The sequence below is a fragment of the Phormidium tenue FACHB-1050 genome (genome assembly GCF_014696925.1).
In the GTDB taxonomy this organism is placed as follows: Bacteria; Cyanobacteriota; Cyanobacteriia; order Pseudanabaenales; family Pseudanabaenaceae; genus Pseudanabaena.
The window spans coordinates 57,672-115,342 of the sequence record NZ_JACJQY010000004.1 but is presented as its reverse complement, the minus strand read 5'-3'; the positions used below and the strand labels follow the sequence as shown (position 1 = coordinate 115,342).

General features: G+C 42.6%; 52 protein-coding genes (1 of these 52 only partly in view). 29 read left to right on the top strand and 23 right to left on the bottom strand.

The window, feature by feature from the left end; genetic code table 11:
- Positions 1 to 686: the 5' portion of a methionine adenosyltransferase gene (gene metK, locus H6G05_RS04125; protein WP_190576559.1), read on the bottom strand. Its footprint begins 553 nt before the window's first position; 686 of the gene's 1,239 nt are visible here — the first part of the coding sequence; it begins with the start codon at positions 684 to 686; the stop codon falls past the left edge of the window.
- 340 nt (positions 687 to 1,026) lie between these two features.
- On the opposite strand from metK, the gene H6G05_RS04120 reads away from it, so the two are divergent.
- From H6G05_RS04120 to cbiT, 4 genes are all read left to right on the top strand, one after another.
- Positions 1,027 to 1,503, top strand: a complete 477-nt coding sequence (locus H6G05_RS04120; RefSeq protein ID WP_190576557.1) for a T3SS (YopN, CesT) and YbjN peptide-binding chaperone 1 — start codon at positions 1,027 to 1,029, stop codon at positions 1,501 to 1,503.
- Positions 1,504 to 1,694: 191 nt separating this feature from the next.
- Positions 1,695 to 2,861: a homocysteine biosynthesis protein gene (locus H6G05_RS04115; protein ID WP_190576555.1), complete on the top strand. Its 1,167-nt coding sequence runs from the start codon at positions 1,695 to 1,697 to the stop codon at positions 2,859 to 2,861.
- A gap of 120 nt (positions 2,862 to 2,981) precedes the next feature.
- Entirely contained in the window at positions 2,982 to 3,476 is a 495-nt protein-coding gene (locus tag H6G05_RS04110; RefSeq protein ID WP_190576553.1) for an AAC(3)-I family aminoglycoside N-acetyltransferase, read from the top strand.
- 247 nt (positions 3,477 to 3,723) lie between these two features.
- Complete coding sequence (cbiT, locus tag H6G05_RS04105; RefSeq protein ID WP_190576550.1) at positions 3,724 to 4,323, top strand: precorrin-6Y C5,15-methyltransferase subunit CbiT; 600 nt, start codon at positions 3,724 to 3,726, stop codon at positions 4,321 to 4,323.
- Between the two features lie 82 nt (positions 4,324 to 4,405).
- On the opposite strand, the gene rpiA is transcribed toward cbiT, so the two are convergent.
- A complete protein-coding gene (rpiA, locus tag H6G05_RS04100; RefSeq protein WP_176453198.1) occupies positions 4,406 to 5,119 on the bottom strand; it encodes a ribose-5-phosphate isomerase RpiA in 714 nt (237 codons plus the stop codon).
- Between the two features lie 261 nt (positions 5,120 to 5,380).
- On the opposite strand from rpiA, the gene H6G05_RS04095 reads away from it, so the two are divergent.
- From H6G05_RS04095 to H6G05_RS04045, 11 genes are all read left to right on the top strand, one after another.
- On the top strand, positions 5,381 to 6,457 hold the full coding sequence (locus tag H6G05_RS04095; RefSeq protein WP_190576548.1) for a BLUF domain-containing protein: 1,077 nt from the start codon (positions 5,381 to 5,383) through the stop codon (positions 6,455 to 6,457).
- A 144-nt stretch (positions 6,458 to 6,601) separates the two neighbouring features.
- Complete coding sequence (locus H6G05_RS04090) at positions 6,602 to 8,410, top strand: serine/threonine protein kinase (RefSeq protein WP_199310316.1); 1,809 nt, start codon at positions 6,602 to 6,604, stop codon at positions 8,408 to 8,410.
- 332 nt (positions 8,411 to 8,742) lie between these two features.
- Positions 8,743 to 9,264 carry a 5-(carboxyamino)imidazole ribonucleotide mutase gene (purE, locus tag H6G05_RS04085; protein WP_190576546.1) on the top strand — a complete coding sequence of 174 codons (522 nt, stop codon included), beginning with the start codon at positions 8,743 to 8,745 and terminating at the stop codon, positions 9,262 to 9,264.
- Positions 9,265 to 9,536: 272 nt separating this feature from the next.
- Complete coding sequence (locus tag H6G05_RS04080) at positions 9,537 to 10,694, top strand: pyridoxal phosphate-dependent aminotransferase (RefSeq protein WP_199310314.1); 1,158 nt, start codon at positions 9,537 to 9,539, stop codon at positions 10,692 to 10,694.
- Between the two features lie 104 nt (positions 10,695 to 10,798).
- Complete coding sequence (locus tag H6G05_RS04075) at positions 10,799 to 11,230, top strand: Hpt domain-containing protein (protein ID WP_190576542.1); 432 nt, start codon at positions 10,799 to 10,801, stop codon at positions 11,228 to 11,230.
- Between the two features lie 27 nt (positions 11,231 to 11,257).
- Complete coding sequence (gene arsS, locus H6G05_RS04070) at positions 11,258 to 12,250, top strand: arsenosugar biosynthesis radical SAM (seleno)protein ArsS (RefSeq protein ID WP_190576540.1); 993 nt, start codon at positions 11,258 to 11,260, stop codon at positions 12,248 to 12,250.
- On the top strand, positions 12,247 to 14,613 hold the full coding sequence (hsdR, locus tag H6G05_RS04065; RefSeq protein ID WP_190576538.1) for an EcoAI/FtnUII family type I restriction enzme subunit R: 2,367 nt from the start codon (positions 12,247 to 12,249) through the stop codon (positions 14,611 to 14,613). The genes arsS and hsdR overlap by 4 nt, the downstream gene beginning before the upstream one ends.
- A 148-nt stretch (positions 14,614 to 14,761) precedes the next feature.
- Complete coding sequence (locus tag H6G05_RS04060) at positions 14,762 to 16,237, top strand: type I restriction-modification system subunit M (protein ID WP_190576536.1); 1,476 nt, start codon at positions 14,762 to 14,764, stop codon at positions 16,235 to 16,237.
- Positions 16,237 to 17,637, top strand: a complete 1,401-nt coding sequence (locus H6G05_RS04055; RefSeq protein WP_190576534.1) for an ATP-binding protein — start codon at positions 16,237 to 16,239, stop codon at positions 17,635 to 17,637. Before H6G05_RS04060 ends, H6G05_RS04055 begins: the two co-directional genes overlap by 1 nt.
- Positions 17,630 to 19,360 carry a restriction endonuclease subunit S gene (locus tag H6G05_RS04050; protein ID WP_199310312.1) on the top strand — a complete coding sequence of 577 codons (1,731 nt, stop codon included), beginning with the start codon at positions 17,630 to 17,632 and terminating at the stop codon, positions 19,358 to 19,360. Before H6G05_RS04055 ends, H6G05_RS04050 begins: the two co-directional genes overlap by 8 nt.
- A 53-nt stretch (positions 19,361 to 19,413) precedes the next feature.
- On the top strand, positions 19,414 to 19,602 hold the full coding sequence (locus tag H6G05_RS04045) for an addiction module protein (RefSeq protein WP_190576532.1): 189 nt from the start codon (positions 19,414 to 19,416) through the stop codon (positions 19,600 to 19,602).
- Positions 19,603 to 19,879: 277 nt separating this feature from the next.
- Here H6G05_RS04045 and H6G05_RS04040 read toward each other — a convergent pair whose 3' ends face one another.
- Positions 19,880 to 20,818 carry an AAA family ATPase gene (locus H6G05_RS04040; protein WP_190576530.1) on the bottom strand — a complete coding sequence of 313 codons (939 nt, stop codon included), beginning with the start codon at positions 20,816 to 20,818 and terminating at the stop codon, positions 19,880 to 19,882.
- Positions 20,819 to 21,042: 224 nt separating this feature from the next.
- On the opposite strand from H6G05_RS04040, the gene H6G05_RS04035 reads away from it, so the two are divergent.
- Together H6G05_RS04035 and H6G05_RS04030 are read left to right on the top strand one after the other, a co-directional pair.
- Positions 21,043 to 22,407, top strand: coding sequence for a DUF3084 domain-containing protein (locus H6G05_RS04035; protein ID WP_190576528.1), 1,365 nt, complete (start codon positions 21,043 to 21,045; stop codon positions 22,405 to 22,407).
- A 249-nt stretch (positions 22,408 to 22,656) separates the two neighbouring features.
- Positions 22,657 to 22,947 (top strand): hypothetical protein, encoded by a 291-nt coding sequence (locus H6G05_RS04030; protein ID WP_190576526.1) that lies wholly within the window; start codon positions 22,657 to 22,659, stop codon positions 22,945 to 22,947.
- A gap of 25 nt (positions 22,948 to 22,972) precedes the next feature.
- Here the strand turns inward: H6G05_RS04030 and H6G05_RS04025 are convergent, their stop codons facing one another.
- Both H6G05_RS04025 and H6G05_RS04020 read right to left on the bottom strand, forming a co-directional pair.
- Entirely contained in the window at positions 22,973 to 23,611 is a 639-nt protein-coding gene (locus tag H6G05_RS04025; protein WP_190576524.1) for a hypothetical protein, read from the bottom strand.
- A 320-nt stretch (positions 23,612 to 23,931) separates the two neighbouring features.
- Entirely contained in the window at positions 23,932 to 24,999 is a 1,068-nt protein-coding gene (locus H6G05_RS04020) for a hypothetical protein (RefSeq protein WP_190576522.1), read from the bottom strand.
- 486 nt (positions 25,000 to 25,485) lie between these two features.
- Here H6G05_RS04020 and H6G05_RS04015 point away from each other — a divergent pair, with 486 nt between their 5' ends.
- Entirely contained in the window at positions 25,486 to 26,637 is a 1,152-nt protein-coding gene (locus tag H6G05_RS04015) for a UDP-sulfoquinovose synthase (RefSeq protein WP_190576520.1), read from the top strand.
- Positions 26,638 to 26,793: 156 nt separating this feature from the next.
- Entirely contained in the window at positions 26,794 to 27,171 is a 378-nt protein-coding gene (locus tag H6G05_RS04010) for a response regulator (RefSeq protein ID WP_190576518.1), read from the top strand.
- A 42-nt stretch (positions 27,172 to 27,213) separates the two neighbouring features.
- Here H6G05_RS04010 and H6G05_RS04005 read toward each other — a convergent pair whose 3' ends face one another.
- Together H6G05_RS04005 and H6G05_RS04000 are read right to left on the bottom strand one after the other, a co-directional pair.
- Entirely contained in the window at positions 27,214 to 27,798 is a 585-nt protein-coding gene (locus H6G05_RS04005) for a rhomboid family intramembrane serine protease (protein ID WP_190576517.1), read from the bottom strand.
- Between the two features lie 223 nt (positions 27,799 to 28,021).
- Positions 28,022 to 28,180 carry a hypothetical protein gene (locus H6G05_RS04000; protein ID WP_190576515.1) on the bottom strand — a complete coding sequence of 53 codons (159 nt, stop codon included), beginning with the start codon at positions 28,178 to 28,180 and terminating at the stop codon, positions 28,022 to 28,024.
- 436 nt (positions 28,181 to 28,616) lie between these two features.
- Between H6G05_RS04000 and H6G05_RS03995 the strand changes: the two genes are divergently transcribed.
- The gene (locus tag H6G05_RS03995) at positions 28,617 to 29,135 is read left to right on the top strand and encodes an RNA recognition motif domain-containing protein (RefSeq protein WP_094533156.1); all 519 of its coding nucleotides are present in this window, start codon (positions 28,617 to 28,619) and stop codon (positions 29,133 to 29,135) included.
- 75 nt (positions 29,136 to 29,210) lie between these two features.
- Here the strand turns inward: H6G05_RS03995 and H6G05_RS03990 are convergent, their stop codons facing one another.
- A complete protein-coding gene (locus H6G05_RS03990) occupies positions 29,211 to 30,530 on the bottom strand; it encodes a hypothetical protein (protein WP_190576513.1) in 1,320 nt (439 codons plus the stop codon).
- A 511-nt stretch (positions 30,531 to 31,041) separates the two neighbouring features.
- Here H6G05_RS03990 and lipA point away from each other — a divergent pair.
- Positions 31,042 to 31,902, top strand: coding sequence for a lipoyl synthase (gene lipA, locus H6G05_RS03985; protein ID WP_190576511.1), 861 nt, complete (start codon positions 31,042 to 31,044; stop codon positions 31,900 to 31,902).
- Positions 31,883 to 32,104: a hypothetical protein gene (locus H6G05_RS03980; protein WP_190576509.1), complete on the top strand. Its 222-nt coding sequence runs from the start codon at positions 31,883 to 31,885 to the stop codon at positions 32,102 to 32,104. The genes lipA and H6G05_RS03980 overlap by 20 nt, the downstream gene beginning before the upstream one ends.
- Positions 32,105 to 32,298: 194 nt before the next feature.
- On the opposite strand, the gene H6G05_RS03975 is transcribed toward H6G05_RS03980, so the two are convergent.
- Positions 32,299 to 33,459 (bottom strand): 5-(carboxyamino)imidazole ribonucleotide synthase, encoded by a 1,161-nt coding sequence (locus tag H6G05_RS03975; RefSeq protein ID WP_190576508.1) that lies wholly within the window; start codon positions 33,457 to 33,459, stop codon positions 32,299 to 32,301.
- Positions 33,460 to 33,868: 409 nt separating this feature from the next.
- On the opposite strand from H6G05_RS03975, the gene H6G05_RS03970 reads away from it, so the two are divergent.
- Positions 33,869 to 34,561: a hypothetical protein gene (locus H6G05_RS03970; RefSeq protein ID WP_190576506.1), complete on the top strand. Its 693-nt coding sequence runs from the start codon at positions 33,869 to 33,871 to the stop codon at positions 34,559 to 34,561.
- A gap of 149 nt (positions 34,562 to 34,710) precedes the next feature.
- Here the strand turns inward: H6G05_RS03970 and H6G05_RS03965 are convergent, their stop codons facing one another.
- From H6G05_RS03965 to H6G05_RS03940, 6 genes are all read right to left on the bottom strand, one after another.
- Positions 34,711 to 36,153 (bottom strand): uracil-xanthine permease family protein, encoded by a 1,443-nt coding sequence (locus H6G05_RS03965; protein WP_190576504.1) that lies wholly within the window; start codon positions 36,151 to 36,153, stop codon positions 34,711 to 34,713.
- Positions 36,154 to 36,451: 298 nt separating this feature from the next.
- On the bottom strand, positions 36,452 to 36,685 hold the full coding sequence (locus tag H6G05_RS03960; protein ID WP_190576502.1) for a hypothetical protein: 234 nt from the start codon (positions 36,683 to 36,685) through the stop codon (positions 36,452 to 36,454).
- A 2-nt stretch (positions 36,686 to 36,687) separates the two neighbouring features.
- On the bottom strand, positions 36,688 to 37,311 hold the full coding sequence (locus tag H6G05_RS03955) for a hypothetical protein (RefSeq protein ID WP_190576500.1): 624 nt from the start codon (positions 37,309 to 37,311) through the stop codon (positions 36,688 to 36,690).
- Positions 37,312 to 37,369: 58 nt separating this feature from the next.
- On the bottom strand, positions 37,370 to 38,158 hold the full coding sequence (locus H6G05_RS03950) for a YoaK family protein (protein ID WP_190576498.1): 789 nt from the start codon (positions 38,156 to 38,158) through the stop codon (positions 37,370 to 37,372).
- Between the two features lie 116 nt (positions 38,159 to 38,274).
- The gene (locus H6G05_RS03945; RefSeq protein WP_190576496.1) at positions 38,275 to 38,802 is read right to left on the bottom strand and encodes a hypothetical protein; all 528 of its coding nucleotides are present in this window, start codon (positions 38,800 to 38,802) and stop codon (positions 38,275 to 38,277) included.
- Between the two features lie 1,086 nt (positions 38,803 to 39,888).
- On the bottom strand, positions 39,889 to 41,070 hold the full coding sequence (locus H6G05_RS03940) for a HEAT repeat domain-containing protein (RefSeq protein WP_190576494.1): 1,182 nt from the start codon (positions 41,068 to 41,070) through the stop codon (positions 39,889 to 39,891).
- A 465-nt stretch (positions 41,071 to 41,535) separates the two neighbouring features.
- Here H6G05_RS03940 and H6G05_RS03935 point away from each other — a divergent pair, with 465 nt between their 5' ends.
- The 4 genes from H6G05_RS03935 (at position 41,536) to recQ (ending at position 46,979) form a co-directional block, all read left to right on the top strand.
- Positions 41,536 to 42,525, top strand: a complete 990-nt coding sequence (locus tag H6G05_RS03935; RefSeq protein WP_190576492.1) for a permease — start codon at positions 41,536 to 41,538, stop codon at positions 42,523 to 42,525.
- A gap of 268 nt (positions 42,526 to 42,793) precedes the next feature.
- Complete coding sequence (locus H6G05_RS03930; protein WP_322096323.1) at positions 42,794 to 43,852, top strand: hypothetical protein; 1,059 nt, start codon at positions 42,794 to 42,796, stop codon at positions 43,850 to 43,852.
- Between the two features lie 208 nt (positions 43,853 to 44,060).
- On the top strand, positions 44,061 to 44,750 hold the full coding sequence (locus tag H6G05_RS03925; RefSeq protein WP_190576490.1) for a Uma2 family endonuclease: 690 nt from the start codon (positions 44,061 to 44,063) through the stop codon (positions 44,748 to 44,750).
- Between the two features lie 3 nt (positions 44,751 to 44,753).
- A complete protein-coding gene (gene recQ / locus H6G05_RS03920) occupies positions 44,754 to 46,979 on the top strand; it encodes a DNA helicase RecQ (protein WP_190576488.1) in 2,226 nt (741 codons plus the stop codon).
- Between the two features lie 2 nt (positions 46,980 to 46,981).
- On the opposite strand, the gene H6G05_RS03915 is transcribed toward recQ, so the two are convergent.
- Positions 46,982 to 47,872 carry a M90 family metallopeptidase gene (locus H6G05_RS03915; RefSeq protein ID WP_242025233.1) on the bottom strand — a complete coding sequence of 297 codons (891 nt, stop codon included), beginning with the start codon at positions 47,870 to 47,872 and terminating at the stop codon, positions 46,982 to 46,984.
- 143 nt (positions 47,873 to 48,015) lie between these two features.
- Here H6G05_RS03915 and H6G05_RS03910 point away from each other — a divergent pair, with 143 nt between their 5' ends.
- Positions 48,016 to 49,356, top strand: coding sequence for an efflux RND transporter periplasmic adaptor subunit (locus tag H6G05_RS03910; RefSeq protein ID WP_190576486.1), 1,341 nt, complete (start codon positions 48,016 to 48,018; stop codon positions 49,354 to 49,356).
- A 61-nt stretch (positions 49,357 to 49,417) separates the two neighbouring features.
- Positions 49,418 to 52,621, top strand: a complete 3,204-nt coding sequence (locus tag H6G05_RS03905; RefSeq protein WP_190576485.1) for an efflux RND transporter permease subunit — start codon at positions 49,418 to 49,420, stop codon at positions 52,619 to 52,621.
- Between the two features lie 115 nt (positions 52,622 to 52,736).
- Here the strand turns inward: H6G05_RS03905 and H6G05_RS03900 are convergent, their stop codons facing one another.
- The 7 genes from H6G05_RS03900 to H6G05_RS03870 all read right to left on the bottom strand — a co-directional run bounded on the left by H6G05_RS03900 (position 52,737) and on the right by H6G05_RS03870 (position 57,616).
- On the bottom strand, positions 52,737 to 53,417 hold the full coding sequence (locus H6G05_RS03900; protein WP_190576483.1) for a hypothetical protein: 681 nt from the start codon (positions 53,415 to 53,417) through the stop codon (positions 52,737 to 52,739).
- Entirely contained in the window at positions 53,414 to 53,884 is a 471-nt protein-coding gene (locus H6G05_RS03895; RefSeq protein ID WP_190576481.1) for a globin family protein, read from the bottom strand. The genes H6G05_RS03900 and H6G05_RS03895 overlap by 4 nt, the downstream gene beginning before the upstream one ends.
- Positions 53,885 to 53,963: 79 nt before the next feature.
- Entirely contained in the window at positions 53,964 to 54,365 is a 402-nt protein-coding gene (locus H6G05_RS03890) for a hypothetical protein (protein ID WP_190576479.1), read from the bottom strand.
- Between the two features lie 91 nt (positions 54,366 to 54,456).
- A complete protein-coding gene (locus H6G05_RS03885; protein ID WP_190576477.1) occupies positions 54,457 to 55,167 on the bottom strand; it encodes a V4R domain-containing protein in 711 nt (236 codons plus the stop codon).
- 74 nt (positions 55,168 to 55,241) lie between these two features.
- Positions 55,242 to 55,748: a 2Fe-2S iron-sulfur cluster-binding protein gene (locus tag H6G05_RS03880; RefSeq protein WP_190576474.1), complete on the bottom strand. Its 507-nt coding sequence runs from the start codon at positions 55,746 to 55,748 to the stop codon at positions 55,242 to 55,244.
- Between the two features lie 7 nt (positions 55,749 to 55,755).
- On the bottom strand, positions 55,756 to 56,613 hold the full coding sequence (locus H6G05_RS03875) for a hypothetical protein (protein ID WP_190576472.1): 858 nt from the start codon (positions 56,611 to 56,613) through the stop codon (positions 55,756 to 55,758).
- A 562-nt stretch (positions 56,614 to 57,175) separates the two neighbouring features.
- Positions 57,176 to 57,616, bottom strand: coding sequence for a 2Fe-2S iron-sulfur cluster-binding protein (locus H6G05_RS03870; protein ID WP_190576470.1), 441 nt, complete (start codon positions 57,614 to 57,616; stop codon positions 57,176 to 57,178).
- Between the last annotated feature and the right edge of the window lie 55 nt (positions 57,617 to 57,671).

Sequence of the window (57,671 nt, the reverse complement as noted above, 5' to 3'; positions counted from 1 at the left end):
AAAACTACATGTGTCCAGAGATCAGCTTTGATCCGTTCTTGGACTTTGGCTTCATCGCTAATGCCATCGATCGCCGCATCATGTTGAGTCGAGATCAGGATCGTATCGATCGCCACAGGCTTGTCACCTTCATAAACCACGGTGACTTGAGTTTTACCATCGGGACGTAAATAAGCCAAAGTGCCATTTTTACGAACCACTGATAACTGACGCGCTAAGCGGTGAGCGATCGCGATCGGCATGGGCATAAACTCAGGCGTTTCGTCGCAAGCAAACCCAAACATAATCCCTTGGTCACCAGCACCAACTGCTTCGAGGGCTGCATCTTCTTCTGCACCAGTGCGGGCTTCAAGTGCTACATTCACGCCTTGTGCAATGTCTGGAGACTGCTCATCAAGCGCGACCATTACTGCACAGCTATTTGCGGAAAAGCCATTATCCGCGTCGGTATAACCAATTTCCGCAATTTTTTTACGAGCAATATCGACGTAGTTGACATGCGCTTTAGTTGTGATTTCCCCTGTGATCAAGACTAGACCCGTGTTAACTACAACTTCGGCTGCGACACGCGATCGCGGATCTTGAGCCAATAAGGTATCGAGAATCGTATCGGAAATTTGATCACAAATTTTATCAGGGTGACCTTCCGTAACTGATTCAGATGTAAATAAGAAGCGACTAGCCAACTATGTTTCCTCCTAAACGTAAGAAGTGATAAGGCAAAATTTTTGTATCTCTTAAGATTTATCCATCATAGTACAAGGCGTGTTAGTGCTAAATAGGTAAGGATGGGTAGCGCTTTGCGCCGCCCATCCTTAACATAATAAATTCTTTCCTTTTTAGGACTAACCCTTTTTGAGTTTTCATTTGAAAATGTGGCTGTGTATAGGTATAGTCTGATTAATCTAATTAAATATAAAACCCAAAAAGCTGTGGCGCTCGCGCAGCGAGCGCCACAGCTTTTTGGGTTTTAGCTTTTATTCTGCCACTATCACAAAGTGTTTTCAACTCATGGAGGCTAATAACTTGAAATTTCAAACTACTGCTCAAGAAGCCTGTTATGAAAAAGTAGTAACGTGGATGCAAGAGATATTTGGCAAATGTCCTTGCGCTCGCCAAGATATCCCAGGATTAGGCGTATTTATGGGTTCAGCATTAGTAGAAGTGCTAATTTTTCCTTGGGACGAAGATGATGCAATTATTAATACACGCTCTTATGTAGTAGTTGGAGCCGAATTAAAGCCAGACTTAATGCGATATTTACTCGAAGAAAATGCCAAAATGATTTTTGGAGCCTTTGGGATATCGCCTGATAGTGAAATTCTTTTTGAGCACTCAATTGTTGGCTCGACTTGTGACATGAAAGAGTTAGAGTCTTCAGTGAGAGCCGTGATGGAAATTGCTGACGAATATGATGACAAAATTGTCGATCGCTGGGGTGGTAAACGAGCCTTAGATCGCATTCATGCAGGTACATTATCCAGTAATGGTTGGTCATTATAAAAACAGAGGGGATGCTTAGCGTCCCCTTTGTTTTCTATGAGAGCGCAAACCGCTATATTCTAGGTAATATCAATTCACGAAAGTGTTGTCACACTTTCGTGAATTAAAAAACAAACCCAGTGAGGGTTTTCAAGTTAAGAAATGGCTACGCCATTTTCTAACTTGATGTAACTGCCATTTAGCAAAGTCCTATGCCTCAAACGATCGCTGATATTAATGCCAAAATCAAAGCTGGTAAGGCTAAAGTCCTCACGGCTACCGAACTTAAAGCCCTTGTCGCTGATATCGGTGTCACCCAAGCTGCCAAACAAGTTGATGTGATTGTGACAGGCACATTTGAGCCGATGGAATCATCGGGGGCAATTCTGAATTTAGGGCATACCGATCCACCGATCAAAATTCGCACTTGTTGGATTGATGGTGTACCAGCCTATGCAGGATTTGGGGCTGTTGATATTTATTTAGGTGCAACCCAAGAAGCTGATCCTACCGATGAAGCACCCCAATATCGTGGTGGTGGGCATGTAATTGCGGATTTGATCGCAGGGAAGATGGTGAGCTTTAAGGCGATCGGGCATCCTAATGATTGCTATCCTCGCGCCAATTTTGAAACAACGATTACCAAAGAATCCATTAACCAATTCTATCTATTTAATCCCCGTAATCTCTATCAAAATTTTATTGTCGGTGTCAATGGTGGGGAAGAAACTCTCTATACTTATCTCGGTCCCCTGCAACCCCGTTTAGGTAATGCTGTTTACTCCAACCCTGGGGCAATCTCACCATTATGGAATGATCCCGATTTGCAATTAATTGGGATTGGTACACGCATTTTTATGGGTGGAGGGATTGGCTATGTGGCTTGGGAAGGAACACAACATTTTCCATTACAAAAGCGTTTGGAAAATCGCACACCGATTGGACCTGCGGCGACACTTGCTCTGATTGGTGATGCTAAGCAAATGACTTCTGAATGGGTGCGTGGCTGCTATTTTCGTAATTATGGTGCATCTTTGATGATGGGTGTAGCTGTACCATTACCTGTAATTAACGAAGAAGTTGTTGCAAGAGCCGCTGTACTAGATGAAGAACTAGTTGCACCTGTGATTGACTTCTCAATTCCGCGCCGAGTACGCCCGATTTTTGGTTCTGTTTCCTATGCTCAACTCAAGTCTGGCAAAATCACGATCGCTGGTTCCACAGTTCGCACCGCCCCTCTAGCAAGTCTACATTTATCAGAAGAAGCTGCTAAAACCCTCAAAGATTGGATTATAAAGGGAGAATTTACACTGACTGAACCTGTTGCGATGTTGCCAAGCGATCGCGCGTTTTTACCGCAAGATGTGCGTGGGTTTTAGGTTATGAGTCGTGATTGATGGGACGATTGTCCGATCAATCACGACTCATAATATTAGCGATCACTTCTAGAGGATAGATTGTTAACTCGATCACTATGACGACAGCATAGGGAGTAAAAAATGTCATCTTCTGAACCAATCAATATTCATCAGCTTTCCGTAAAAGACCTAGCATTAATGGAAGAATTATTGACTGTCTTTGGGGAAGCTTTTGACGAAGTTGATACCTATAGCTCATCTCGTCCGAGTGATGTTTATCTCAAGCGCTTGCTAAGCAGTGATTATTTCATTGCACTTGCCGCATTAAAAAATGGAGCAGTAGTTGGAGGGCTTACTGCTTACGAACTCCAGAAGTTTGAGCAAGAGCGTAGTGAAATTTATATTTACGATCTGGCTGTTGCAGCAGCGCATCGACGGGAAGGAATAGCCACTGCATTAATTCAGGAATTAAAGAAGGTTGCTGTAGCGAGAGCAGCCTACGTTATTTTTGTACAGGCTGACTTAGGCGATGACCCTGCGATCGCACTTTATACAAAGCTTGGCGTGCGTGAAGATGTGCTTCATTTTGACATTGCCGTTAACGATAATAGCGATCGCCCTAATCAAAAAGTTTAATCTACCTGTTGATAATCCTTGCCCAGTCTAAAAATATAGCAATGTAAGTTTTGCAACCCAAAAGATGAGTGGCGGCGCGAAGCGCCGCCACTCATCTTATTGCTATAGATATCAAATCCCCAGAATTATTGGCGCTTCGTGAAGTACCACTAATTTCTGGGGGAGGAAGGGAGTACCAAACCATCTTCATTTTTAGGTTAGAAAAACGCTATATTGATCATGTTTAATCATCCTGTGCGCGAAGCTCATGTCTGAACCTATCTGGTCCTATGTCACTCCTGGCATTCCTGACGAATTATTCGATCGCTTACCAGGAATACCAATGAGCAAATGTGAAACAAGGCTGTTAATTGTTGGACAATTGCGGCTTAAGGCTGACTCAGTACTATGGGATATTGGCGCAGGTACAGGGACAATCCCCATTGAGACAGGCTTGCTATGTCCTCAGGGCAAAATTGTGGCGATCGAGCGTGATGAAGATGTGGCGGGATTGATTGCTAAGAATTGCCAGAAATTTGCGGTGAATAATGTCGAAATTAAAATTGGTAGTGCGCCAGAATGTCTTACTAGTCTGACGACTAATCCCGATCGCATTTGTATTGAAGGTGGGCGATCGGTATCGGAAATTCTGGAATATTGTTGGGAGCGTTTGCAAATTGATGGCAGGGCGATCGCTACTACTAATAGTCTGGAAGGTTTGTATGCTATTTCTGAAAGTTTTGCCAAACTCCAAGCGCGAAATGTAGAAGTAGTGCAGTCCTCAGTGAACCGTTTAGAAACTCGCGGCAATCGTCAAGTTTTTGCAGCTGTTAGCCCTATGTTTATTATTAGCGGCGAAAAACTGTAATCCCCCTCTAATTCCCCCTTGCAAAGGGGGAAAACTAGAAATTGCGTTCCCTCCCCTTTGCAAGGGGAGGGTTAGGGAGGGGTTAGGAAATTTCGCGAATTTGAGGTTTTCCGTCCTTAAATTCACCAACTAAAATGAGATCGGTAACGCCAACAAATAGACCATTCTCGACTACACCAGGGATGTTGTTCAAGGTCTTCTCCAGTTCGGCAGCATCCGCGATCGCATCAAAGGTGACATCTAAAACCATGTTGCCTTGATCGGTAATGACGGGACCATCTTTTTTGACACCCATCCGCAGGTCAGGCTTACCACCCAATTTTTCGACAGCCCTAGTTACTGGAGCAACTGCCATCGGCAAAACTTCGATCGGTACGGCGAAAGTGGAGCCAAGCTTATCGACTAGTTTAGATTCATCGACTACGACAATGAATAAAGCCGCGAGTGAATCGACAACTTTCTCACGGGTATGAGCAGCGCCGCCACCCTTAATTAAAGTTTTATTGGGGTCAACTTCATCCGCACCATCGATCGCTACATCCACGCGATCGACATCATCAAGACTGCGGATGGGAATACCATATTTTTTGCCCAAGACTGAAGCTTGGAAAGAAGTGGGGATACCGACAATATCGGTTAACTCACCTGTCGAAATGCGCCGACCTAACTCCTCGATCGCAAAAGCAGTTGTCGAACCAGTACCTAAACCAACTACCATGCCCGACTTGACGCGCTGCGCCGCCGCAATGCCAACTTCTTGTTTTAACTTTTTAATATCTTCAGCAGAAATACTCATGGGAAATACTTATTTATAAACTTAAAAGCAGTAATTTTAATCCTATCGCAACCTGTGAGCAGCAACTGAGAATCCGCTTAAACAAAATGTACTGTATGATACATTTATATGGCGTGCTGATCCAAAAACAGTTACGCTGTATGGCTGATTACACTGCTGTCATTATTTAAGTTACAAGTAAAGTGGGCGGGCTTAAAGATTAACTTTTTATCTAATTTCACAGAGATTGAATTCTTTTGTTATTTAAAATATCGCAATTTTATGAAAAGGCTGACCTATATTAGTAAGTTCGCGCGATCGCTAACTACAAAAGAAATTGAAAGTATTGGCAGTGTTTCCCAAACAAATAACTCTAGGGATGGTATTACGGGAGTATTGCTATCTTGCAGTGGCATATTTTTTCAAATCTTAGAAGGTGAAGAAGATAGAATTGATAGCCTTTACACAAGAATCTTAGAAGATGATCGTCATAATCAGATTCTTTGTCTCAAATCAGAGCAAAATGTCTCACAGCGACGCTTTCCAGATTGGTCGATGGAAGTAATTGCTTTAGATGAAAACAACGATATTTTGCTACAGCCCATCAAGATTTTGCTGCAAACCTTGGGCGAATCACAAACAATTTTAGCGAGTTATACGCAATCAGGAGTTTTGCAAGCAATAGAGAAAGGAATTAATCCACTCACCCTTACACCCCGTTACGCCGAAAAAATCATTTTTTTTGCCGATATCATTAGCTTTACCAGCATTACCGAAAAGCTAGAAGTAACTGAAGTTGTGGATTTACTCAATCAATTTTTTACAATCTGTACTAAAGCGATCGCAGCTAGAGGTGGCGAAGTTACGAAATTTATTGGCGATTGTGTAATGGCGTATTTTGATGGCGATCGCGCCGATGAAGCAATGCAAGCAAGTTTAGATATTCTTGCCGAACTAGAAATTTTACGCAATCAAGCACCCGCTCATAGTCCTTTACGAGTTCTCTATATTGGCATCGGGCTCTCGAAAGGAACAGTTTTGGAAGGAAATATTGGTTCTCAAACTAAAAAAGAATATACAGTCATTGGTGATGCGGTGAATGTTGCTTCAAGGATTGAAGCTCTGACTAGACAGCTAAATCGATTTTTGGTGTTTTCGGCATCTGTACGGGAGGGACTAAGCGATCGCTGGCGAGCGGTAAGGCTAGGGGATTTTAAAGCAAAAGGAAAAGAGGCGATCGTCGAGGTGTATTCGATTGATGATGTGTTAACTTTCCAAAAGTCAGACTTTCAGAAGCTAAAACAAGAAATTAAGCAACATCTTGAACTAATTGGCAGTCAAACCCCAGAGTTAGTGTAGTAAATGCAGGTGGCGCGAAGCGCCACCTGCATTTACATTTTTTGAAAGCGTTGCTTGACAACGCTTTCAAAAAATATATTGTGTTTTACTACAGCGCAAAGCGCTGTATGCTGTACGATCGCTAATAGCGATGAATATAACCTCATGATGTCAAACCTTTTAGATAACCGCTATCGCGTCACTAGCGTCCTAGGCAGTGGCGGCTTTGGGGAAACCTATTTGGCTGAAGACACCAAAGTACCCTCCAACCGTCGATGCGTAATTAAGCAACTTAAACCCGTTGCTGACAATCCCCAAATGTATGAATTACTGCAACAAAGGTTTCATCGCGAGGCAGCCGTCCTCGAAACGTTGGGAGAAGAAAGTCGCTATATTCCCAAACTCTATGCAAACTTTACGGAAAACGGATTATTCTATTTAGTTCAAGAATGGATTGATGGACTAACTCTAACCGAAACTATTGAACGTAGTGGCAAATGGAATGAAGATGCGGTCAGACAATTACTGATTAGCATTCTGCAAACGCTAATCTATGTGCATGATCGCGGCATTATTCATCGAGATATCAAGCCCGATAATATTATTTTACGTTCTGGTGAACCAGTTCTAATTGACTTTGGCGCAGTTAAAGAAACTCTCAATGTCAGCACAATTCGTAGTTCGGCGCAGCAAGCACATTCGATTGTGATCGGTACACCAGGATTCATGGCTTCCGAACAAGCGGCTGGCCGACCATTTTTTGCTAGCGATCTCTATAGCCTTGCCTTAACTGCTATTTTCGCGCTGACGGGGAAATATCCTCAAGAACTCGGAACTGATCCGCAAACAGGAGAAGTTCTCTGGCAGCCGCTTGTACAGGGAATTAGTACAGATTTAAAAGCCATATTTGCGAAGGTATTGCAGTTTGATCCACGAGATCGCTATAGCTCGGCAAGAGAGATGCTAGAAGCATTGCGCCCAACTCAAATACTCAATCAATCTCCTCCTAAACAAGTTCCCAAATCTCCAGCTCTGTCAAATATGCAGACTGTTGCCGTAACGCCTAGAGGCTATATACCACCTACAGTTCCTGATCAATCTGTTTATGTCTATCAACCTCAACAAAATCCCAAGAAAAAGATCTTTGGTCAGTTATTAGCAACCATGATTGTTGGTGGCACAGTTGGAGCAGCGATCGCTTTTGGTGTGGTTGTTTCGCAAAATGGTGGCATAGTCGCATTATGGAATAAAATCTTTCCTGCTAATCAGTCTGTTGCCAAAACACCGTTTTATTTTCTTGCCGATTCTGCTTTTGAGGAAAAAGACAAAGCCAATCTCAGAGTAGAAAAATTAAAGTCTTTAGGATATACAGATGCAGGCTTGTTCTGGATACCTGACTATCCTAATTTAGGAAGCAATAAATTTCAGCAAGTCTATACAGGACGGTTTCAAGATCTTGAAAGCTGCAAGACCAAACTCAATGAACATCTCAAATTTGTAGATGATGCCTATTGCGCTTTTGCTAGTCCTAATGCCAAAGATCCAGTTCAGAGAATTTCTAAAAGCGATTTGCCACAACCTACAGCTTCGCCTACACCTACGCCAACAGCAACTCCATCAAAAACGCCAACGCCAACTCCTACACCAACTAGACCCTCTCCAGAACAAGCAATCAGAGACTATTACAGTCTAATTAACGATCGCCAATTCCAAAATGCATGGCAAAGTCTGACACCCAAGTTTCAACGCGATCGAGCTGGTGGCTTTAACACTTTTACTGACTGGTGGGGCACTGTTGATCAAGTCTCAGTTAATGGAGCACGTCTTGTTGAAACTAAAGAGAATTCAGCGATCATTGATATTGATCTCACCTACCGAAAAGATAAAGCTACTTTTCCTGAGACTCTTCGTATGTCTCTAGTTTGGAATGAGTCTGCTAAACAATGGCAAATCAGTGAAACACAGAGACAGTAATCCGCGTATATAGCGCTTTTCAAGCAAGCGAGGTACATAGGTTTGCTTCCCCGCCGAAGGCGGGGAAGCAAACCATACGTCACTAGACTGATAAACGCTATAACTATATAGAATAGAAATGTAGGGGCAAATCATTCCCGTCACAATCTATAAATTTTTAGATAACCTTCCTTTGGGAATGCTCTGCCCAAAACCTCGCAACTCAGGGATAGATTGTCTGTAAAAGCACAGAGGGCTTTGCATTTGCGGATCTATATTTCTGTGATGAGTTTTAAAATTGTGGCGCAAATGCTAAGCCCCTACTATATTCCATTTATATAAAAGCCGAGAATATGCTAAATCAACCACTAGTCAGCATCATTATGGGTAGTGATTCTGACCTACCAACCATGCAAGGCGCGATCGCAATTTGTCAGCAGTTCAATATTCCCCACGAAGTCGCGATTATCTCTGCTCATCGAACCCCTGAGAGAATGGTGGAATTTGCGAAGAATGCCCATATGCGAGGAATTAAAGTAATTATTGCAGGGGCAGGCGGGGCTGCTCACTTACCAGGAATGGTAGCGGCGCTTTCGCCTTTGCCTGTGATTGGTGTGCCAGTCTCGACTAGACAGCTTAGCGGTGTTGATTCTCTCTATTCGATTGTGCAAATGCCCAAGGGAATTCCTGTCGCAACTGTGGCGATCGGTAATGCTGATAATGCAGGGCTGCTAGCAGTACAGATTCTCGCTAGCCATGACTCTCAACTTCTCGAAAAAGTAATTGCTTATCGTCAATCGCTAAAAGATATGGTGATGGAAAAGCAAGATAAGCTAGATGAACTAGGAAGTGAAAAATATTTGCAGCAAATGTAGTGTGATGTAACGCACCTTTCGCAGATAGAATTCCTGCGATAGCAGAGGTTTGGGGCTGGCACGGGGGCGCAGCGCCTACGGAACAGGAATTATTCAGGTAGGGGCAATCCCCCCGTGGTTGCCCTGCTTCGCTATCAGCAAGAGATTCATCGTCTGCGTTCTGCGTAAACATCAATGATGTAAGTCTTGACCAGTTATGGCGATTTCGCTTAGGATTGAGTAAAGGCGGCGCAATGCGTCGCTTTTACTTTTTGAAGCTTAGAGATATTACATTGACTACTGTTTCGCTATCACATCGCGCTATTCAAATTAAAGAATCCCAAATTCGCGAAGCCTCCCGTTACTGCGAAAAGTTTGGCGCAATTAATCTTGCTCAAGGTTTACCCGACTTTCCTGCACCAGAAGCGATCAAAGAATCCGCAAGAGCCGCGATCGCTTCAGATTTCAATCAATATGCAGATAGTTGGGGTTGGGACAAGTTGCGGGTGGCGATCGCTGAAAAAATGCAGCGAGACAACCAAATTACTGTTGCTCCTGATACAGAAGTAACGGTCTGCTGCGGCGCGACCGAAGGGCTAAATATTGCCCTGATGACCTTAATCAATCAAGGCGATCGCGTTTTAATTTTTGAACCATTTTACGAGAATTACATTCCGAATCTAGCGACTGTAGGCGGGATTCCTGAATTTATTACCCTGCAACCACCACAATGGGAAATCACTCAAGAAATCCTTGAGCCTGCTTTTAAAAAAGGAATTAAGGCAGTAATCATCAATAGCCCTGCTAATCCTACGGGTAAAGTGTGGACGAGGACAGAACTAGAACTCATCGCCAAACTCTGCCAGCAGTATGATGTCTATGCGATTACCGACGAGATTTACGAATACATTATCTATGAAGGCGAACATATTAGCCTGATGAGTATTGAAGGAATGCGCGATCGCACCATCGTCGTGAATGGTTTCTCAAAAACCTTTTGCATCACGGGCTGGCGGTTAGGATATACTGTGGCAAGTCCTGAACTAACAGCCGCAATGCGGCGGATTCATGACTTTATTACGATTTGCGCTCCTGCACCTTTGCAACATGCCGCATTAACTGCGATGCAGTTTGGGCGCGAATATTTTACCAAGTTAGCGTTAGATTACAAACGCAAGCGCGATATGCTTTATCCTGCTTTGGTGGAGCTAGGTTTGTCCCCTGTACTACCGAGAGGCGCATATTACATCTGGACTGATAGCTCCGCGATCGCCCCAGATGCTGACAGTGCAGCCTTTCGCTTAGCCAAAGAAGCCTTAGTTGCTGCTGTCCCTGGTAGTTGCTTTAGTCATCCTGATCGCGACAAGGTAAATGGCTTAAGATTCTGTTTTGCTAAGAAAGATAGCACAATTGAAGCAGCGGTCAAAAATTTGAGTAAACTCAAACTATAGGCTATCAAGACTCATCGATATTTAGCTTTATTTCTAGATTAGGCAAGAATTTCTAGATCAGTTTTGCTAGATTTTATTTAATCTCGATGGTCGGGAGTAAGGCTATGTTTGAAAATATAGAAGATAAAGCGATCGCGAAAGTATCCCAGCTAATTCATGATTATCCAGAGTTTAGGGATTTACCAACTCTGGATATTTCTACATTTCAAGAATTGCGGGAGACAATTGGCGACGATATAATTTTTTCAGATTTAGTTACGATTTATCTTAATTCCGCCGAGAATTTAATGATGTCGATTCAGGCTGCTTTTACTGATCAAGATGCGAGTAAATTTGCACTGGCTTCGCATTCTCTAAAATCTACTAGTGCTAGCATTGGTGCAACTAGACTCTCTCAACTCTCCAAGTATCTAGAGAAAATTGGCAAGTCAGGGGAAATCACGATTTCTTCTGAGTTTTTAACCATCCTTGATAACGAATATAATGAGGTAATTAAGGCGATTAAAGTCTGTATCCTTGAGTTTATGTCACAATAATCACACATTCACGCTTATTGCTAATCTATGCAAGTTCCTGCGATCGCTACCACACCATTTTCTCAAAAACTAAAAGCTCCGTTTCTAAAACATCAGATCTCCATATTGCAGATCAATTTGGGTAAAATTTGTAATCTCGCTTGTACTCACTGTCATGTCGAAGCTAGTCCAACTCGTACCGAAGAATTAACTCCAGAAATTTGCCAACAGTTAATCGAAATCATTCGTCGGTTTCCCGAAATTCAAACAGTAGATCTGACTGGGGGTGCGCCAGAGATGCTGTATGGATTTCATGCATTAGTTAAGGCGGCGCGAGAACTTGGAAAAGAAGCGATCGTTCGTTCTAATTTGACGATTTATTTTGAAAAGGGATATACCGATATACCCGAATTCTTTGCTCAAAACCAAGTGCGAGTTGTTGCGTCTATGCCTTGCTATCTTGAAGACAATGTGGATAAGATGCGTGGCAAAGGTGTATTTGATAAATCAATTCAAGCTTTACAATGGCTAAATAGGCTTGGCTATGGTTCTAATCCTGATTTGATTTTAGATTTGGTATACAACCCACCTCTTCCCAATTCCAATAAATTTTCCCTTGCTCCTAATCAACAAGGTTTAGAAATAGCTTATAAAACCCATCTGCAAGAGCATTTTGGGCTTGTGTTTAACAACCTATTTACAATTACCAATCTTCCCATTGGCAGAAGTAAGTTCCATCTGAGCCATCGCAAGTTAGAAGAAGAATATTCGCAGTTTTTAGAATCTCATTTTAATCCTGACACTCTCGATCGCTTAATGTGTCGAAATCAGCTTTCAATTGATTATCAAGGCAATATCTATGATTGTGATTTTAATCAAATGGAGAATTTGCCAGCGCGATCGCCTAATGGTGAGGCACTGACCGTAGCAAAAATTTTAGAGCTAGGTTCATTAGATATCATCCAAAAAATTCAAACCGATGACTATTGCTATGGTTGCACGGCAGGAAGTGGCTCTAGTTGCGGTGGTGCGTTGTTATGACTATCTTTCCCAAAAAGCAGTTCTCCGAACGGGATATTTGTACCAAATACATTACTCCTGCCTTAGAAAGGGCTGGCTGGGATATCGCTACGCAGATTCGCGAAGAATTTGGTTTGACTAATGGGCGTGTCCTTGTGCGTGGGCAGTTACATACCCGTGCTAAAAACAAGCGTGCTGATTATGTATTGTTTTATAAGCCCAATATCCCGATCGCAGTAATCGAAGCCAAGGATAACAATCATTCTTTGGGTGATGGAATGCAGCAAGGGCTTGGTTATGGGGAAATGCTTGAGGTTCCCTTTATATTTAGCTCCAATGGTGATGGCTTTTTATTTCATAACAAGATTGCCCTTGATGGCATTATTGAGCGAGAAATCAGTCTAGAAGAATTTCCTTCTCCCAATTTGCTCTGGCTATGGTGGTCTGCTCATCGAGGACTAACGGAAAATCAAGAGAGCCTCGTGACGCAGGATTACTATAGCGATGGGTCAAATAAGACTCCGCGCTACTATCAACTATTGGCGATTAACAAGACGATCGAGGCGATCGCTAAGGGACAAAATCGCTTGTTGCTGGTGATGGCAACGGGGACTGGCAAGACATTTACGGCTTTTCAGATTATCTGGCGGCTGTGGAAGTCCAAGAAAAGAAAGCGAATTCTGTTTTTAGCCGATCGCAATATCTTGGTCGATCAGACCATGACGAATGATTTCAAGCCATTCGGCTCGGCGATGACTAAAATTCAGAAGCGGCAAGCGGATAAGTCCTATGAAATTTATCTGTCGCTATATCAGGCTGTAACGGGCAACGAAGAGGCGCAGAATATTTATAAACAGTTCAGTCGTGATTTTTTCGATTTGATCGTGATCGATGAGTGTCATCGGGGGAGTGCGGCTGAGGATTCGGCATGGCGGCAGATTTTAGAATATTTTTCTTCGGCGACACAAATCGGGCTGACAGCAACGCCAAAGGAAACTAAGGAAGTTTCTAATATTGATTATTTTGGGGAACCGATCTATACCTACTCTCTGCGTCAGGGGATTGATGATGGGTTTCTTGCGCCCTATAAAGTGGTGCGGATTGATTTAGATAAAGATCTGGCGGGTTGGCGACCCGATCGCGGCATGGTCGATAAATTTGGCTATGAGATTGAGGATCGCATATATAACCAGAAGGATTTTGATAAAAATTTGGTATTGGAACAGCGCACGAAGTTAGTTGCTAAGAAGGTGAGCGAGTTTCTGAAAGCTACTAACCGCTTTGATAAGACAATTGTGTTTTGTGAAAATATCGATCATGCGGAGCGAATGCGTCAGGCATTGGTGAATGAAAATGCCGATCTTGCTGCTGATTCTCGCTATGTGATGCGGATTACAGGTGATAACGAAGAGGGCAAAGCAGAGCTTGATAATTTTATTTTTCCAGAATCAAAATATCCTGTAATTGCGACGACATCGAAGCTCATGACTACTGGGGTTGATGCTCAAACTTGTAAATTGATTGTGTTGGATCAAAGGATTCAGTCGATGACTGAGTTTAAGCAGATTATTGGGCGCGGTACTCGCATTAATGAGGACTATGACAAGTTCTATTTCACGATCATTGATTTCAAAAAAGCGACGGAGCTGTTTGCCGATCCTGATTTTGACGGCGATCCAGTGCAGATCTATGAGCCAAAATCGGATGAATCGCCAGTGCCGCCAGAACTGCCAGAGGAGGATGAACTCGCCAGCCGCTATCCAGAACCAGACAAAGGCTTGGGATGGACTGCTGAACCCGATGGTTCTGAATATGAGACTGGAGTTAGGCGCTATGTGGTGGCAAATGTTGAGGTGAAGGTTGCGTCTGAACGAGTTCAGTATTTCGATGCTAACGGCAAACTGATTACTGAATCGCTCAAAGACTATACGCGCAAGGCGGTGACTAAGGAATTTGCCTCACTGGATGACTTTCTCAGACGTTGGAGCGATGCTGATAAGAAACAGGCGATCGTTGATGAACTAGCTACTGAGGGTGTATTCTTTGAGGCTTTAGCCCAAGAGATCGGGAAAGATTGCGACCCCTTCGATCTGCTTTGTCATGTTGCTTGGGATATGCCACCGCTGACCCGCAAGGAACGCGCCGATCAGGTAAAAAAGCGCAATTACTTTACTAAGTATGGAGAGCAAGCTAGACGGGTGCTAGAAGCACTACTACAAAAGTATGCTGATGAGGGGGTAGCTCCGATTGAGGAAACACAAATTCTCACGGTTTCGCCTTTCCCGCAATTTGGCACACCGATGGAGATTGTCCGCGCTTTTGGTGGGCTGGATGCCTACCGCTCAGCTTTGCACGAGTTGAAGCGCTCGCTTTATAGTGCGTAAAACACTCTTTCTGTCTACGTTTCGATTAATCAAGCCCCCTAAATCCCCCTATTCTGGGGGACTTTGAAAGACTATTATTTTCTTGTTCCCTAGAATTGGGGCTAGGGGCGAAAACTCTATAATTACGATGCAATTTTAAAGGACGCTCATGGCAATTGGCACACTCATCAAAAGTATTCAGGACATCATGCGGAAGGATGTGGGCGTTGATGGTGACGCTCAGCGCATTAGCCAGATTGTCTGGTTGCTTTTTCTGAAGATTTTTGATGATAAGGAACAGGAGTGGGAGTTTACGATTTCGGACTATAAATCTCCGTTGCAGAGCCGTTTTCGTTGGACAAATTGGGCAAAGAATCCAGAGGGGATAACGGGTGAAGAGCTGATCGACTTTGTGAACAATGATCTCTTTCCTTCGCTGAAAAAACTTGCTACTGCGGCTGGGGTGTCGCCACTAGGTAAGGTCGTAGGGGCGGTGTTTGAGGATGCCTATAACTACATGAAGTCGGGGACTTTATTGCGTCAGGTGATTAATAGCATCGAAAGCGATGTGGATTTTAATTCGTCTAGCGATCGCCATTTGTTTAATGACATCTACGAAAAGATTTTGGCGGATCTGCAATCGGCGGGGAATGCGGGGGAATATTACACACCTCGCGCTGTGACTCAGTTTATGGTGGATATTATCAATCCTAAGCTGGGTGAAAAGGTACTTGATCCTGCCTGTGGTACTGGTGGCTTTTTGACCTGTACAATCGAGCATCTGAATCCGCAGATCAAAAATCCTAGCGATCGCACTTTGCGGGAGGCGACGATTCACGGAGTGGAGAAAAAGCCACTGCCGCATATGTTGGCGATGACGAATATGATGTTGCATGGGATCGATGTGCCTAGCAATATTCTCCATGACAATACCTTGAGCCGTCCGCTTAGGGATTACAGCCCGAAGGATCGGGTGGATATTGTGATCACAAATCCACCTTTTGGGGGCATGGAGGAGGATGGTATTGAGAGCAATTTCCCGAAGAAGTACCAGACTCGCGAGACTGCCGATCTATTTATGGCGTTGATTATGCATTTGCTCAAGCCTGATACTGGACGCGCTGCGGTGGTGTTGCCCGATGGCTTCTTATTTGGTGAGGGAACGAAAACTAATCTGAAGCGGGAACTTCTGGAAGAATTTAATCTGCATACAATCGTACGTTTGCCAAAGGGTGTGTTTAGTCCCTATACGGGCATTAATACGAATATTCTCTTTTTTGAGAAGGGTGAGCCGACTAAGGATGTCTGGTTTTTTGCCCATCCATATCCTGAGGGCTACAAGTCCTATTCGCGTTCTAAGCCGCTGACGATCGCGGAGTTCGATCGCGAGAAAAAGTGGTGGGGCGGGGCGACCAGAAAGGGGCGCAAGGTGAATGAATATGCTTGGAAGGTATCAGCGGCGGAGATTGCGGCTCGGAATTATAATCTTGATTGTAAAAATCCCCATGAGGTGATGGTCAATCATGGCGATCCTGAGGATTTGATGTTGGAATATTTGGAGATTGCCCATGAGATGGAGAAGGCGCAAAATGCTTTGAAGCAGGAGTTGATCAATGCTTTGCAACAAACAAGTGGTGGCATTTAATGGAGTCTAATCGGGTTGAGTATAAAAGGGAATTGACCGATGGTTTCGAGCGAGAGGCGATCGCTTTTCTCAACTATCGAGATGGTGGGGTGATCTATATCGGTATTGAGCGAGATGGTGCGGTGGTGGGTGTTGCTGACTGTGATGCGGTGCAACTGGCGATTAAAGATCGGTTAAAAAATAATATTTTGCCGTCCTGTTTAGGTCTTTTTGATGTGATTCATCAAGTCCGCGAGTCTCAGGACATTATCAAAGTCACTCTAGCCAGTGGTTCAGAAAAGCCCTATTACTTGCGAAAGTATGGGATGTCTGAGAAGGGCTGTTTTATGAGGATTGGCAGTGCATCTGAGCCGATGTCGGGGCGGATGATTGAGGAGCTTTTTGCTAAGCGGACTCGTAACTCTTTGGGGCGGATGCGATCGCTTCAGCAAAGTCTCAATTTTGAGCAGCTTAGAATTTATTATGAGGAGGCGGGGTTTTCGTTAGGCGATCGCTTTGCGGCGAATTTGGAATTGCTGACTGAGGATGGTGCGTATAACTATGCAGCCTATTTGCTAAGCGATCGCAATGGTAATTCGGTGCAGGTGGCAAAATATCGAGGTTTGGATCGCTATGATTTGATTGATACTAATGAGTATGGGTATTGCTCGTTGATTAAGACTTGTAAGCAGGTGCTCGATCGCTTAGATGTAGAAAATCGCACGGCTACAAAAATTACAGGCAAAGAGAGAATCGAGCGGCGGTTGTGGAATGTAGTGGCGCTGCGCGAGGCGGTGATCAATGCAATTATTCACAATGATTACACTAATGAGGCTGTGCCTAAGTTTGAGATTTTTGACGATCGCCTTGAAATTACGTCTGCGGGGTCGATTCCTGAAGGGGTGGCGCGTGAGGAGTTTTTTGCTGGTTATTCGATTCCACGCAATAAGATTTTGATGCGGGTTTTCAAAGATCTCGATATTGTGGAATATCTGGGTTCTGGGATGCCTCGTATCTTGAGAGCCTATCCAAAGGAGTCTTTTATTTTTACGGCTAATTTTATTAGGACTGTGTTTCCGATTTCGCTAGAGGCTCTAGAGCTAGAAAGGGGAGCATCAATACAGTCTGAGGGGCAAGCTGACTTGCGGCTAGAGTCGAGGCTAGAGTCGAGGCTAGAGTCGAGGCTAGCAACAAAGGTGTTTTTGCATCTGGCACAGGATGCTGACAACAAGGCTGGTATGTCGAGAATGTTAGGTCATAAGACAATTTCTGGAGAACTGAATAAGCAGATCAAACGTTTACTCTCACTCAATCTAATTGAAATGACTATTCCTGATAAGCCTAATAGCCGTTTACAAAAATATCGCTTGACTCCAACGGGGCAAGCCTTGCTTGCAAAGGAAAAAAATCGCCATGAATAACGAAACAATCTTGCTTTTAGAAAAATATTTTGATGTGGCTTTTGCTGCACCTGATGGGGTGAAGAACCTGCGTGAGTTGATTTTGTCGCTAGCGATGCAGGGGAAGTTAGTTCCACAAGATCCAAGCGATCAGTCTGCTAGGGAGTTGTTGAAGGAGATTGAGGCGGAGAAAAGTAGATTGGTGAAGGATGGGAAGATTAAGGCTTCTAAGCCTTTGCCTGAGATTAAGCCTGATGAAGTTCCTTATGATTTGCCGAAAAGTTGGGAGTGGGTGAGATTAGGAGAAATTGCTACTCAAATTACAGATGGAGTTCATCAAACACCAAAATATCTCGATACTGGAATCCCATTTATCTCTATCAAAGATATAAATGGCAAAACAGTTTCATTTAATGATTGCAAATACATTTCTCAAGAAGAACATCAACAAATAAATTTACGCTGTAATCCTGAAAGAGGAGATATATTGATTTGTCGTATTGGAACATTAGGACGCGCAACTATAGTTGACACTGATAGATGCTTTAGTTTGTTTGTTAGTGTTGGATTATTGAAGTTTCCTCAGCATCTCATTATCCCAATATTTACCCATAGAACCCTAAGCTCTCCTTTCTTGATTCGACAGTATGATCAAATAAAAGCGGGTGGGAGCCATACGAACAAACTTAATTTAGGTGATATTCCTAGATTGATTTTCCCACTTCCACCACTTGCAGAACAACGCCGTATTGTTGCCAAAATTGATGAACTAATGGCGAGATGTGATGAACTGGAAAAACTGCGCCAAGTCCATGCTCAAAAACAAATCACCGTCCATAATGCAGCGCTGAATCAATTACTGACAGCCAAAGATCACAACGACTTCAAAACCTCATGGCATTTCATCTCCCAACATTTCGGCGAACTTTATTCTGTTAAAGCAAATGTAGCAGAACTACGCAAAGCTATCCTCCAACTCGCTGTCATGGGCAAGCTAGTACCACAAAATCCTAATGACCAGCCAGCTAGTGAGTTGTTGAATGCGATCGAGGTAGAGAAAAATAGATTAGTTAAGGAAGGAAAAATTAAAAGAGAAAGTAAAATCCCTCTTCTTCTAGAAAAAGAAATCCCTTTCAATGTGCCTAAAAGTTGGCAATGGACTAGACTGGGATTGGTCATGGAAAGGCTTACGGACTACCATGCAAATGGATCATATGAAATTTTAAAAAAGCATGTTGAATTATTAGACGAACCCGATTTTGCAATAATGCTCAGAACTACTAATTTCAGCGAAAAGTCTAGAGAGAAATACAAATATATAACAAAAGAAGCATACGAATATCTAGAAAAATCCAAGGTTTTTGCAGGAGACATAATTATGAATAAAATTGCCGATCCTGGAGCCACATTTTATGTAGACGATAGAGGTAAACCAATGTCTTTGGCAATGAACTTATTTCTATTGAAATTCAATCCCAAAAACATGCTGAGTAAGTTTGTATATTTTTATCTCGCTGGAAATTATGATTACGTTGTATCTTTTTCTAGCGGAACAGCAACACCAACTATTACAAAAGATGCTGTGAAGTCTTTACGATTTCCTCTCCCTCCACTTGCAGAACAACATCGCATTGTTGCCAAAATCGACCAACTCATGACCCTTTGCGACGAGCTAGAAAAGCAGATAGATATCGCCAATAGCAAAAAGACCAACCTACTCAACTCCGTGATGACCAAGGTTTAGCTCAAAACCTAAAAATTTTGCTAGACTACACAACAAAGCCTAATCATATTCCTATGAAATCAATCGATCCAACCATTCAGTCAGCTTGGACAAATGAAGCTAAAACTAGACGTGACGCAGTGCGAGATGACTCTGTGCAGACTATTTCAGGAGATGATGCCCTAGCTCAAATAAAATGTACTGTAGCCGAGAAGTTGGATATTGGAAGAATAGAAAAAAGTAACTCATTAATACTGCATTAGCTTTTATGACCATCTCACCCAAGTGATTTCTAGAGAAATGATTTGGTGGCGATCGCACCGTAGATCTAGTGAAATGCGATCGCAATCAAACCTCAAATCTATAATTAACTGATGTTGCGTGGAACACAGATAATTAATCTCTTACTGCAAGCATAGCAGGGCAACCACGGGGGGATTGCCCCTACCCCAAAATTTAAGGGTTATCGTAGGGGCTGTGCCCCCGTACCAGCCCTAGACCTATGCTATGGCAGGAATTCCTTCCACGTAACATCAGTAATTAAGGAACAGGCACAACATCTAGTAAGCGCTGAATGATCTTCTTTGGCGATCGCCTTCCTGCGGTCATAATCCGATGCCCTAAAACAAATGGGGCAAGGAACTTCACATCATCAGGCAGAACATAATCAGACTTGCGATTAGGATCAAGCATTTGTTGAATAAAGGCATAGCTCTGAACTGATCGCAATAAAGCGCTTGTACCTCTAGGACTCACGCCAAGGGTAATTTCTTCATCGTTACGAGTCGCGCGGACAATATTCACAATGTATTCGCTAGTTGCGTCACTGACAGGCACTTGAGTGCAGAGTTGTCGAATCTCTAGTACTTCTTCAGGAGTGATACATGCTTCTAATTGAGCCGAACCAATTTTCCCAACTTGCATCCGCTTCAGCATTTCTAGCTCTTCCGCTTCACTGGGATAGCCAATACTAAAGGACAATGCAAAGCGATCGAGTTGCGCCTCTGGTAAGGGGAATGTCCCTTGATATTCAATGGGGTTTTGAGTGGCGATCGCAAAAAACGGTGAGGGAACTTTCCGAGATATGCCATCAACGGTGACTTGACTCTCTTCCATTACTTCGAGCAATGCTGACTGAGTTCTTGGTGTTGCCCGATTGATCTCATCAGCTAGCAACACATTTGCAAATACTGGCCCTGGCAAAAACTGAAATTCACCTTTTTGAGGATTCCAAATATTTGTACCCGTAATGTCGGTGGGTAGTAGATCAGGCGTACATTGTACGCGCTGAAATTTACCAGAAATAGAAGCAGCTAGGGATTTGGCGAGTAAAGTCTTGCCTACCCCAGGCACATCTTCGAGTAGGGCGTGACCTCCTGAAAATAGTGCTACTAAGACCAGTTGAATGGCTTCATCTTTGCCAACGATCGCCTGCGCCAGATTGTCAACTAACTGTTGTACTTTAAGTTGCTTTTCCATTTTCCCCATCAAGCTTGTGAAGATCGAGTTTTGCAATACTTTTCATACTAACTTATCGCGGTTCGCTTACCCATGAAAGCAGCAGAGACAAAATTTAGGGTTGTGCTGCGCCTTCGGCGCAGCACAACCCATGAAAGGCAGTAGAGGCAATTCATGAATTGCCTCTACTGCCTTTCATGGGTTGAGATCTGCTAAAATCAACAGCGTGAGGACTCAGGAGTTACATGGCTGGATATACGCTGATTTTAGCGATTTTGATCTTAGGAGGCATAATCGCGACGCTAGGCGATCGCATCGGCACTAAGGTTGGAAAAGCGCGGCTTAGCATATTCAAATTGAGACCGCGAGATACTGCTACAGTCGTGACGATCGCCACAGGGGGAATGATCTCTGCATCCACCTTAGGGATTTTATTATTGCTAAGTGGTCAGCTAAGGGATGGATTATTTCGTCTTGAAAGTATTCGCTCAGAACTAGCTAGCAGCCAAGAACAGAAGCAAAAAGTCGAAACTGAGCTAAATGCTGCGAAAACTGAACAGGAAAAAGCACAACAACGTCTAGGGCAAATTAATCAATCCTTAGTCCAAGCTTTGCGAAAACAGTCAGAGACACAAGCACTGTTGCAGTCAGTAGAGAGCAAATTTGAACAAGCTAACGAACAACTGCAAAAAGCCTCACAGCAGGAAGCCGATCTGCGCGATCGCATCCAAAGTTTAAGTGCTGAGCAAGAAAGTCTCCAAGCCGAAAGTAACCAACTGCGGGATGAAAAAGATCGAATTTCTACTGAGTTAGCCAGTATTTCCCGCGATCGCGAAACTCTCAAACAAAGGGTTGATGAATCCGAACAACGCTTGGTAGAAATTGAAAAACAACGGGTAGCCCTTGGAGCAGAAGTTGCTTCCCTCGAATCGGCTCGTGAGCAATTGCTCATTAGCCTTGAGGCTCTACGCAAAGGTAACGTGGCTATTTTCGCGGATCAAATTTTATCGATCGGAGTTGTGCGCCCAAATCTGAGCCAATCTGAGTTACGTCAAGCCAGCACCCAACTATTGCAACAAGCCGAGCGCAATGCCCGTGAACTGTTAGATTTTCTCCCCGATCAAGCTCCCAAAGAACCAGTCATCAAAATTACGGAAGCACAAATCGAAGGGTTGCTAGATCGGATTAAAGACGGACAAAGCTATGTGATCCGCATTCTATCTGCGGGTAACTTCCTCAAACGCGAGACCAGAATTGCGATCGCTGCCGATGTCACCCTAAACCGCCAAATATTTGCCCCTGGAGCTGAAATTGCTTCCTTACAATTTACCCCTGACCTATCACCACAGGCTCTTGCATCAAGAATTGAGCAACTATTTTTGTTAGTCAGTTTTCGCGCTCGCCGTGAGGGGGTGCTAGCTAATCCACTTACAGGGAAAGTTGGTAATTTTCCTCCTGAGGCTCTGACTGAGCTTTTTAAAGTAGTGAGTGAGCTGAAGACTCCCTATGAAATTAAGGCTGTAGCCAAGGAAGCCATTTTTCCCGCGAGTTCTCTGATTTTAGAGCTAGTAATTCGTCAAAATGGTGTTGAAATTGGGCGATTTAGTTAAAGCCCAGAAAGCTTAAGGTGGCGCGAAGCACTACCTTAAGCTTTCTGGACTTCAATAAGTGGCGGCGCTTCGCGCCCCCACTTATCTTTTATTGCTACAGCAAAAAAAGAGTTAGCTAGTACAAACCAAAACCCCAGAATCGAGTGGCGGCGCTTCGCGCCGCCACTCGATTCTGGGGTTTTATGTCCTGAGCAAAACTTGCTTTGCTGTATCTCTTGCGCTGTTAGGCGAAAACTATAAAATATACCTATGGCAAAAATATCTTTGTGCGATCGCTGTAATTTTTACTCTCACAGCCAATTTTTGGTTTGTGCAGTACATCCTTACGGGCCAGAGTGGGGGATTTGCTCTGATTTTGCCTCAGCAGAATTATGGGAACCTGATGATCCCCACAGCTATGATCCTGACATGGAATCAGAATGTGGCTGGCATCCCATCTTTACAGGAAAATGTCCAGAATGCCGCACTCCTTTTTCACGAATGCGGATACCACCTGAGCAATGGCGTTGCAAATGCTGTGGCTGGGAAGATGATTTGTAGTTAGTATTTGCGTTGCAAATTTTGATTACTCCTTGCGATCGCTCCAGATATCACGACCTTTAACGTTAGCAATGGTAGTCAATACCGCCGCTGCCGCCGCCATAATATCGCGTTCCTCACCACCGAGATATAAACGCCCAAAGCTACCTACCGCAACAATTTCGAGAATATTAATGGAGGCAGCTTTTTCGGCTTCATTAGCCGCAAGAGCCGCATAGGCGGCAGGCTCCACTTCCATAATGTACAGAGTTTGCCCCGACAACAACATTTGACCACGCCGAAAGCGATTAATTAGCTGGGTTTGATGCGCGTCTACATTACGAATAATTTGACTAGATAACAATCTTGGCTTAATCCGATCCTCTTCAGTTACGCCCAACATCTCCAAAATGGCACGACCTGCGGCTTGGGTTTCGCCTTGACTTGCCGAATGAATTTCTAGTAATCCGTACAAGCGCTCAACAATTTGCACACCTGGGCGGACGGACGTGGATTTCAGCGCCACATCGGTAATGCGATTAATTTCAATACCTGGGGAAATCTCGATCCAGAGGGAGGTGTCACCTGGTAATGGCAAAAATCCTTGTGCGATCGTTCCTAAGTAAGCAGCATGTTGTTTCTGTAAGTTGTCTAAATAAACGTAGCTGCGTAAATCGATACCCAAAAATTTTTTCTCCCACGAGGCTTTGACTGGGTTTTACTAGCTGTTTAAATCAAGAAATTAGTTAGCTACCCAACATGTAATTTTATAGCAATAGCACCAAAAAAAAGAGAGGACGCAGCACGTCCTAGCAATTCTCATTATGAAACCGATTTTGGTGTTTCCAGCACCTTAGGCGCTGGAAACACCAAAATCGGTTTTTTGAAAGCCTGCCAACGGAAGGCTTTCAAAAAACCGATTTTTATAAATAAGAATTGCTGTCTGAGTCCTCTTTTTTTTGTGCTATTGAGACAAGGGGCTTAAGCCCCTTGTCTCAAAGAAATCTATAAACCAGCTTGGGCTTTAGCCACTACTTGACCATCTTTAAACTCAATGATGGCATTACTACCCTGAGGATTTTTCCACGAATAAACCTTTCCAATACTATTGTTGGAATTATTCTCGGCAATAACCTGACCAGATTTACCAAGAATCTTTTCCACCTGCTCAATGGTCATTCCTTTTTTGATGCGATTAAACTTTTCTAAATTCACCAATTCTGGTTCTTGCACACTTAAAGTCGGAGCGATCGCCTCAACTGATAGCGAAGGATCGACTTTAGTAGATGGGGTAGTGAGGACGGATGGTTCAATCGTCTGAGTAGAGGTGGGTTTAGTTGTAGCTGTTGGATTTGTTACCACCTTGTTTTCCGTAGATGAGTCCGAAACTGATGTAGCAGAACTTGCCTCAACTACCACCCTAGAGGTGATGGCTCTAACAGAAGCGCCAATCCCTAAACCTAACAAGACAATCGATAGTCCCACCAATACCAACTGCCAATAATTACCAATTGACTGAGTTTTTTGCTGATGATGATTGGTACGCACAAGGGATGAACTGCTTACTCTCTTAGATGGAGCAGGCTCTAGATCAGAATTTGGTAAATGATTTTGAGCTTGATTATGGGTTGGTGCAATTTTTGAAATCGCTTGTTGCAAGACAGAATGTTTAGAAAGTTTTGGCTCTGGCGCTCTTGTTTCTGGCGATCGCGTACTAGCCACCTCTGGCTCTAGGTCAGAAATGTTGCTGGGTGATGATTTAGGCAAATCTAGCATAAATTGCTCCGTCCATAGTAGGCGATGCTCATGCATTTCTTGATCATTGCGCCAACAGTGAATTTTAAATTTAGCTACTGATTTTACATGCAAATTTTGAAGTTTGCTATGGACTAATGTCAGCAATTTTTCTTTGTCAATGGCAGAATCTGTCCGAATTTGTAGCTCAAGGCTACTATCGACAATTTCCACAGCCACATCAAGTTTCTCCATGTCAAGGGGCTGTAATTCCTGACAAATAATTTCGGCGATCGCCTTGGGATCTCGTTTATGGGCAAGTTCGGCAATCGAAAGCATACTTGACTAATCGTCCTAGGCTAATAGTGAATAGCTGTATAACTACTTTTGGCTATTCTTGGCTATCTTAATTTCAATACATTACACTTGCCAATTGAAAGCTGCGATCGGCTAAATTGCGTGATTGTATCAAATATTCATTATATAGATTATTCTCAAAAAGTCGAGTCAGCAATTCTCAGTATGAAACCGATTTTGGCATTTCCAGCGCCGAAGGCGCGGGAAATACCAAAATCGGTTTTTTGAAAGCCCGCCAACGGCGGACTTTCAAAAAACCGATTTTTATAATGAGAATGGCTGAAGTCGAGTGGGGCACTTTGCACTCCGCTCGACTTTTTGACAATAATCATCAGACTCTAAACACTCTATGTATTTCTCGACACATACAACTTAATAAATTTCGGTCTTGTGCATCACAAAGGAGATAAATCCTGATAGGGTTAATTTGGAAACTGTAACTCAAAATTTTTGTAACCCACAGAATTCATGAAAGTACTGGTAATTGGTGGCGACGGTTATTGCGGATGGGCGACAGCTTTACATCTTGCTAATAAGGGATATGAAGTTGGAGTATTAGATAGCCTAGTTCGCCGACATTGGGACAATGAGTTAGGTGTTGCAACTCTCACACCGATCGCCTCTATTCAAGAGCGGATATATAAATGGCAAGCTGTTTCAGGTCAGAAAATTGATTTGTTTGTAGGCGACATCACTAACTACGCATTTTTACAGAGTACATTTCGTAGTTTTGAACCTGACGCACTAGTGCATTTTGGAGAACAGCGTTCAGCCCCATTTTCCATGATCGATCGCGAACATGCAGTCCTAACCCAAGTCAATAACGTTGTTGGTACGCTCAATTTACTGTATGCCATCAAAGAGCATAACCCTGACTGCCACCTAGTCAAACTTGGCACAATGGGCGAGTATGGCACTCCCAATATTGATATTGAAGAAGGCTACATCACCATTGAGCATAACGGTCGTAAAGATACCCTGCCTTATCCCAAACAACCAGGCAGTTTCTACCATCTCAGCAAGGTTCACGATAGTCATAACATCCACTTTGCCTGTAAGACATGGGGATTAAGAGCGACTGACCTAAACCAAGGCGTGGTCTATGGTGTACTTACGGAAGAAACTGGCACTGATGAGTTACTGATTAATCGTCTTGATTATGACGGTGTATTTGGCACAGCCCTCAACCGTTTTTGTATCCAAGCAGCGATCGGACATCCTTTGACAGTCTATGGTAAGGGTGGACAAACTCGCAGTTTTCTAGATATTCGCGATACAGTGCGCTGTATTGAATTGGCGATCGCGACACCTGCGGAAGCTGGCAAAATGCGCGTATTTAACCAATTTACTGAGCTTTTCTCAATTCGCGATCTTGCGTTTATGGTGCAGAAAGCTGGACAAACTCTAGGAATCAAAGTCGAAGTGCAAAATATCGACAATCCCCGTGTTGAGCTAGAAGAGCATTATTTCAACGCCAAAAACACCAATCTGCTCGATCTTGGCTTGCAACCTCACTTCCTATCTGATGCGCTAATCGACTCACTGCTCAACTTTGCAATCAAATATCGCGATCGCATTGACCAAAAGCAAATTTTGCCAAAAGTAAAATGGCGAGCCTAGTTGCCTAATGTAGCTGTCGTCAATTACCCAAAAGGAAAGTAGCACCGCTACTTTCCTTTTGGGTTTAGTCCCTGCGGTAGAAGCTTTAAATTCAGAAAAGAGGTATCTTTAATTACATAACAAAGTAATTGTCAAGCCCTTCTTACCGAACCTACCATGACATCTTCTACAAAAACTTTGCGCGTTTTGGTGGTGGATGACCACGAACTGACACGGTGTACTTTACAGCTAGCACTTTCACTACAATCTTGTATTGATGTTGTTGAAGTTGCAACTAACGGCAAAGAAGCGATCACTAAAGTACAAAACAATGAACCTGATGTTGTGGTCATGGATTTACACATGCCTATAATGGATGGTTGGACTGCTTCCAACGCCATTAAAACCAAATATCCTCATATTAAAATTGTCGCTTACTCAGCCGCTGATGGTGGCAAAGCTCAGGCTCTTTCCAATGGCGCAAATATTGATGCTTTTTGTGACAAAGGCGCTTGTACTCGTAGTTTGCTAGAAGCAATCAAAAGTGTGGCTTAAATACCAATAAAAAAGAGTCGGCGCTTTTGCACCGACTCTTTTTTATTGGGCGGTTTTACGGGGGGCTAATAACTTTGCAGCAAGGATGCCACCAATAAAACCAAACAAATGCCCCTCCCATGAGATATATGATCTTGTTGGCAATACTCCCCAAATCATGCCTCCATAGCCAATTGCGATCGCAATCGAAATAGCGATCGCCACAAAGCTTCTTTCAAAATAGCCGCGAAATAGTAGATAGCCAAAATAGCCAAAAATTACCCCACTTGCCCCAATATGCACAGAATTAGGTCTACCAATTAACCAAGTCCCCAGACCGCCCACCAATGCCGACATGAAAGATACAAAATAAAAGTCCTTGGTGTTTCTCAACATCACCATCCAGCCCAAAATCACAAACGGGACAGTATTTGCTGCAATATGATAAAGATTTCCATGGAGAAATGGTGCGAATAAGATCCCGCGCAACCCGATAAATCTATGCGGTAAAATTCCCAGAGCATTAAGTCTGCCCCCAAAAATTACTTCATTTAAGATAAAAACAATCCAAAAAGTCGCTACCGAAGCTGCCAAGATTTTAACTTGAGTTTTTAGCTCACCACCAATAGCTTGCAGATTTAGCTTCATGATTTTTACACCGAATCATAAGTTGATTGCATCTTTACACAGTCTAAATCATAGCAATCCTAGCTTAAGATGCTTTACGGCTATAGTCCAACGCATTCCCCGAATGGCATATAGCAATCTAAGTTTTGCTTACCCAAAAGATGAGTGGCGGCGCGAAGCGCCGCCACTCATCTTTTGGGTTTTATGTCCTAAGCAAAACTTAGATTGATATAAATCCATAAACTTAAGGCTTCTCAATAATTCGGATATTTACGTATTGATCGTTTTTCATCTTTTCTTTGATACGTTTTTCAATTTCCTGTTCTTGCTTCTTTTGGGCATCATTGAGAGCCTGACTAATCCACAAACAGTAACCAACGATTATAGCGCCAAAAAATTCCATGTAAATTCCATGTAAATTTATGGAAATGGATAGTACAGTAGGGCAATTTTATTAGTCAAGTAATTAGCTATAAAAACATTAGAACTTAACATTTAGCAATCAAAAACAACTTAAAGCTAGGGCTACTGCCAAGCAAAAGATTTAACTGTATAGCTTTCAGGGCTTCATCAATCTAGCGATCGCGATATATTTAGCTTTGGGGATTGATTGAATTTTGATACTTTCATTACATTTTATTTTAACGACAAGCATTTTGTATGTTATGTTGTTACATGGCACAAGAGTGTCATATCAATTTGATTAATCGCAGGTAGCACGTAATCAATAGCTCCAATTTAAGCTAACAAGTAGCAAACAAGTTTTTTAAACAAGTTTTTTGTAGCGGCTGCTCTAGTCACCTGCTGAAGATTTTATAGCGTAGAGGTTTTCTATTATCATGTCCATTCGCCTTTATGTTGGCAACTTGCCAGCAGAATTAGATCGCCAAGCTCTAGAAAAAATTTTCAATGAATCAGGTGATTCAGTATCTTTGAAAGTTATAACCGATCGCAAAACAGGCAAATGCCGTGGTTTTGGTTTTGTGACTGTCGGCTCTGATGAAGTTGCTGACATCGTCATTGAGAAATTTAATGGTTATGACTTCAATGGTGCTGTATTGAAGCTAGAAAAAGCTTTGCCTCGCACTAAAGGCAAAGCCGAAGATGGTTCTGATTTAGAAGAAGGTGCTGATGACTCATCTGAGTCAAAGAGCGAGTCTTCGGTAACAAGTACAGTTGATGCTCCAATTAAAGCAGCAGCGAAACGCAAAAAACGTAATAACAACAACAAGAAGACCACTGGCAGCACATCTAGCTCCAGTAGTTCTTCCGAAGCGCATCAACCCGATCCCCGTTGGGCTTCAGACCTAGAGCGTTTGAAGCAGCAACTTCTAGAAGCTCAGGGTGCAGCTAAGTAAGCACCATAAAAAGCATCGCTAAACGATGCTAAAAAAAGAGAGTCGGCGCAAAGCGCCGACTCTCTTTTTTTGAAACTAGATAGGCTGTTTAGGATAGTAAGGGCGTTCGTCTGTTAAGGGAGGACGCAACCAAAATCTAAGTGTGTAAAAGACTAATTCTTTGATTTCTGTCCATACTCGTTCAGACTTAACAAAAGCTTCGGCATTAAATAGAAAATATTGTGGCTTGAGTCTAAACTGTTTACCAATCGGCCAAGGACATTGCTCTGCGAGATTACTATGGCTCTCAGAGGGATAACTAGCTGTTGTCAGAGAGGCATTAAGGTCTTGGTTTCTAAAAGACAAAAAAGCACGAGTTGCTTCAGTAGGAGAAGTAATTAATAAAATTCTGCGACTATTACGGGTATCCTCGGCGATTAGCTTATTTGTTTCTAGAGATTTAATTAGCTTACTAATTTCCTCGCCACTACTGCGGATAGTCATACCTGATGGCTCAATAATCACAAAAGGGCGAATGAAAGAAATATTTGGAAAACTAGTCAATGCACTACACATTTGATCAGCTTCGGTGAGATCTACTTCAGGAATACCTTCGCTAGGACTGGCGGGATTGGTAAAGAAGCCTTCATAGCGTGGGTCATAGCGCAATCCAACGTTGGGTAGACCTGCACGAGTGGCAATCTGATCTCTGACATTTTCTTTAGTGCGCGTTGGAGGAGAGGGTGGTGATGTCAAGCATGGATATCCTTTAGTGGATGGATAAGATGTACGTCTACCGCCACTTAAGATGATGTATGGTTTTTTCTGCATATCAGCTTCATTCCATAATCTGATCGCTTCTTGGAGCCGTGGTTCATAGGGATGATTTTCCGCAAGGACAACAATGAGATCGTAGACTCCGCGTTTAAAATCCAGCAGTTCTTGATCTGACAAATTGCGAACTGGGCGACGGTAAGATTGCTCGATCGCATTGGCTCCTTGCTGTTCTAAATAGCAGGTAAATAGTTCTGAGGTGGCGTTGTTTGTGGCGATCGCAAAGATCAGTAAAACTATTAATATTTCCTTGGTAACTGTGGCAACTTTCTCCGAAGCGCCTTTATTATCAACCTTATCACCACTTTTAATTTTTAGATCCTTGAGCCTTAACCAGAAGTTAAAGAACAGCAAAAGTAGGATAATTCCCACTAGCGTAAAGGGGAACGTGAGGAAATCAACAATAATTCTGGGGATCGGTTCTTCAACAAATCTGAAGTTCGCAAAAATAATTGCGATTAACGCCGTAAATATGACTAACCCAAAAAGACGAAACCAGTCTTTGGGAATAGCTCTAAACAGAATTACGAAAATTGGGATTGCAATAATCCAAATCAGAATATTGGTTAATAGATCAAACACTACCCCTCCAAAATTCTTTACTATTGCTTGTGAAGTAAAAAACAAGAGAGAATAAGGTGCAAAGCGCCTTATTCTCTCTTGTTTTCTGCTTGTGTCCCATGCATCATGACGGCTATTAAAATGTGTCAGTGCAATATGCTAGTCAATAGGGTTACATCTGTAAAGGGTTTTAGTCAGGTTTTATCAGACTTTTTCTGGCAAATGTATAAATTTAGACTTAGTACTTTGCTATGTATAGCTATAGCCGCCTGTATCAGGACAAATCAAAACCCAAATAGTGTGAGGCGGCGCGAAGCGCCGCCTCACACTATTTGGGTTTTATGTCCTACTAAGAATGACGACAGCTATAACTGTGCAAAATGAATTAAAACCCGTAAAGTTACGCCCCTGTGGGGCGTAACTTTACGGGTTTTAATTTGTGATTAATTATGCCTAGCTACTTATGGCGCTAAATTTATAGGTTTTAATAAGATAGGCACTTCGTGTCTCTTTTATTTTTGATATCAACAATATGTCCGCTAAAGAAGAGTTACGTTTACCCAGTTGGTTGCGCCCACAAATCGGCAAAGCTGATGAAATCTCTGAAGTTCAGCAAATTATTAAGCAGCGAGGAATTCATACTATTTGTGAGGAGGGGCGCTGTCCCAATCGTGCGGAATGTTATGCCCAAAAGACGGCAACTTTTTTATTAATGGGGCCAACTTGTACTCGTGCTTGTGGATTTTGCCAAGTTGATAAGGGGCATAAGCCCATGCAACTTGATCCTGAGGAGCCGAAGAAAGTAGCCGAAGCTGTAAATTTATTGGGGTTGGATTATGTGGTGTTGACTTCGGTGGCGCGGGATGATTTGGCGGATCAGGGGGCTAGCTGTTTTGTGGATACGATGCAAGAGATTCGCCGATCGCGTCCTAATGTCAAAATCGAAGTACTAACTCCCGATTTTCGCGGCGATCGCCGTTGCATTGAGACGGTAGCTTTGGCTGCGCCTGTGTGCTACAACCACAATATCGAGACAGTAAAACGTCTACAGGGTAAAGTACGACGTGGGGCGAAATACGAGCGATCGCTGTCGGTTTTAGCGATGGTAAAAGAGATTGATTCACGCATTATTACCAAATCAGGGTTAATGGTGGGGCATGGCGAAACGGTGGAAGAGCTGACGGTGACAATGCAAGACTTGTATGCGATCGGTTGTAGTTCGCTAACGATTGGACAATATTTACGTCCATCCCTTGAGCATTTGCCTGTACAGAAATATTGGACTCCTGAGGAGTTTGATGAGCTAGGGGCGATCGCTAAGCAGATTGGGTTTGCCCATGTGCGATCGGGAGCTTTGGTACGCAGTTCCTATCATGCCAGCCAAACCTTATAAAAACGCTCCCTACGGGAGCAGCAATTCTCCTTATGAAACCGATTTTGGTGTTTCCACCGCCTTCGGCGGTGGAAACACCAAAATCGGTTTTTTGAAAGCCCGCCAACGGCGGACTTTCAAAAAACCGATTTTTATAATTAGAATTGCTGCTACGGGAGCATTTTTATCGCAAAAAAATAGCGGGTCATGGCAACGTCAGTAAATCCACTTCCCGCTAACTCTTGTTCAATGAAACAATTGAGACGCATGTATAACTTCCCACGAAGCGAAAAGGGTTTTCATCAGCTAAAGCGCTTATTTGAAATGCTTTCTATATAAGCATTTTGGCTTGATTCAGAAATTTTTAATACTGTATTAAGAACCAAGGGGCTTAAGCCCCTTGTTACCTAGTGATTTCTAATTGCTGTACCAAATGCTTTCGATGCGATCGCTAATATCTATAGCCCTATCATGAGTCTCAGACAAAATTGTAACGTGACCAAGTTTGCGTCCGACTGAAGAACTCTTCTTACCGTACCAATGAATATGAGTATTAGGGAAACTAGCAATCACCTTGCGTTTTTCTAAATAATCAGCATCTATACCCAATGTCTTCTCAAAACCCAGCAAATTGACCATCACAGCTACAGGAGCAACCATCGAGACGCTACCTAATTGCATCCCACTAACAACCCGCAATAACTGGTCAAATTGCGAAGTTTGACATCCTTCGATGGTGTAATGTCCTGAGTTGTGTGTACGTGGCGCAATCTCATTAACGCTGACTTCGCCTTCTGCGGTTAAAAAGAATTCGATTCCAAATATTCCGATCGCCTTTAGGGTAGTCAAAATTTGTTTGGCTATGGTTTCCACTTTTTTACTAATAGTGGGGTCAACCCTTGCAGGGGCGATCGTGCGACGACAAACTTGATTGGTTTGTAGCGTTTCGACAACAGGATAAATGGCGATTTCACCTGATTCTGATCGCGCCGCAATCACAGCAAGCTCTCGCTCAAAGGGAATGAAGGCTTCAGCGATCGCAGGGGCTTGATGCATACTTTCCCAAGCCGATCGCAATTCAATTTCATCAGCGATTACCCAAGTACCTTTGCCGTCATAGCCATGTCTTCTAGCTTTGAGGACTAAGGGATAACTTAATTTTTCAGCCGCCGCTAACAGTTCTAATTCTGTCTCCACGCTATAAAATTCGGGTGTGGGAATATGATGTTTGCGAAAATGTTGACGTTGATTTAGCTTATCGACGGAGATCGCCAAGGTTGCTAATTTTGGTAAAAACAATAAGCGGCGCTCGCCTGTACCATCAATCAGTTTTTGTAAAGCAACCAGATCGACAAATTCATTCTCAAAGGTAATCACTTGGCAATGCTCGGCAAGCTTGGCGGTAGCACTAGCGTCATCAACCTTACCGTAAATCACGCGATCGGCAACAGTTACGGCTGAGTCATCAGGACTTGATGCTTGTACAGTTAGCTCAATGTTAAGATGCTTGGCAGCGATCGCCATCATCCATGCCAGTTGTCCACCACCAATCACCCCGATTTTTTGTCGAGTACCCACTACAAAATCCCTAAATCAATATTCGTATGACAAATAGCTTCTCATTATAGCTTTACTGTTCACACTGAGATACTTTCGGCGTGAACAAGTAATTCTCATTAAGAGGTGTTTCCAGCGCCGAAGGCGCTGGAAACACCTCTTAATGAGAAAGCCGTATTTCATCGTAGAGGCAATTCATGAATTGCCTCTACGATGAAATACGGCTTTCAAGTCACTCCTGCTTAGCCAAATAAATGACATTGCTATACTAGAAGGATAAAACCCATAGATCGGGGCGGTAACGCACCACTCACTCTGCCCCAATCTATACTTTTCCAAGCTTTCAGTATCTCTTGGCTTTGTCGTTGCCCAAATTTTACTAAGGGCTATGGAATAATCACGACAAATTGAGATTTTGACTTTAGAAAATATGCCAAAACCACCTTTAGAACAACTTTTTTACTCTAGTCTAGTTACTGAACATATTGTGCCTAAAGGTCGTGACTTCGCTTTTAGGAGATGGCATACTCGCCTAGTGGAAATTACCAAACACTATGATGGCTTTCTGCGCTGCGATCTATGTCCGCCACTCAGGTGCAAAGATCCAGTTGTAAAGTGGTATTACATTATCCATTTTGATTCGCCTGAGCATCTTGATCAATGGATGGAGTCAAGCGATCGCAAGCAGTTATTAGAATCAGGACAAGAAATATTTTCGGCTTATCGATTTAAGTCTTTTACTACGGGTTTAGAAGGCTGGTTCTCAATGCAGTCAGGTTCTTCAGAAAATCAAGGTTTAGGTCCGCCGCGATGGAAACAGATTTTATCAGTGGTATTAGGGCTTTATCCTGTCGTTATGGTTCAAGCTATTCTCTTTTCAGTGCTGAGAATTATGCAATCTTGGTCATTGGCTAGCTCAATGATCATCAATAATTTAATTACTTCGGTGATCTTGAGTCTATTTGTGATGCCTTTCGTATCGCAACGTTTGAAATTTTGGTTACAACCCGCCTATCTACCGATATCACGCAAGACTAATTTAATCGGCACAGTCATTGTATTTACGAGTTTAGGATTGATGGTACTTGTATTTACTGGAATCTTGGGATTGGTTAAGCAATAATCAAGCCTCGCATAGCGAGGCTTTTAAAACCCATAAAGAAAAGGCGGTACGAAGTATCGCCTTTTCTTTGTGGTAGACATAGGAGTTAGGACGTAAAACCCAAGAATTGAGGGGTGGCGCTTCACGCCACCCCTCAATTTGTACAGGCATTAAGCAGGATTTTCTTGAGATACAAGAACTTCTTCCTTAGATCTCGGTAGCAACCAACTGAGCAGAATTGCTGTTAAGCCACCTGTTGAGATAGCAGATCCAAAGAGATTGCTAAAAATTGCAGGCTTATCAACAAAAATCTCAGGAGCAAATACCACTCCTAAGCCTAAACCTAAGGAAACAGCAACAATAATCATCGAACGACGATCCAGTCCTGCGGATACCACAATATTCAACCCAGCTACAGCGATCGAGCCAAACATAACGAGAGTTGCGCCGCCCAAAACGGGTTGAGGAATTGCTTGAAATACACCACCAATAACAGGTAACAATCCTAAGATGACAAAGATTCCAGCAACAAAGAAACCAACATAACGGCTTCCTACACCTGTCATTTGGATAACACCATTATTTTGACTAAAGGTTGTATTAGGAAATGTATTTAGCACTGCCGCAATCAATGAATTAACGCCATCTCCTAATACGCCACCTTTAATACGACGAATATATACACCACCCTTAACAGGTTCTCCAGATATAGACGAAGTAGCAGTCAAATCACCGACGGTTTCAATTGCAGTCAAAACGTAAATCAAAATGAAAGGTAAAAAAGCTCCAAAGTCAAAACTGATCCCATAACGGAAAGGAACAGGAAGCCTAAAGAAAGGAAGTTGACTAAGAGAGCTAAAGTCAATGATACCAAGGAATAGAGAGATAATAAAACCAACTACTAGCCCGATCGCGATCGCGCCCATTCTTAAAAATCGATTACTCGAAAGAGTTAAAAAAAGCACAATCAATAAAACAGTTCCGCCAAGGGCTAGATTTTGCAAACTGCCAAAAGAACCATCCTTTTGAGCTAAAGCCACAGCCCCACCAGCTAGGCTGATCATCCCAGTTTTAATTAGCCCTAAGCCAATGATCATCACTACCGTTCCTGAAACAACTGGAGTAATAATTTTGTCAAAGAGATGTAAAAATTGGCTCAAAATAATTGCTACAAAAGAACCAAACAAACAAACTCCAAAAATTAATGCTAGAGCTTGTTCTGGTGAACTTCCTTTTTGTAAGGCAACGGTTCCTACGCCTAAAATGGGACCGAGAAATGCAAAGCTAGTTCCTTGGAGACTCAGTAAACCTGAGCCAATTGGTCCAATTCTTTTACATTGAATATAAGTACAAATCCCTGAAGCAAAGAGCGACATGCTGATCAAATAACTAGTATTTGCTGCATCTAATCCCAAACTACTACAAATAATAATTGGAGGCGTAATAATCCCCACAAAAGCAGCAAGAACATGCTGAAAAGCTACAAAAATAGCTTCAACAACTGGTGGTTTATCATTTAAACCATAGATTAATCCTGATTTAGTTACCACGGGTGGCTCAGCAATATCTTCACCTAGTTGTTCTTCTGGGTTCAGTTCTTTATCTGCATCCATAATTTCTTGCTTAGATTGCTTGGAATATATGCTTGTATACTGTATACACTCTCGCAAAACTATTCCGCTAGAATAACTACAAAATCAGAAAATTAGATATGAACAAAAAAGCGGCGCGAAGCGCCGCTTTTTTGTTCATATCTATAAGAAATGCCACAATAAGGCTACGCCTTGTTGTATAGCTATTCAAGGGATAGCTAGAACATAAAACCCAAAAGATGAGTGGCGGCGCGAAGCGCCGCCACTCATCTTTTGGGTTTTGATTTGTCCCAAGCAAAACTTATGTTGCTATGGTTTCCTAAAAAAAACTTGAGCCTAATCGACGAATTAGATAAATTGACTCATGCCAAAGATGCTGAGGTGTAAGTCCAAAAAAAACTTTGGCTACAATAAGCCCGATCGCAATAACTACAAATGGAACGAACAGCGATCGCGCAACTTTCTCTAGCGAAGAAAATATAACCATTGAGGCAACTATTGCAGCTACCAGAAATAGCCAATCGGTGAGACGATGGGACATGAAGCTATCCATGCTTATTCTTTTTCCTCAATAGCCTTCATTTTTGCGGTAACTTTCTCGACTATTGACTCAGCCGAAGGCGCTAAGGGTGACTTATCCTTTGCCATTTGCATACCAGCAGTTATTTTTGCCCCAATTTCGGCGGAACTAGGAATAAATAGCTGTTTATTTTTCAAAAATAGTTGTTTCTTTTGAGCAGGGGTAAGGGTAGCGAAGATATCCTTTTTGGGAATAGCCTTAAATACAGTACTTAGCTTAGTTTTTTGGGCGGGGGTGAGAGTTATTGCCTTAAAAGCCTTACGAAAACTAGTTCCTGCGGCAATTTTAGCCGCAAAGTCTTCTTGTTGCTCTGGGGTCAAGACACTCTCAATTTGAGGCAAAATCTCAGTTTCTAATTGCTTAAGTAAGTTCGTTGATTCATCAACAGCTTTAGGCGCAGATACAGCCACAGGTTCAGATGCTTTAACTTCAGCCACAGGTTCAGATACTTCAGACTCTGTGGGAGATTCAGAAACATCTGCTACAGCGATGAGAGTTGTTAAATGCGAAGAGAGCGGATCAGCTTGAACACTGTTACCAGCAAACAGTCCTAAAAGAACTACCAAACTGATACAAATTGCTAGGAGACGTTGTTTCATTATTTTTCCTATGAAATTTTAAATGTTGGATCGATGAGTTTTGTAGTTGGAGTGAAATTTACACAGCGGTTCGGCGGCTATGATCGACAAATGCAGCGATCGCTAAAATTGTAATGATAATCAAAGGCAGAGACAGGCTCCACCAAGACTCAGAGACTAAAACAAAGCAAGCGGCAAGCAATCCACCCAAGGCAAAACCTGCGATCGTAGGAACAAATCGGCTAATTCTTTCCAAAGATTCCGATGCTTCTGTTTCCGTTGCTTCTGTTTGGGACTTTGCCAACTTCGCGCTAAGAAACTGCACCACATCAATGGTTAGTTGCGTAGTATTTCCAGTCATAACTGTCGTGGGAATGTAGCTCTTAAATACTCCTCTAGCTTCCTTCATCAAGGCATTTTGAATCGCCATGGCAATTACACCAGAGATACCAATGGGCAAGATTAATTCTTCTTGTACATCAAGTAAAAGGGCAGGTGAAAGGGTCATGCCCAGAGAGAGAAAAACCGCTAAAGCGATCGCCTCCGCAGTCAACAAAACTCCAAACACGCACCATTGCTGACTGCGAGAATAACGAGCTAGTAGAGATGTTAAAGCGACAGTTACTACAAATGTCGGCAACATCAACAAACGAGTAATAGTTGTCTCAGTGTCAGCACTAACAAACGAAGAACCAGCTAATGCAATGTTGCCAGTCACATGGGCTGTGAACAATCCAAACAAAATAATAAATGCAGAAGTGTCAACGAAACCAGCTACCCAGCTCAATAGAAATCCTGCTGGCCCGTCGCTGATTAAGTAAGCACTAAGGTTGAACTTGGACTGCGATCGCGGAATTGCCGAAGTCATTTTCTTGCCTTGAATTTAGATCTGAATAGATTATTTATCAAGTGCTAGGCGAAGCTGGTAAGTCCTTCTATCCCTAGCACTTAATTTAGAAAGCAAATAAAAACTCAGTTGTAAGACTAAGGGGTAACAGTGGATTCACTTTCTACAGGTGACTCTGTTGATGGCTCTACAACTGTTTCTTCAGTCTCTTTCAATTTATCTTCAGAAACTTCTTCAGCCGCTTCTTTTTCTGCTTCTTTAGCTTTCTTGGCTTCTAGCTTAGCGGCTTCTTTAGCTTTCTTGGCTTCTAATTTAGCAGCTTTCTTAGCGGCTTTTTCCGCAGCTTTAGCTTCTGCTGCTTCTAGATCAGCTGCTTCCTTCAGTTTTTTTGCTTCCAGTTTGGCAGCAGCTTTTGCTTTCTTTGCTTCCAGTTTGGCAGCAGCTTTTGCTTCAGGGGTTTCAGCAGTTGCTTCAGGTTCTACAACTGCATCTGCAACTAAACCAACAAAAACAGCACCATTTTCAGTCAATTGAATTGAATTTGTTAAGGATGCTTGTGCGTGAATAGGGTTGCCAAAAAATACACTCAACATTAGAACTAATGATAAGCACAGACTGTTAAATCTAGTAATTAGTTCAGAACTAGGTGATTTAAACATCTTCATAAATTTGTTCTTAAGCATACTTTTGCTCCACTGATTTTTGAGTACCGAAACTAACTAATAAGCTTAATCTAAAGGTGGTAGTTATACCACTTATTCACTAACATTAATACTGTTGAAAAAATGTCAGTGTAAAATAGATTGAAAAATTGTTTGCATGACAAAGAAGAGACATTAAATCAATGTACTTAATTTGCCATACAGATCTCATTACAACAGTATATTTACATAACAACGGTATTCTAAACTACTTTTTTGTTTAATCAACTAATTGCATTAGTGGCTTAAAATTTGTTTACATGTGGATCTCTAAAAGTAGTTAGTGTTAATTGATTTTTTGTGATTTTTATTAGAAATTGATTTTATGTGGATTAGATCTTAGCAATTTACTGGTTAATCAATGATTTGAAATAACATTAATTAATCTTGAATATTTTTTGCAATAGATATGAATACAAATTGTATTAAAGATCTAATGGTTGCAATTTTACAAATTATTTAAAGGTGCTACATTGCAATTTTCAATAGTTATTAGAATCAACATCTCAAGATGCTTTTGATATTCGAGCTAAAATTCGCTACACAATATTTAAGCCAGTAAGTAATAGCCAAGTAAGAACACTAAGAATAATGCCACTATCGTCTACAAAGGCTGAGGTATGGAAATCATCATAAATGTCGCCAATCTGTCTAATCAGAGCGCTGATAGTAAGAGCTGATTCAATCTACCCATTATTAATTAGGAGGTAGTAATGCCAATTCACGAAGGTGTAGCAATACTTTCGTGAATCAAAACCCAAACCCAGAAAGGCTTTTAAAAGCACAAAATGGCTTAGCCTTTCTATGCTTTGGCATAATTTACCTAGATAGCCTATGTATACTGTATACATAAAAAGTTGATATGGCAATATTTAGCCCAAAAGAATAAAGGCGACGCAAATCGCCGCCTTTATTCTTTTGGTTATAGCTACCGTCGATTGTGTTAGGACAAAATCAAAACCCAAGAAGAGAATGGCGGCGCGAAGCGCCGCCATTCTCTTCTTGGGTTTTATGCCCTCATACACTTGGCGACAGCTATAGGTAGTGTGTTTAACACTGAATTGTCGTAAAGTCTGACTCGTCGCCAAAATCCCTGAGATTAGAGACGGAATAATTCGGTATAGCAACTGTATGCTTGATACTATGCAAAATTTCTTGTGCTTCAGGTGAGTTTACCTGCGCTAAGGCTCTTAAAATAGCACTGCGAACTGAGCGATCGCGATCTTTTAGAGATTGAGAAAGATAGAATACAGCATCATGAGTGCCAATTTCCCCCAAGGCTAGTGCTGCGTCACAACGGACATAGGCGTATTCATCATCTCTTAGGACTTGAGCAAGCAGTGGTACGACCTCCTCCATACCAATCTGCCCTAAGGTACGGGCGGCAACGCTGCGCGTATGGCTAGAAGGATTGCTGAGCATTTTTGCCACAGGTGAAATTGCGGGAACACCAATGTTCTTGAGTGCTTGCACAGCTTGAGACTGAACACTAATATCACTATCAGTAAGTAAAGTCGCTAGGGAATTGGCTGATAGAGGGGATTTGATCTGACCTAACGCCCAAGCTGCTTCAAAACGAACCGATTTACTACCATGCTCAAGAGCTTCGATTAAGGTGGTAACCGCTAGGGGTGAACTAATTTGCCCAAGGGAGTGAGCAGCATGAACTTTTACCATGTCATCACTATTTTTTAAAGCCTCAACTAGGGGCGATACCGCAGGTAAACTTGCTCGACTCAGAGCTTTGGCGCTGGCTGCTTGAACTTGAATGGATGGATGATGTAATAGCTGTACGAGAGCGCTGATTGCCTCTGTACTACCAATCCAGCTTAGGGCGGCGGCGGCTTGCCAGTGAATTTGACGGTGAGGATTTTTAGTAGCGGCAATCAAAGGGGGAATCGCTACAGGCGATCGCAAATAGCCTAAGGCGATCGCCGCTTTTTTGGATATGGCAACTTCATCGCTTTCGAGACGCTCTAGCAACGCTGGTAAGACATTGTCACGGCAACGGATCAGTTTTTGTAAGGCTAGTGAAAATTGGTCAGAACGCACGGCTGCGTCGAACTCAGCTAAAATTGCTGACTCGCCCCCCAAATCTGGTGCAGACATCACATAACGATCTTCGGGAAGTGCATATCCGGGAGACACAGGAATCCGATAATCTTCTAACTTAGGTGGAGTGATTTTAGAATTGTTAGGGATTGCGGGTAGTTGCGGATCTGGTGCGGTCATAGTGGCTGTGTCCTATTAAGCATTGGTGCATGGTTTAGTCCCGTTACCCATTGCAGCAAACTTGAGCTTTACTGCTTTAACATTACATTTTACGAGAAGAGTCCCAAAAATTTTAAAAACCTACAGTGTTTTATGAAGATTGAGGACTTAGATGATCTATAAAAGTCAATTTTTACAAAGCTTTCAAAGCCAATCGATGGTTCGAGTAATTCTATAAAGCTTTGGATAAGCCCCTATAATTGTTAAGCTAAAAATTAAAATCAATAATCCAGCACAGGCTTTATCCCAATCCACAAAAATGTATAAGCACTTTTGTGGATTGAAAATCAAACCCAGTAAGGGTTGTAAAACATAAAATGGCTATGCCATTTTATGTTTTGGTATTAAAGCTAAAGCATAGAAATCAAAGGGGGTGCTTTGCATCCTTATAGATAGCTAGTCTCTGGTAGTGTGTAATCCCCAACTATGAACCAACTTCTTAGCGCCTTTACTTTGTTTTTAAGCCTCCTTGTGGAAGCGATACCATTTTTGTTGATGGGGGTTTTGCTGTCGGGAGTTTTACTAATCTTTGTAGATGAGCGGAAACTGATCGCGATTTTACCCAAAAATCCATTTTTAGGCGCATTAGCGGGTAGCCTACTGGGATTTATGTTTCCTGTGTGCGAATGTGGCAATGTGCCTGTGGCTAGGCGGCTAATCTCGCAGGGTGCGCCAATCTCAGTGGCGATAAGTTTTTTAATGGCTGCGCCAACGATCAATCCTGTGGTGATTTGGGCAACTTGGACAGCCTTTCGCGATCAGCCTGAAATTGCAGTTTTACGAGTTGTGCTGTCATTTATGGTTGCCAACATTGTGGCGATGGTATTTAGCTCTCAAAAGGATTTACGCGCCATTTTGCAACCCAATATTGCGATCGCTTTACCAGCACCCAAAGTCAAAGCAGGTGCTGTGCCTGTGGGGACATTCTTTTTAGGTGAAGATCGTAGCCAACCTTTAGATTTTGCGGGTTATGTATCAACTAGCAATCAAGTTGTAACTAAATCCTTGCCCGATCGCCTAAATCTCTTATTAGACAATACCCTCGCAGAAACGAGAGAATTAGGGGCGATTTTGGTAATGGGTAGTGCGATCGCCGCCGTTATCCAAGTCTGGGTTCCGCGCGATATTATTCTGAGTTTAGGTCAGGGGCCAGTTAGTTCGATTTTAGCGATGATGATTTTGGCGGCGATCGTTTCGATCTGCTCGACGGTGGATGCATTTTTTGCTCTATCCTTTGCCGCAACCTTTACGGGTGGCTCATTGCTTGCATTTCTCGTTTTTGGCCCAATTATCGATCTCAAGGCGATCGGCTTGATTTTAACGATTTTCAAAAAACGTGCAGTCATCTATATATTTTTACTGACCGCCCAGTTAACGTTTTTAAGCTGCCTATTCATCAATTTTCAGGTTCGCTAAAGAAAATCCAAGAACTCAAGCTCTTGGCTAAAAGCTAAAGTCATCTAAAGATGACTGAACAAAATCAACCCGTTTAACCCGTTTCAAAGGGTTTTATAGCGAACGCCCTGCACTTGAGTGCAGGGCATTCACAATATGTGTGATAGAGAGACAAGTATTGGGACTGAGGACAAATCTTCTCTCTGCGTAAGGTGAGTTACTATATGAGACGGGCAACTTTTATGTTGCTTGTGTTGCAAAGTTATTAAATCAAAGGTTGTCTGTGTCCGTGAGCGAATCTGTACTCGAAACAATTTCCGTTGCCTCCATTCCCAATGAAGCTTTAGTCAGTCTTGATCTAACAGATTTTTCGCTTAACTTGCCAGATCCTAATGATGAAGGTTTAGCGGAAGGTCAATTTTTAGCTGAAGTTGATCAGGCTTGGCAAGTATGCGATCGCTTTGATTTGCAGACCGATATTTGGCGCGGTAGAATTTTACGGACTGTACGCGATCGCGAAAAAGCGAATGGAGAAGGGCGCGGTACAGGATTTTTAAAATGGCTTCAAGAACGCGAAATTAGCAAGTCTCAGGCTTATTCATGGATTCAACTAGCTAACAGTGCCGATACCTTAATGGCGGATGGTCAGCTAGATGCGGATGATATCCGTCAATTTAGTAAGAGAGCTTTTTTGGAAACTGCCCAAGCTTCTACGGAAGTACAGCAATTGATTGTGGATGCGGCAAGAAATGGCGAAAAGATTACCCGTCGCGAAGTTCGGCAACTTTCCGATGAATGGACATCAATGAGTTCTGATCATCTTCCCGATGAGCTAAAAGAGAAAATTGCCGCCCATACAATTCCCACACGCTACGTTGCGCCCCTAGTACGCGAAATCGATAAACTGCCTGAAGCCTATCAAACTCCACTCAAACAGGCGATCGCCGATGGTTCTGATTTGGATAATATTAAACTTGTCACGGCTGATGCTCAAAGGCTAACTAAATATTTGACTAATACTGGTCAAGTCCAAGCGATCGCAAACCGTTCCGTTAATATCGATCTTGCCCTCGAAGAAGCCCTCAGATTGGGATGTCTCAAACTTGCCTCGGATTTAGTTAGCCAAGCCTCACAACTGGAACAGGCGATCGCAAAGCTATACAGCACATGGAAGCGTGTCTCGACATCAGCCGATCAGTTATATGTGGAAGCGGGTGCAAGTACACCGAATTTAATCGATTTGCTTAACTCTCTTGATTCCTTAGCTAGCCAAAATGTCGCGGTACAGATTGGGAATGATCGCTCAGGGCGGACAATTCGTTTACAAATTATTGAAGAAGATCAATAAATGCGGAGATGGAGCTTCCCGATTTTTTTCGATCAAATCTTTAGGTGAAAGAACCAAATTTTTGATAGGGCAGCTTCGCCTCGCTATCAAAAATTTGGTTCTTATTTTACGGCTAAGCCCTAATTGTTTGAGCCACTGCCGAAGGCAGTGGTTCACTTGAAAACCGCTATGTTAAAATCATCATCAATACAACCTAACTGGGTTAATCATGACTATTACGGTTAGCGCAAAGGCAAACGATCCAAAAAATAGCGTAGAAGTCAAGCCAGAAATTGAGTCTGATGTTTGGTTAAAAGCATCTTGGGATAAATTTCTAGCTCTTACTGAAGAGCCAAGCTTAGATAAAGCCCGATTTTACTACGACCAGAATTTAATGAGGATTGAAATGTCACCCGTTGGACCAATTCACGCTCATGAGAACTCGATTGTTTCTAACGCAGTTCGATTGTTTGCGACCCTTGCCAACATCATTATCTACGAGTATACAAACTGTAGTTTTCGGAAAAAAAATAGTGCTGAATTTCAGCCAGATATAGCTTTCTACCTAGGTAATGGATTAAAAATTCCACCTAGGAACAATTCTCCAGTTGATTTAAATGAGTTTGATTTGCCAACCCTAGTTGTGGAAATTTCTGCAACCACCATTCAAGATGATTTGAGTTACAAAAGACTACTCTATGAACGTTTAGAAGTTCAAGAATATTGGGCAGTGAATGCCAATACCTCAGAAGTATTTGCCTTTGCGATCGCCAATGGTCGTAGTGGTAGAATTTCGCAATCACAAGTTCTTGAAGGATTAGAAATTAACATAGTCGAAGAAGCCTTAAAGCGTAGCCAAAAAGAGGAAGATGATGGTGCGATCGCCCGATGGTTATTACAGACTTTCTCAAAATCATAATTTATGACAAATAGCGATTCTCTACAGCAAGCGCTGAAACAATATTTTGGGTACGAATCCTTTCGGGCGGGACAGCGCGAAATTATCGAAGCAAGTCTCGCAGGGCGAGACACTCTAGCGATTATGCCTACGGGTGGCGGTAAATCGATTTGTTTTCAATTACCTGCGTTACTAAAAACGGGTGTAACCATCGTCGTTTCGCCATTAATTGCTTTAATGCAAGATCAAGTGACAGCGCTCAAAGAGAATGGAATTGGCGCGACTTTTCTGAATAGTACCTTATCAGGAAGAGAGACTAATCAGCGATCGCAAGCTATTTTGAATGGAGCAATTAAATTAGTTTACGTTGCCCCCGAACGCTTATTTGCCGAACAGTTTCTCGAATTTCTAAATATTATTAAAAACAAAATTGGGATTGCAGGATTTGCGATCGATGAGGCGCATTGTGTCTCAGAATGGGGGCATGATTTTCGTCCTGAATATCGTCAGCTAAGTCGAATTCGGCAAATATTTCCTGATGTACCGATGATTGGCTTGACAGCTACGGCTACCGAAAGAGTACGTGAAGATATTAGCCAGCAGTTAGAACTAAAAAATCCCTATATTCATGTTGCCAGTTTCAATCGTTCTAATCTCTATTATGAAGTTGTTCCGAAGCAGGGTAATGAGCAAACCTATGTCAATCTCTTACGTCAAATCAAACGCCTACAGGGTTCAGGAATAGTTTATTGCCTCAGTCGTAAGCGCGTCGATGAAATAGCTAGCCGTCTCCAAGAAGATGGCATCGAAGCAATTCCCTATCATGCAGGATTAGGAAATAAAGAACGGGAAGAGAACCAAACACGATGGATTCGCGACGATGTACAGGTAATGGTAGCAACTGTTGCCTTTGGGATGGGAATTAATAAACCTGATGTAAGGTTTGTGATTCATTACGATTTACCACGCAATATTGAAGGCTATTATCAAGAATCTGGACGGGCGGGACGTGATGGTGAGGATTCTCACTGTACTTTATTTTTGGGCTATGGAGATCTAGAAACAATCAAGTATCTCATCGCTCAAAAAGTCGATCCGCACACTAATGAGCCATTAGAAGCGGAACAGAGAATTGCTCAACAGCAACTACGACAAGTAGTAGACTATGCCGAGGGTGTCGCCTGTCGCCGCACGATTCTCCTGCGCTATTTTGGCGAACATTTTCATGGAGATTGTGCCAATTGTGATAACTGCCTCACACCTAAGCCAATGGAAGACTGGACAGTGGAATCTCAGAAATTCCTATCCTGTGTGGCAAGGACAAAAGAGCGATTTGGAGCAGGACATATTATTGATGTATTGCGAGGTTCACGCAAAGAGAAGGTATTGCAGCATGGACATGAGAACCTCTCAACCTATGGTATTGGTAAAGATCGCAGTCTGGATGAATGGCGGCAATTAGGGCGATCGCTAATTCATCAAGGTTTCTTAACTCAAACCACTGATGGTTATGGCATTCTCAAGCTCAACGATCGCAGTTGGGAAGTAATGCGAAACCAACGAAATGTATTGTTACCAATAGAACGGGATACTGAGCCTGCCTCTGTTGCTGATCGCGAAAGCGTAAAAGAGAGATCCGTTGATGTTGATATTCTCTTTGAGAGATTGCGATTACTACGTAAAAATCTTGCCGATGAGCAGGAAGTACCGCCCTATGTGATTTTTAGTAATGCGACGCTTAATCAAATGGCAGAGCAACAACCCACTAATCGCAAAGATTTCGCTAAATTGTCAGGGGTTGGTGCGAAGAAGCTAGAGCAATATGCTGATGACTTCATCGCGATTATTCTCGAACATCATCTCAAATATCCGCCTGCGGAACCTACTGAATCAACTGTATCTAGAGTTAAACAGGAATCTACACCAAAATCAAAACTATCAAAAGCGAGTACACAGCGCGAAACCCTAGCCATGTATGAGAATGGCTTAGATATTGATGAAATTGCCCGCGATCGCGGACTGAAACCTGCAACAGTCTGGACGCATCTCGTCCAATTAATTGAAGCTGGTTATGCAATTAACTGCGATCGCCTTGTGCCACCAGAACGTCAAACCGTAATTTATGAAGCATTAGATGCGATCGGTGGGGATTCCTTACGCAATCTCTTTGATCATCTGCGCGAGGAATATACCTACGATGAAATTAAGATCATTCGCGCCATTTGGCAAAATGAAAAAGAACCTTTATAGCTTTAATTCAGCCATTGTTGAGGATCGAGGCGATAGTATCTCTGTAGTAGTTCATAAAGAGATGGATGCTTTTGATATAACTGATTTGGCTTCTCGAAAAATGTCTCCGTTGCCACTGCAAAAAACTCCGCAGGACTAGTTGCGCCATAACTATCAAGGACAGTCTTTTGACCATTCTCGACGCGATCGCATAGTTGCAAATATTCCGCCGACATTACCTGTTTCCATACTTCATAATCTAAGACTCTCGGCAAAATTGGCACGCCCTCAGCTTGCCCATCCTCTTGATCAAGCTGATGAGCAAACTCATGCAAAATCACATTATGTCCATCTTTCCAATTGAGAACATCTTGCTGTATTTGCTCCCAAGAGAGGACTAATTGATCTCTTGTCCATGACTCTCCTAATCTAGCGACACGGCGTTCTTCCACTACATAGCTGTTCATTGTTAGCTCATTTACAATATAAGCATGGGGATATACAAAAACGGAGCGTAGGTTTGGGAAGTAGGTCTTGTGATCGCTAAATAACAACAAACAAGCGATCGCTGCGATCGTGACTTTAATCTCTTCCGTAATTTGCAATCCTAGACAGCCAATAAATTGCTTCTCTTTCAGAAATACTTGTATATAGCCGAGCAATTCCTTTTGCTGTTCAGAAGTCAAACACCTATAAATAGAAAGATTACTTTCGATAATGCTTAACCATGACTTAGGAAATTGCTGCGCCATGAGGCGATCGCGTTGCCACTTTACAAACAATGGATAGCACAAAATCCCTATGGCGATCATACTAACCACAATAGAAAAAATAATTGCTAAAACACTAGGAGGAATCACAGAAGTTAAATTAGTAAAAACTAGAGGATTGCAAGAAATTCTGACAATTCCCAAATCTATATTGGCATAATTGGCATATGTATTGACGACGACAAGTGTTTGTTAATCAAAAGTTTTATCGTAGAAATATCCCACAAAAACACAGAGTATCACTTAAAATAACTTTAGAAAACTCAATACTTGCTCTCTTCACGACTATGAAAGCTTTTTGGATATTAGCCACAATTACTAGCTTAGCGGGCGTAACTGCGAGTTGCACTCAAAGCACTAAAGATGCCTCTCAAGCTCAAGTACAGAGCCAAAAACCTGCTATAGCTGTAGATGTAGCGATCGCTAAGTTTGATTCTCTCCAAGCTGAGACAGAGTACACAGGCACAACTGCACCAATAAGGGAAGTATCGGTAAAATCCCGACTGGAAGGGCGTTTGCTAGATCTGAATGTGGATGTTGGCGATCGCGTTGCCGCAGGACAAGCAATCGCCCAATTGGATGATGCAGTTCTATCTGCAACTGTGCTACAGGCTGAAGCAGAAGTTGCGGCTAGGGAAGCAGAAGTATCTCAAGCAAGCGCAGCCGTGGGTAATGCCCGTGCCCAAGTAGAACGAGCTAGAGTGGAATATCAACAGGCTCAAGCCGACGCAAATCGCTTCACCCAATTGGCTAAAGATGGAGCCGTATCTTCTCAAGCTGCGGAGACTGCGAGCACTCGTGCGCGATCTGCCGAACAATCATTGCGATCGGCTGAGCAACAAGTTAGTCTTCAGCAACAGACGGTGGGAGCAAGTTCACAAAGAGTTTTAGCTCAAGAAGCGATTAGATTAAGGGAACAGGAACGTCAATCCTACACTACGATTACTGCACCGATTAGTGGTGTTGTGCTAGAGCGCGTTAGTGAAACTGGCAATCTTCTATTCGCAGGTAATGACGTTATAAAGTTAGGTGATTTTAGTCAAGTTAAAGTAATTGTACTGATTTCAGAATTGGAAATTAGCAAAGTTCGTTTAAATCAATCCGTTGATGTGCGATTTGATACCTTCCCCAATCAAAAGTTTACAGGAACAGTGAGACGGATTTCGCCAGTGGCGGATCCCGTAGCTCGTCTCATCCCTGTGGAAGTTGTAGTTCCCAATCGTGACAATAAATTGGGGAGCGGTCAGCTAGCGAGAGTTCAGTTTTCAAGTAATCAGGCTCGCCAAATTGTGATCGCGGAAACTGCTCTAGAAGCAGCAGGACGACCGACTCAAGCACCTAAAGATACAAATACCCAGCCCAATCAACCAGCAAAGCCGAAAACAGATACCAAGTCTAATGCTACTGAAAAAGGAAAGCCGAAAACTGGCTCAGTTTTTGTGATTACGGGTGATCCGAAAGAACCCAAAGTGGCGGCAAGGAAGGTTACTCTTGGCGATCGCCGTGATGGCAAAGTTGTGATTCTCTCTGGTTTGCAAGAAGGCGATCGCATTGTGGTCAGGAGTGGTGGCAAGTTACAGGATGGTGATGCCGTCAAGCTCAGTGTGTTATCGGAATCTTCTAAATAAAAATGTAAGGCGCTTTGCACCTTACATTTTTATTTTTTTTAATTATTTTTAAGAGGTAACTATGAGCAACCAAAACTCGTCCAGTCCCAAGCCGACAGGATTTAGTATCAGCGCTACAGCAATTCGCCGCCACATCGGTACGCTGATGCTGACGATCGCCATTTTTGTGATGGGCGCATTTTATATAACTCGCTTACAAGTGGATTTGCTACCATCAATTGTTTATCCCCGCATCGGCGTACAGATTGATGTTCCAGGGATTTCTCCAGAGGTGGCTATTACCGAAGTCACTAAACCGCTAGAAGAAGCTTTAGCAATTACGGAAGGTGTGAATCAGCTTTTTTCGCGTACTCGCGAAGGACAGGTGCGAGTTGATTTGTTTTTTGATGCAGGAAGTGATGTTGATCAGGCTCTGAATGACGCAGTGGCGAGCTTTAACCGTGGTCGGAGTCGTTTGCCTGATGTCGTCGAGAATGAAAGAATTTTTAAATTTGATCCGTCACAATTTCCCATCTATGAGTTTGCGCTCACATCACCTTCCTTATCCTTGCCAGAGTTGCGATTATTTGCTGATGAGGAGTTGGGACGTGAACTAGCGATCGTGCCTGGGGTTGCAGGTGTTGATGTAGTTGGCGGTGTTAAGGAAGAAGTACAGGTTAATCTCGATCTCCCTCGATTACAATCAGCAGGCGTGAGCGTTAATGAGGTTTTGAGCGCATTGCGCGATCGCAATGTTGATATTTCAGGTGGTAGGTTACGCAATGGTGCGGTGGAGCCACTGACTCGGGCGATCGGCAAGTTTAAAAACGCTAAAGAACTAGAAAATCTATCCTTTGTTGTCAGCAATCCATCGGCTACGACCCCGCCTAGACAAGTTTATCTGCGCGACTTTGCCGAAATTATTGATAGTACAGAAGAACAACGGGTTTTCACGACTTTAAATGGACAGGAAGCAGTACGGTTGTTAGTAACGAAGCAGCCCGATGCGAATACGATTGAGGTGGTCGATCGCGTCAAGGAAAAGATTGCCAACCTTCAGGAAAACGGCTTAATTCCCAGTGATGCGGAGATAACGGCGACCATCGACGAGTCAAAACTAATCAGAGTTTCCGTTGCCAACGTTACATCCTCTGGCATTATGGGAGCCTTCCTCGCGGGAGGTGCGGTGTTGCTATTTCTTGGCTCAGTGCGACAAACTCTGATTATTACGCTGGCAATTCCTCTGGCTACCCTTGCCTCAATTATCTGTATGGGTATTTTCGGATTTTCGCTTAATATATTTAGCTTAGGTGGTCTGGCTCTGTGCGTGGGCGGTGTCGTAGACTGCTCAATCGTGATGTTAGACAATATCCTGATCGGCGTTGAGAAAATGCGAAGGAGTAATGGAGTTCAAGATACGATCGCTCAGTCCCAAGCCAGCAGTGCCGAAATAGAATCAGCGCTAGTTGCTTCCACCAGTACCAACCTCGTCGTAATTTTTCCGTTTTTATTGTTGGGTGGATTTCTATCGCTATTATTCAATCAACTGATTCTGACGATTAGCTTTGGGAATATCGCCGCGATCGCGATCGCCATCACCGTAGTACCAATGCTAGCCTCACGTTTATTAGCCGTCCCTTGGTCGAGTGGATTAAGTGAAACATGGTTTATGCGTGGATTTCAGCAACGATTTGAAGCGGCGACCTTGGGCTATGCAGGTTTCTTAGCAAAGATTATCCATTATCGTCTGTTGGTAGTGATTGGACTGTTTGCTGTACTTGGTGGTGGTGGCTTCTTCATGGCAAGACAACTGCCGCAAGAAATCATTCCTCAAGTTAAAACAGGTGATGTCAGCGTCAATGCTCAATTCCCCGCAGGCACAACCCTCGCCGAAAACCGTAGGGTGATGGAAATCGTCGATGAAATTCTGATTAAGCAGCCTGAAACTGCCTATGCTTTCTCTACTATTGGTGGTGGTTCCTTTGGTAATAACGTTACTGCTAATCCCTTACGCAGTGGCAGTACGATTACGCTCAAGCCAAATGCCGATCTTACTGGTTTTGTGAGTCGCGTGAATCGGGAAATTGCCAAGTTAAATCTTGCAGGAATCCGAATTCGGGTTAACCCTGGACAAGTACGCGGGATCATCGTCAATAATTCCCCTGTACCCAGAACCGATATTGATGTCGTTTTGCAAGGTAGTAATCCCGAACTATTGACGCAAGCAGGTTTAGAAGTTCTTGGAGCCTTGGAGAAGTCAGTTAAAGGCGCGAACTTCCGCCCCGACACCGATGCCCGTCAGCCTGAAGTCCAAATTATTCCTGATTGGGAACGGCTGCAAGCGTTAGGACTATCCACCCAAGCGATCGGCTCAACTCTGCAAACTGCTATTACAGGTTCAGTCCCCACGCAATTACAACGCGGCGATCGCCTGATCGATGTGCGGGTACAGCTTGATCCTGAGTTACGCAAAAACTCTTCGCAATTGCAACAAGTCCCTCTATTTGTTAGCAATAATCGCCCTGTTCGCCTTGCGGATGTGGCAACTCTGCGCGAAGGTCGCGCCCCAGGGGAAATTCAACGCATTAACCAGCGTCAAGTTTATCTAATTCTCGGTAGCATGGAGCGTGGTGCAAGTCTCAGTGGTGCGCTCCAACAAACTGAACAGGCGATCGCTGAGGTTAAGTTGCCAGATGGAGTAACGGTACTGCCCAGTACTGCTAAGACAGCTAACGATAATCTCTCAAAATCTTTTTTAGTGTTGGGTTTACTTGCTTCCTTCTTGGTATTTGTGGTGATGGCAGTGCAGTACAACTCACTGCTCGATCCATTAGTAATTATGCTGACGATTCCTCTTGCCCTTGCTGGTGGTATTTTTGGTCTATATGTGACCAGTAGCTCGATTAATGTAATCGTGGTAATTGGGGCAATTTTGCTAGTTGGTATTGTCGTAAACAATGCGATCGTCATGGTGGAGTTCGCCAATCAATTACGAGAGGAGCAGAAATGCAGTCGGATTCAGGCTATTTTGCAAGCTGCACCAATCCGTTTACGTCCCATTTTAATGACCACAATTACTACTGTAATTGGAGCTTTTCCCCTAGCGTTGGGCGGTGGCGAAGGCGGCGAGTTCCTACAGCCGCTAGGTATTGTCACTTTTTCAGGATTGGCTTTAGCCACAATCCTGACCTTATTCCTAATTCCTTGCTCCTATGTATTGATGCATGAGTTGAGTTGGGCAAAAGTAAGAAAGTTAGTACCAGCAAAAGCATCATCAAGAAATTAGTAAATATAACTGTCGCCAAATAGTGTGAGGCGGTGCTTCGCACCGCCTCACACTATTTGGGGTTTATGCAGGTGGCTATAGCTATAAAAAGCGGCGCTTTGCACAGCTTTTTTATTTACGCCGTAAGTTTCTCCAAAATTTCCGCTGTTCGCATTCCTTGCTTTACAAAACCCTCAACTGGTTGAACTTTACTAGTTATCCCAATCAGAAAGCGCGTGTAACTCTCCTGTTTAGAGGAGTTATCAACCTCTGGCTCTGGTGGCGACGACCAGTCCGTTGCACAGGCGCAGATATCCTTACCTGCCCAGCGTGAAAACCATGCAGCAATAAATCCCGCTTGCAACTGATGCCAAGGCAACTTACTACCCGACTGTAAGCCAATTTCACTCCCTGTCGTTAGCACAGAATTTTCGGTAGTTACGACAATTAGTCCATGTTGTCGATGGCTAAAGTCAATAGTTATAGTTCCCATGCCATGTACTGTCCAGAGTTGGCGCATTGTAGCGAGAAATTCCACCGCATTAGTCGCCATAATTGTCGTGCCTTGATAGGACTCGATTTCGCTACGAATGTGATCGTAAAAAGAGCCGCCCCAGCCAAAGCCAAAGGTATAGAGTGCTAGAGTACCTGCTTGCCCTGCCTCAGAATAAAGCGATCGGTGGATACTCCGTAACAAGAAATCTGGCACAGCCACAAGGCGATCGCCTTGTCGAGTAGAGAGCAGCCCCGTCGCAGGATCAGACTTAACGTAAAAGCGAGGGGAAAAGTAATTACTAGGAATTGAATTGGTAATCATTGGCTTAACCATTGGTGGGCGATCGCAAGGTATGGCAGTAGCAAATCTGCATTTTCTTTAGGAAGATTTGCTTGAACGGATTTCTGCAAGGAACGATAGACAAAATCATTCACCCGTTGGTTTTTTAAAGCCAACATAATGTTCTGCATCCAATACAGCAACCTATCTTTGAGCAATTCTTCATCTTGCAATAACATCGCTGTGGCACAGTATCGCAGCACCAAAGCCATGTCCCGATTACATTTATTACCACCATCAACAGTCACTTTTGCCGCTACATCAGGAGCCGTGTTAATAATCTGTTGCATGACTTGCTCAAGAATGACATTTTCCTTAGTCTGGAGCAGATCATAGGTTTGACGACGCTGTTGCCATGATGCGATCGCTCCATCCAAGATTCGCAAATCTTCGGGTGTAATGTAGGAGCCATCGGCACGATCTAAAACATTTTCTAAAAGAGTAAGCATAGTTTTAAAATTTTAATTAAAAGATTTTTAAAATAAATGGGCTTTTAAATGTGCTTTGCACATTTATTGTTTGATGGGATTAGGAATCAGGAAAATTAACAAGCAAATCCTCCAGCAAAGTCAGATCTTCCTCCTTCGCAATCAAGACTTCCTGACTTTCAGCATTCCACTCGATTTGCTCAATTAACTCTTTGGTCGTTAAAAATTCCAAATTGTCAATATTGTCTAAACCCAATAAAAAGTTGGCAGGACGCGAATTCAAGATAGGGGGGGCACTACTCAGAGGGCTCTGCCCATTGATATCTGCGTAGTGTTGCGATCGCAGCGATCGCTTAGAAGGAGAACTACCTAAATCCCCAGTGAAAAATATTCTGAGCGATTTAATTAGTGAATTCCATAGCTTTTTAAGCCAATGTAGCCAATTTTTTAATGACCAATTTTTTAAAGTGTGATTGGCTCGATGATTACTTCTTTTTCTCAACTTAAATACCTCCTGTATCCATTGACTGAGCTATAGCCCTTTTCTTATAAGTAGTTATTTCTCCGTCGAAAGCAGAGAAATAACTACTTTGCTACAGTCCATTACCATTAGTAGAATCTTGATCAAGTAACCTTGCTTCAATTTCTTGAGCCGTAGCGCCAGAACTTAGCCAAAATTCGGCAGCCTTAATCCGAGTTTCTGACCCAATCAAGAAACGGCAAAAGTCATTCCCCATCGAATAGCATTGAATTTCAGTACTACTCAGACCGCGATTGAGCATCACTGAAAAGAAACCTGCTAACAATCCTGCATAAAGAAAACATACAGGCTTACCAATGTTTCCCATCGATTTTGCTACTGCCGAATCAAATAGATCAACAAAAATGAAACCTTCCCGAATCGAACTGAGATCAACATTCCATTTCCCCCAGCCCTGAGCTGTCAACGGCCACCACCAAGTTTCTAGGGCAAAGCTCAGGCTAGATTTATTAATACTGAACCGATAATCTCTTTCAAACCAGATTTTAAAATCTTTGGCATCCTCAGTTCCCCAATCTTTGCCAATCAAGTACATCAACCAGCCAGAAGCTTCGCCAACTTCATGCTCTAGTCCTTTGAGCAATGACACAATAAAATCATCACTAGCTAACACATATTGGTGTTGGTTCCAGTCTCTAATTTGTCCATGAGACTGATCAAATTTAAAGAATGTATGGCGACTATAATGACAAACTTGAGATAAAGAATTTAATTGAAGAATCGCTTCTTCATTAGTATTACTACGAAAGGTTGATTTGGTCATTTGCAATCCTCAGATTGATGCAGATTGATGCAATGGAATAGATATAAATTTGCGATCGCAGAGATTCAGTAATGTTATTTACCTGAAGACATAGATTTCTCTGGTGGTAATAAAATTTGTCTTAAATCAGTACTGAAAGAAGAATCAATTTCAGTCATTTTTTCTAAGGCTGAACGTAAAATCAGCTTACCTTCTTCAACTAAAACGTCACCAGTTAAAGGATGGATCAGATTTTGCTGAGCACGTTTTCCGATTAAGTTTTTTAATTCTCCAATCGAACCAATATACATTCCTTGGGGAACTTCAATCACGATGCCATCTTGCCAAACCTTTGCCTGACAAGCCAGACGTGAATTTGCTTTAGATGAAGTGATAAAGCTAAGGGTTAGTATTTCCTGTTCGCTTTTGGGACTTAGAGATTTTTCACCAGCTTGAATATATACATGACAAGTTGCACATCGTCCCTGACCACCGCAGGCTTGAAGTACATTCATCTCCTGTTTAATCAAAACACTGAGTAAAGTACTGTCAGTTGAAACCTCCACATCTTGATTTAAAGGTTGTAATTTTATCTGTTTCACTTCGATCTCATGCAACGGGGAAAACTAGCTTGGAAACATCGGCAGATAGAGATTTGGCTTGTAATATCTGCGAGAAGTCAACAATAACTCGCTCACATTCTTTCAAAAAAGCTCTTACCCATGTTTGAACATCCTGCAATTGAACAGGATTTAATGGCTCAATCTGCTCAGAGATAAATGGACAGCTTATTTGTCCTTGATAGTCAACTTTCCAATATTCAAGAGAGGGATGGAGTGAAACGAGACTAGCATGGCTTTTTTTCCAATAGTTGGCGATCGCCAATGGTCCCAAATAACTGGAACTGTACTTAGTCAGTCGGTTTAGGGCTACTAGGGTTGCCTCCCAAGTGAGAGTGTCAGATTTGTCAGAATTAGCTTCTTCATCAATGTTTTGATTGTTTTGGCTAGAATCGGCGATCGTAATTTTCAAGATGTTACGAATTAATGCTTTCTGAAATTGATGTACATTTTGAGGATGCACACTGATTACGTCACGCACACCCCTATCAGTCACCCACTTCCGAAAAAAGTCGCTAACCTCCAGTTGATCAACTAGTAAAATGATCGGCAAATTCTGCCATTGTTTGAGACATCGGCGACAAACCTCTAACCAATTTAAATCTTCCAATTTACCCAACAAAATTAGATCAGAAGATTGTTGAGTAACAGTTTGAACCAATTGCTGATAATTGGAGCAGATATCGGGAACCCAACGGTTATCTTTTTTGATTTCTTGAAGAATAACTTGCGATACAGTTGGTTTTGATTCAGCTAAAGCCAAATGGATAAGCTGCTTTTTTTGATACGGCTTATCCACCAATTCTTCAAAAAAAGAATTAGAATTGTTCATTGTTAATGTCTGCATTTCAATTTGTTATAGGTTTTTATTAAAAGTTTTTATTTTTATAATATTTAGAGTTTTAAATTGGATTAATGACAAAAAAATGATTTTAAAATTAGAATAACGTTTTTAGAAAATCCCCCAATCCGAAACATACAGGTTTTCAAGTCTGTGATTAACAGAGATGCTCTGCCCTGAGGAGTTCAGGACAAAACTTGGTTAATTCATAAATCATGAAAGATGCAACAGTTAGAGGTAATAATTTTGTTAACCAGTCTATAACCTCTTAAAAGACAAGTATCTAAAAGTTAAAAAAAATATGTAATTTTTAACACTAGATCAATCCTAAATAATTTATGAAGGTGTGCTGTAAAGTGGCACACTTTCATAAATTATTTAATCTCACGACTCTTTTATAGCTGTCGCCAAGTGTAGACATAAAACCCAAGAAGAGAATGGCGGCGCGAAGCGCCGCCATTCTCTTCTTGGGTTTTGATTTTGTCCTAACACAATCGACGGTAGCTATAAGATTGCTATGTTTGTTTTTCTAAACATAAGAGGCGGCGCAAAGCGCCGCCTCTTATGTTTAGAAATCACTTAGTAACCGTTCTAAAATCTCTTGTGTAATTAGGTTCCCTTCTTGAACTAATAACTCATTGGTGATGGGGTGATAGATATTGCGAGGAGCAATGCGGTTTTTGAGACGTTCAAAAATTTGTGCTAGTTTTTTGTCGGCTTTGTTATCTAAGTAAAAAACGACTCCATCATCTAAGACTGAGGCTTGACAGGTCAGACGATAAAGCGATAAATCACGACGCGTATTTTTGAGGGTAACTTGTTCTAAGGTTTGCATGGTGCTGAGGCAGTTTGCTCCCTCAAATACTCTCAGAGCGCAAGTGCCGCAGGTTCCTTGTCCTTGACAAGTTGCGACTAGTTCAACCTTGGCATGTTTAAGCGATCGCCACAATCCATTTTTTGCGGAGACGTTGATCGTAATTCCTAGAGGTTCGAGTTTAATACACGGCATAGAGATTAAATTGTGCCGAAAAAAGTTTAGTGGTCTGAGATGACCCGCATAGTGC

What these genes read in the sequence shown, in the direction of transcription:
- H6G05_RS03955 (WP_190576500.1), bottom strand. Translation starts at nt 37,311, where the DNA reads ATGAAACAACGTCTCCTAGCAATTTGTATCAGTTTGGTAGTTCTTTTA.
- H6G05_RS03910 (WP_190576486.1), top strand. Translation starts at nt 48,016, where the DNA reads ATGAAAGCTTTTTGGATATTAGCCACAATTACTAGCTTAGCGGGCGTA.
- purE (WP_190576546.1), top strand. Translation starts at nt 8,743, where the DNA reads ATGCTAAATCAACCACTAGTCAGCATCATTATGGGTAGTGATTCTGAC.
- H6G05_RS03885 (WP_190576477.1), bottom strand. Translation starts at nt 55,167, where the DNA reads ATGACCAAATCAACCTTTCGTAGTAATACTAATGAAGAAGCGATTCTT.
- H6G05_RS03945 (WP_190576496.1), bottom strand. Translation starts at nt 38,802, where the DNA reads ATGAAGATGTTTAAATCACCTAGTTCTGAACTAATTACTAGATTTAAC.
- H6G05_RS03900 (WP_190576483.1), bottom strand. Translation starts at nt 53,417, where the DNA reads ATGATTACCAATTCAATTCCTAGTAATTACTTTTCCCCTCGCTTTTAC.
- H6G05_RS03940 (WP_190576494.1), bottom strand. Translation starts at nt 41,070, where the DNA reads ATGACCGCACCAGATCCGCAACTACCCGCAATCCCTAACAATTCTAAA.
- cbiT (WP_190576550.1), top strand. Translation starts at nt 3,724, where the DNA reads ATGTCTGAACCTATCTGGTCCTATGTCACTCCTGGCATTCCTGACGAA.
- H6G05_RS04015 (WP_190576520.1), top strand. Translation starts at nt 25,486, where the DNA reads ATGAAAGTACTGGTAATTGGTGGCGACGGTTATTGCGGATGGGCGACA.
- H6G05_RS04005 (WP_190576517.1), bottom strand. Translation starts at nt 27,798, where the DNA reads ATGAAGCTAAATCTGCAAGCTATTGGTGGTGAGCTAAAAACTCAAGTT.
- H6G05_RS04115 (WP_190576555.1), top strand. Translation starts at nt 1,695, where the DNA reads ATGCCTCAAACGATCGCTGATATTAATGCCAAAATCAAAGCTGGTAAG.
- H6G05_RS04050 (WP_199310312.1), top strand. Translation starts at nt 17,630, where the DNA reads ATGAATAACGAAACAATCTTGCTTTTAGAAAAATATTTTGATGTGGCT.
- lipA (WP_190576511.1), top strand. Translation starts at nt 31,042, where the DNA reads ATGTCCGCTAAAGAAGAGTTACGTTTACCCAGTTGGTTGCGCCCACAA.
- H6G05_RS04090 (WP_199310316.1), top strand. Translation starts at nt 6,602, where the DNA reads ATGATGTCAAACCTTTTAGATAACCGCTATCGCGTCACTAGCGTCCTA.
- H6G05_RS03960 (WP_190576502.1), bottom strand. Translation starts at nt 36,685, where the DNA reads ATGGATAGCTTCATGTCCCATCGTCTCACCGATTGGCTATTTCTGGTA.
- H6G05_RS03980 (WP_190576509.1), top strand. Translation starts at nt 31,883, where the DNA reads ATGCCAGCCAAACCTTATAAAAACGCTCCCTACGGGAGCAGCAATTCT.
- H6G05_RS03870 (WP_190576470.1), bottom strand. Translation starts at nt 57,616, where the DNA reads ATGCCGTGTATTAAACTCGAACCTCTAGGAATTACGATCAACGTCTCC.
- H6G05_RS04000 (WP_190576515.1), bottom strand. Translation starts at nt 28,180, where the DNA reads ATGGAATTTTTTGGCGCTATAATCGTTGGTTACTGTTTGTGGATTAGT.
- recQ (WP_190576488.1), top strand. Translation starts at nt 44,754, where the DNA reads ATGACAAATAGCGATTCTCTACAGCAAGCGCTGAAACAATATTTTGGG.
- hsdR (WP_190576538.1), top strand. Translation starts at nt 12,247, where the DNA reads ATGACTATCTTTCCCAAAAAGCAGTTCTCCGAACGGGATATTTGTACC.
- H6G05_RS03950 (WP_190576498.1), bottom strand. Translation starts at nt 38,158, where the DNA reads ATGACTTCGGCAATTCCGCGATCGCAGTCCAAGTTCAACCTTAGTGCT.
- H6G05_RS03995 (WP_094533156.1), top strand. Translation starts at nt 28,617, where the DNA reads ATGTCCATTCGCCTTTATGTTGGCAACTTGCCAGCAGAATTAGATCGC.
- H6G05_RS03965 (WP_190576504.1), bottom strand. Translation starts at nt 36,153, where the DNA reads ATGGATGCAGATAAAGAACTGAACCCAGAAGAACAACTAGGTGAAGAT.
- H6G05_RS04075 (WP_190576542.1), top strand. Translation starts at nt 10,799, where the DNA reads ATGTTTGAAAATATAGAAGATAAAGCGATCGCGAAAGTATCCCAGCTA.
- H6G05_RS04020 (WP_190576522.1), bottom strand. Translation starts at nt 24,999, where the DNA reads ATGCTTTCGATTGCCGAACTTGCCCATAAACGAGATCCCAAGGCGATC.
- H6G05_RS04035 (WP_190576528.1), top strand. Translation starts at nt 21,043, where the DNA reads ATGGCTGGATATACGCTGATTTTAGCGATTTTGATCTTAGGAGGCATA.
- H6G05_RS04045 (WP_190576532.1), top strand. Translation starts at nt 19,414, where the DNA reads ATGAAATCAATCGATCCAACCATTCAGTCAGCTTGGACAAATGAAGCT.
- H6G05_RS03875 (WP_190576472.1), bottom strand. Translation starts at nt 56,613, where the DNA reads ATGCAGACATTAACAATGAACAATTCTAATTCTTTTTTTGAAGAATTG.
- H6G05_RS04010 (WP_190576518.1), top strand. Translation starts at nt 26,794, where the DNA reads ATGACATCTTCTACAAAAACTTTGCGCGTTTTGGTGGTGGATGACCAC.
- H6G05_RS03895 (WP_190576481.1), bottom strand. Translation starts at nt 53,884, where the DNA reads ATGCTTACTCTTTTAGAAAATGTTTTAGATCGTGCCGATGGCTCCTAC.
- H6G05_RS03905 (WP_190576485.1), top strand. Translation starts at nt 49,418, where the DNA reads ATGAGCAACCAAAACTCGTCCAGTCCCAAGCCGACAGGATTTAGTATC.
- H6G05_RS04095 (WP_190576548.1), top strand. Translation starts at nt 5,381, where the DNA reads ATGAAAAGGCTGACCTATATTAGTAAGTTCGCGCGATCGCTAACTACA.
- rpiA (WP_176453198.1), bottom strand. Translation starts at nt 5,119, where the DNA reads ATGAGTATTTCTGCTGAAGATATTAAAAAGTTAAAACAAGAAGTTGGC.
- H6G05_RS03925 (WP_190576490.1), top strand. Translation starts at nt 44,061, where the DNA reads ATGACTATTACGGTTAGCGCAAAGGCAAACGATCCAAAAAATAGCGTA.
- arsS (WP_190576540.1), top strand. Translation starts at nt 11,258, where the DNA reads ATGCAAGTTCCTGCGATCGCTACCACACCATTTTCTCAAAAACTAAAA.
- H6G05_RS03970 (WP_190576506.1), top strand. Translation starts at nt 33,869, where the DNA reads ATGCCAAAACCACCTTTAGAACAACTTTTTTACTCTAGTCTAGTTACT.
- H6G05_RS04060 (WP_190576536.1), top strand. Translation starts at nt 14,762, where the DNA reads ATGGCAATTGGCACACTCATCAAAAGTATTCAGGACATCATGCGGAAG.
- H6G05_RS04030 (WP_190576526.1), top strand. Translation starts at nt 22,657, where the DNA reads ATGGCAAAAATATCTTTGTGCGATCGCTGTAATTTTTACTCTCACAGC.
- H6G05_RS04040 (WP_190576530.1), bottom strand. Translation starts at nt 20,818, where the DNA reads ATGGAAAAGCAACTTAAAGTACAACAGTTAGTTGACAATCTGGCGCAG.
- H6G05_RS04110 (WP_190576553.1), top strand. Translation starts at nt 2,982, where the DNA reads ATGTCATCTTCTGAACCAATCAATATTCATCAGCTTTCCGTAAAAGAC.
- H6G05_RS04055 (WP_190576534.1), top strand. Translation starts at nt 16,237, where the DNA reads ATGGAGTCTAATCGGGTTGAGTATAAAAGGGAATTGACCGATGGTTTC.
- H6G05_RS03935 (WP_190576492.1), top strand. Translation starts at nt 41,536, where the DNA reads ATGAACCAACTTCTTAGCGCCTTTACTTTGTTTTTAAGCCTCCTTGTG.